This window comes from Adlercreutzia sp. CNCM I-6215 (assembly GCF_977072315.1).
Window position 1 is genome coordinate 1 of record NZ_CDRVMA010000006.1, and the last position, 57,671, is coordinate 57,671.

The 57,671-nt window shown below is 66.2% G+C and carries 49 protein-coding genes and 3 tRNA genes (1 of these 52 running past the window's edge); 7 read left to right on the forward strand and 45 right to left on the reverse strand.

The genetic code is table 11. The features are described 5' to 3' along the window. Positions 1 to 167 precede the first annotated feature (167 nt). Entirely contained in the window at positions 168 to 422 is a 255-nt protein-coding gene (locus ACW4LP_RS05810) for a glutaredoxin family protein (protein ID WP_455803560.1), read from the forward strand. Positions 423 to 576: 154 nt separating this feature from the next. Then, positions 577 to 1,353 carry a dimethylarginine dimethylaminohydrolase family protein gene (locus ACW4LP_RS05815; RefSeq protein WP_161127181.1) on the forward strand — a complete coding sequence of 259 codons (777 nt, stop codon included), beginning with the start codon at positions 577 to 579 and terminating at the stop codon, positions 1,351 to 1,353. Between the two features lie 78 nt (positions 1,354 to 1,431). Here ACW4LP_RS05815 and ACW4LP_RS05820 read toward each other — a convergent pair whose 3' ends face one another. The 3 genes from ACW4LP_RS05820 to ACW4LP_RS05830 form a co-directional block, all read right to left on the reverse strand. Then, positions 1,432 to 1,737 (reverse strand): hypothetical protein, encoded by a 306-nt coding sequence (locus tag ACW4LP_RS05820; protein WP_114539776.1) that lies wholly within the window; start codon positions 1,735 to 1,737, stop codon positions 1,432 to 1,434. 86 nt (positions 1,738 to 1,823) lie between these two features. Next, a complete protein-coding gene (locus tag ACW4LP_RS05825; RefSeq protein ID WP_455803561.1) occupies positions 1,824 to 5,597 on the reverse strand; it encodes a UvrD-helicase domain-containing protein in 3,774 nt (1,257 codons plus the stop codon). Continuing rightward, positions 5,594 to 8,296: a PD-(D/E)XK nuclease family protein gene (locus tag ACW4LP_RS05830; RefSeq protein WP_455803562.1), complete on the reverse strand. Its 2,703-nt coding sequence runs from the start codon at positions 8,294 to 8,296 to the stop codon at positions 5,594 to 5,596. Before ACW4LP_RS05830 ends, ACW4LP_RS05825 begins: the two co-directional genes overlap by 4 nt. 270 nt (positions 8,297 to 8,566) lie before the next feature. Here ACW4LP_RS05830 and ACW4LP_RS05835 point away from each other — a divergent pair, with 270 nt between their 5' ends. Further along, positions 8,567 to 8,887 (forward strand): hypothetical protein, encoded by a 321-nt coding sequence (locus ACW4LP_RS05835; RefSeq protein ID WP_022739773.1) that lies wholly within the window; start codon positions 8,567 to 8,569, stop codon positions 8,885 to 8,887. 139 nt (positions 8,888 to 9,026) lie between these two features. Here the strand turns inward: ACW4LP_RS05835 and ACW4LP_RS05840 are convergent, their stop codons facing one another. After that, positions 9,027 to 10,043, reverse strand: coding sequence for a tetratricopeptide repeat protein (locus tag ACW4LP_RS05840; RefSeq protein WP_117284798.1), 1,017 nt, complete (start codon positions 10,041 to 10,043; stop codon positions 9,027 to 9,029). Further along, positions 10,036 to 10,362, reverse strand: a complete 327-nt coding sequence (locus tag ACW4LP_RS05845; RefSeq protein WP_022739771.1) for an HIRAN domain-containing protein — start codon at positions 10,360 to 10,362, stop codon at positions 10,036 to 10,038. Before ACW4LP_RS05845 ends, ACW4LP_RS05840 begins: the two co-directional genes overlap by 8 nt. 191 nt (positions 10,363 to 10,553) lie before the next feature. Between ACW4LP_RS05845 and ACW4LP_RS05850 the strand changes: the two genes are divergently transcribed. Further along, complete coding sequence (locus ACW4LP_RS05850; protein WP_455803563.1) at positions 10,554 to 10,802, forward strand: hypothetical protein; 249 nt, start codon at positions 10,554 to 10,556, stop codon at positions 10,800 to 10,802. Between the two features lie 9 nt (positions 10,803 to 10,811). On the opposite strand, the gene ACW4LP_RS05855 is transcribed toward ACW4LP_RS05850, so the two are convergent. The 18 genes from ACW4LP_RS05855 to ACW4LP_RS05940 form a co-directional block, all read right to left on the reverse strand. Next, positions 10,812 to 11,696, reverse strand: a complete 885-nt coding sequence (locus ACW4LP_RS05855; RefSeq protein WP_270357615.1) for a nucleotidyl transferase AbiEii/AbiGii toxin family protein — start codon at positions 11,694 to 11,696, stop codon at positions 10,812 to 10,814. Beyond that, complete coding sequence (abiEi, locus tag ACW4LP_RS05860) at positions 11,686 to 12,222, reverse strand: type IV toxin-antitoxin system AbiEi family antitoxin (RefSeq protein WP_117284799.1); 537 nt, start codon at positions 12,220 to 12,222, stop codon at positions 11,686 to 11,688. Before abiEi ends, ACW4LP_RS05855 begins: the two co-directional genes overlap by 11 nt. Before the next feature lie 72 nt (positions 12,223 to 12,294). Then, the gene (locus ACW4LP_RS05865) at positions 12,295 to 13,818 is read right to left on the reverse strand and encodes a DUF2130 domain-containing protein (protein WP_455803564.1); all 1,524 of its coding nucleotides are present in this window, start codon (positions 13,816 to 13,818) and stop codon (positions 12,295 to 12,297) included. 63 nt (positions 13,819 to 13,881) lie between these two features. Further along, entirely contained in the window at positions 13,882 to 14,331 is a 450-nt protein-coding gene (locus ACW4LP_RS05870) for a hypothetical protein (protein ID WP_455803565.1), read from the reverse strand. After that, positions 14,324 to 15,691, reverse strand: a complete 1,368-nt coding sequence (locus tag ACW4LP_RS05875) for a Y-family DNA polymerase (RefSeq protein WP_455803566.1) — start codon at positions 15,689 to 15,691, stop codon at positions 14,324 to 14,326. Before ACW4LP_RS05875 ends, ACW4LP_RS05870 begins: the two co-directional genes overlap by 8 nt. 93 nt (positions 15,692 to 15,784) lie before the next feature. Next, a complete protein-coding gene (locus ACW4LP_RS05880; protein ID WP_455803567.1) occupies positions 15,785 to 16,477 on the reverse strand; it encodes a DNA alkylation repair protein in 693 nt (230 codons plus the stop codon). Between the two features lie 145 nt (positions 16,478 to 16,622). Further along, a complete protein-coding gene (gene gdhA, locus ACW4LP_RS05885) occupies positions 16,623 to 17,954 on the reverse strand; it encodes an NADP-specific glutamate dehydrogenase (RefSeq protein ID WP_022739763.1) in 1,332 nt (443 codons plus the stop codon). 154 nt (positions 17,955 to 18,108) lie between these two features. Further along, complete coding sequence (locus tag ACW4LP_RS05890) at positions 18,109 to 18,840, reverse strand: hypothetical protein (protein ID WP_022739762.1); 732 nt, start codon at positions 18,838 to 18,840, stop codon at positions 18,109 to 18,111. A gap of 223 nt (positions 18,841 to 19,063) precedes the next feature. Then, positions 19,064 to 21,979: an excinuclease ABC subunit UvrA gene (gene uvrA, locus ACW4LP_RS05895; protein WP_114539765.1), complete on the reverse strand. Its 2,916-nt coding sequence runs from the start codon at positions 21,977 to 21,979 to the stop codon at positions 19,064 to 19,066. Positions 21,980 to 22,145: 166 nt separating this feature from the next. Beyond that, entirely contained in the window at positions 22,146 to 23,465 is a 1,320-nt protein-coding gene (locus tag ACW4LP_RS05900) for an MFS transporter (protein ID WP_455803568.1), read from the reverse strand. 620 nt (positions 23,466 to 24,085) lie between these two features. Next, on the reverse strand, positions 24,086 to 25,054 hold the full coding sequence (locus ACW4LP_RS05905; RefSeq protein ID WP_455803569.1) for a tyrosine recombinase: 969 nt from the start codon (positions 25,052 to 25,054) through the stop codon (positions 24,086 to 24,088). Next, positions 25,051 to 26,415, reverse strand: coding sequence for a methylenetetrahydrofolate--tRNA-(uracil(54)-C(5))-methyltransferase (FADH(2)-oxidizing) TrmFO (trmFO, locus tag ACW4LP_RS05910; RefSeq protein ID WP_455803570.1), 1,365 nt, complete (start codon positions 26,413 to 26,415; stop codon positions 25,051 to 25,053). The genes ACW4LP_RS05905 and trmFO overlap by 4 nt, the downstream gene beginning before the upstream one ends. Before the next feature lie 88 nt (positions 26,416 to 26,503). Further along, positions 26,504 to 27,451 (reverse strand): DNA-processing protein DprA, encoded by a 948-nt coding sequence (gene dprA / locus ACW4LP_RS05915; RefSeq protein WP_302683511.1) that lies wholly within the window; start codon positions 27,449 to 27,451, stop codon positions 26,504 to 26,506. A 3-nt stretch (positions 27,452 to 27,454) separates the two neighbouring features. Then, positions 27,455 to 28,927, reverse strand: a complete 1,473-nt coding sequence (locus ACW4LP_RS05920) for a YifB family Mg chelatase-like AAA ATPase (RefSeq protein WP_455803571.1) — start codon at positions 28,925 to 28,927, stop codon at positions 27,455 to 27,457. Positions 28,928 to 28,954: 27 nt separating this feature from the next. Then, a complete protein-coding gene (locus ACW4LP_RS05925) occupies positions 28,955 to 29,455 on the reverse strand; it encodes a YraN family protein (protein WP_022739754.1) in 501 nt (166 codons plus the stop codon). 159 nt (positions 29,456 to 29,614) lie between these two features. Beyond that, a complete protein-coding gene (locus ACW4LP_RS05930; RefSeq protein WP_455803614.1) occupies positions 29,615 to 30,403 on the reverse strand; it encodes a ribonuclease HII in 789 nt (262 codons plus the stop codon). Between the two features lie 79 nt (positions 30,404 to 30,482). Beyond that, the gene (rplS, locus tag ACW4LP_RS05935) at positions 30,483 to 30,830 is read right to left on the reverse strand and encodes a 50S ribosomal protein L19 (protein ID WP_022739752.1); all 348 of its coding nucleotides are present in this window, start codon (positions 30,828 to 30,830) and stop codon (positions 30,483 to 30,485) included. A gap of 165 nt (positions 30,831 to 30,995) precedes the next feature. Beyond that, positions 30,996 to 31,931: an SPFH domain-containing protein gene (locus ACW4LP_RS05940; RefSeq protein WP_223900724.1), complete on the reverse strand. Its 936-nt coding sequence runs from the start codon at positions 31,929 to 31,931 to the stop codon at positions 30,996 to 30,998. 110 nt (positions 31,932 to 32,041) lie between these two features. Between ACW4LP_RS05940 and ACW4LP_RS05945 the strand changes: the two genes are divergently transcribed. Beyond that, positions 32,042 to 33,349 (forward strand): isochorismatase family protein, encoded by a 1,308-nt coding sequence (locus tag ACW4LP_RS05945; RefSeq protein WP_455803572.1) that lies wholly within the window; start codon positions 32,042 to 32,044, stop codon positions 33,347 to 33,349. Between the two features lie 190 nt (positions 33,350 to 33,539). On the opposite strand, the gene hcp is transcribed toward ACW4LP_RS05945, so the two are convergent. Further along, on the reverse strand, positions 33,540 to 35,126 hold the full coding sequence (hcp, locus tag ACW4LP_RS05950) for a hydroxylamine reductase (protein ID WP_455803573.1): 1,587 nt from the start codon (positions 35,124 to 35,126) through the stop codon (positions 33,540 to 33,542). Positions 35,127 to 35,276: 150 nt separating this feature from the next. On the opposite strand from hcp, the gene ACW4LP_RS05955 reads away from it, so the two are divergent. Continuing rightward, the gene (locus tag ACW4LP_RS05955) at positions 35,277 to 35,960 is read left to right on the forward strand and encodes a Crp/Fnr family transcriptional regulator (protein ID WP_022739748.1); all 684 of its coding nucleotides are present in this window, start codon (positions 35,277 to 35,279) and stop codon (positions 35,958 to 35,960) included. Here ACW4LP_RS05955 and ACW4LP_RS05960 read toward each other — a convergent pair. The 21 genes from ACW4LP_RS05960 to rlmD form a co-directional block, all read right to left on the reverse strand. Next, complete coding sequence (locus ACW4LP_RS05960; protein WP_417177291.1) at positions 35,927 to 36,868, reverse strand: PLP-dependent cysteine synthase family protein; 942 nt, start codon at positions 36,866 to 36,868, stop codon at positions 35,927 to 35,929. The two genes, ACW4LP_RS05955 and ACW4LP_RS05960, sit on opposite strands and share 34 nt — an antisense overlap. A 165-nt stretch (positions 36,869 to 37,033) precedes the next feature. Further along, a tRNA-Asp gene (locus ACW4LP_RS05965) sits at positions 37,034 to 37,110 on the reverse strand. Between the two features lie 20 nt (positions 37,111 to 37,130). After that, positions 37,131 to 37,207: transfer RNA gene (locus ACW4LP_RS05970), tRNA-Asp, on the reverse strand. A 69-nt stretch (positions 37,208 to 37,276) separates the two neighbouring features. Continuing rightward, entirely contained in the window at positions 37,277 to 37,639 is a 363-nt protein-coding gene (locus ACW4LP_RS05975) for a histidine triad nucleotide-binding protein (RefSeq protein WP_114539757.1), read from the reverse strand. Between the two features lie 266 nt (positions 37,640 to 37,905). Then, positions 37,906 to 38,556 carry a TIGR03936 family radical SAM-associated protein gene (locus ACW4LP_RS05980; RefSeq protein ID WP_417177292.1) on the reverse strand — a complete coding sequence of 217 codons (651 nt, stop codon included), beginning with the start codon at positions 38,554 to 38,556 and terminating at the stop codon, positions 37,906 to 37,908. Continuing rightward, positions 38,556 to 40,490: a TIGR03960 family B12-binding radical SAM protein gene (locus tag ACW4LP_RS05985; RefSeq protein WP_455803574.1), complete on the reverse strand. Its 1,935-nt coding sequence runs from the start codon at positions 40,488 to 40,490 to the stop codon at positions 38,556 to 38,558. Before ACW4LP_RS05985 ends, ACW4LP_RS05980 begins: the two co-directional genes overlap by 1 nt. After that, the gene (locus ACW4LP_RS05990) at positions 40,483 to 41,688 is read right to left on the reverse strand and encodes a YcjF family protein (RefSeq protein WP_417177294.1); all 1,206 of its coding nucleotides are present in this window, start codon (positions 41,686 to 41,688) and stop codon (positions 40,483 to 40,485) included. Before ACW4LP_RS05990 ends, ACW4LP_RS05985 begins: the two co-directional genes overlap by 8 nt. Beyond that, positions 41,685 to 42,941, reverse strand: a complete 1,257-nt coding sequence (rodA, locus tag ACW4LP_RS05995) for a rod shape-determining protein RodA (protein WP_417177295.1) — start codon at positions 42,939 to 42,941, stop codon at positions 41,685 to 41,687. The genes ACW4LP_RS05990 and rodA overlap by 4 nt, the downstream gene beginning before the upstream one ends. A gap of 1 nt (position 42,942) precedes the next feature. After that, a complete protein-coding gene (gene mrdA, locus ACW4LP_RS06000) occupies positions 42,943 to 45,117 on the reverse strand; it encodes a penicillin-binding protein 2 (RefSeq protein ID WP_417177296.1) in 2,175 nt (724 codons plus the stop codon). Between the two features lie 12 nt (positions 45,118 to 45,129). After that, complete coding sequence (gene mreD, locus ACW4LP_RS06005) at positions 45,130 to 45,657, reverse strand: rod shape-determining protein MreD (protein ID WP_227070208.1); 528 nt, start codon at positions 45,655 to 45,657, stop codon at positions 45,130 to 45,132. Further along, positions 45,654 to 46,676 (reverse strand): rod shape-determining protein MreC, encoded by a 1,023-nt coding sequence (gene mreC, locus ACW4LP_RS06010; RefSeq protein WP_417177297.1) that lies wholly within the window; start codon positions 46,674 to 46,676, stop codon positions 45,654 to 45,656. The genes mreD and mreC overlap by 4 nt, the downstream gene beginning before the upstream one ends. Before the next feature lie 14 nt (positions 46,677 to 46,690). Then, on the reverse strand, positions 46,691 to 47,746 hold the full coding sequence (gene mreB, locus ACW4LP_RS06015) for a rod shape-determining protein (protein ID WP_022739738.1): 1,056 nt from the start codon (positions 47,744 to 47,746) through the stop codon (positions 46,691 to 46,693). A gap of 234 nt (positions 47,747 to 47,980) precedes the next feature. Beyond that, complete coding sequence (locus ACW4LP_RS06020; RefSeq protein ID WP_455803575.1) at positions 47,981 to 49,270, reverse strand: Ni/Fe hydrogenase subunit alpha; 1,290 nt, start codon at positions 49,268 to 49,270, stop codon at positions 47,981 to 47,983. A 4-nt stretch (positions 49,271 to 49,274) separates the two neighbouring features. Then, on the reverse strand, positions 49,275 to 50,063 hold the full coding sequence (locus tag ACW4LP_RS06025) for an NADH-quinone oxidoreductase subunit B family protein (RefSeq protein WP_417338861.1): 789 nt from the start codon (positions 50,061 to 50,063) through the stop codon (positions 49,275 to 49,277). Then, a complete protein-coding gene (locus tag ACW4LP_RS06030) occupies positions 50,064 to 50,966 on the reverse strand; it encodes an FAD/NAD(P)-binding protein (RefSeq protein WP_455803576.1) in 903 nt (300 codons plus the stop codon). A gap of 6 nt (positions 50,967 to 50,972) precedes the next feature. Further along, positions 50,973 to 51,998, reverse strand: coding sequence for a 4Fe-4S dicluster domain-containing protein (locus tag ACW4LP_RS06035; RefSeq protein ID WP_417338859.1), 1,026 nt, complete (start codon positions 51,996 to 51,998; stop codon positions 50,973 to 50,975). Between the two features lie 419 nt (positions 51,999 to 52,417). Next, positions 52,418 to 53,326, reverse strand: coding sequence for a 23S rRNA (adenine(2503)-C(2))-methyltransferase RlmN (rlmN, locus tag ACW4LP_RS06040; RefSeq protein WP_455803577.1), 909 nt, complete (start codon positions 53,324 to 53,326; stop codon positions 52,418 to 52,420). 134 nt (positions 53,327 to 53,460) lie between these two features. Further along, a complete protein-coding gene (gene ndk / locus ACW4LP_RS06045) occupies positions 53,461 to 53,865 on the reverse strand; it encodes a nucleoside-diphosphate kinase (protein ID WP_114539746.1) in 405 nt (134 codons plus the stop codon). 89 nt (positions 53,866 to 53,954) lie between these two features. Continuing rightward, complete coding sequence (locus ACW4LP_RS06050; protein ID WP_302403548.1) at positions 53,955 to 55,340, reverse strand: tetratricopeptide repeat protein; 1,386 nt, start codon at positions 55,338 to 55,340, stop codon at positions 53,955 to 53,957. A gap of 101 nt (positions 55,341 to 55,441) precedes the next feature. Beyond that, entirely contained in the window at positions 55,442 to 55,975 is a 534-nt protein-coding gene (locus tag ACW4LP_RS06055; protein ID WP_114539744.1) for a peptidylprolyl isomerase, read from the reverse strand. Positions 55,976 to 56,074: 99 nt separating this feature from the next. Beyond that, positions 56,075 to 57,520: a 23S rRNA (uracil(1939)-C(5))-methyltransferase RlmD gene (gene rlmD / locus ACW4LP_RS06060; protein ID WP_367619562.1), complete on the reverse strand. Its 1,446-nt coding sequence runs from the start codon at positions 57,518 to 57,520 to the stop codon at positions 56,075 to 56,077. A 117-nt stretch (positions 57,521 to 57,637) separates the two neighbouring features. Between rlmD and ACW4LP_RS06065 the strand changes: the two genes are divergently transcribed. Beyond that, a tRNA-Arg gene (locus ACW4LP_RS06065) sits at positions 57,638 to 57,671 on the forward strand; it runs 42 nt beyond the window's last position.

Genomic DNA, 57,671 nt, shown 5'->3' on the forward strand with positions numbered 1-57,671 from the left:
TCGAGAACCACAGATCCAGCGCATCCTGCTTGGCCCTCTTGTCGTACATTCGAACTCCCTTCCGGACACCTGGGTGTCCAACTTGGAGTCCGCACCCCCTCTGGAACCCAAAACTCGATTTTGTGACCAAAAAACGAAAAGTTTTTGTCCTGAGGAAAGGAAGCCTCATGTACTTCGACAACATGGTTCTCTATTACAAGCCCACCTGCCCCTTCTGCCACAAGGTACTCGCCTTCATGGAGCAGGAGGATATCGCCATGCCCATGCGCGACACCCTGGAGCCGGGCGTGAAAGACGACCTCATCCGCATCGCTGGCAAGGGCCAGGTGCCATGCCTTATCGTGGACGGCGTGCCGATGTTCGAGTCCGACGACATCGTTCGCTTCCTCGGCGACCTCATCCTGGAGCGCGAAGAGGGCTAGGCGGCTGCAACAGACGAAGCACAGGACGCGCCAGGGCCCGACCCGGCGCGTCCTGTTTTATGGAAGACTTCCTCAAAGATAGTGCGCCATTGACGCCTCGTCAGCGCTACACTGTTCTCACGCGAAAACGCGCAAGCGAGGACAAGGAGTCTCTATGACCAAGTTCACCAACGTCATCGTCCGCAAGCCGGGCAAGTCTCTGTGCAACGGCATCACGAGCGCCCCGGAGCTGGGCCAGCCCATCTACGAGCGCGCCGTCGAGGAGCACGACGACTACATCGCCGCCCTGAAGCAATGCGGCGTGGAAGTGACCGAGCTGCCGGCGCTGGAGGAGTACCCCGACTCCTGCTTCGTGGAGGATCCCGCGGTCATCACGCGCTGCGGCGCCATCATCACCAACCCCGGCGCCGACTCCCGCAACGGCGAGAAGAACGAGATCGAGCCGACCATCCGCCAGTTCTTCGACGACGAGCACGTCAAGCACATCGTCGCGCCGGGCACGCTGGACGGCGGCGACGTCATGATGGTGGGCGACCACTTCTACGTAGGCCGCTCAGCTCGCACCAACGAGGAGGGCATCCGCCAGTTCATCGAAATCCTCGAGGGCTGGGGACTCGAGGGCTCCGAGGTGCCGCTGGAGGAAGTGCTGCACCTGAAGACCGGCGTGAACTACCTGGAGGACGGCAACATGCTCGTTTCCGGCGAGTTCATCGAGAAGCCGGATTTCGCCCAGTACAACAAGGTAATCGTGCCCGAGGACGAGGCCTACGGGGCCAACTGCATCTGGGTCAACGGCACGGTCATCGTGCCCGAGGGCTACCCCACCGTGCTGAAAGCGGTGCAGGATCTCGGCTACAAGACGCTTGTGGTGGACACTTCCGAATACCGCAAGGTGGACGGCGGCCTGTCCTGCCTGTCCCTGCGCTTCTAAGCCGGAAGACCGCCAACTCAACCCGAGGCCCCTACAATGTAGGGGCCTCGCTTATTTAAAGGACAGATGCGAAATTGCTCATTCCACCGTGCCGTAGACCTGGCCCCAGGCATGACCGGCGATGGCGCTGTTCAGCTGGGTGCACAGGCGCTGGCGCGTGTAGTCGCCGGGCGGGAGCAGCGTGACGATGCGCAGAAGCTCGTCAGGCAAGTCGGCCGCCTCGGCCGCCACCACCACGTCCAGCCGGCGCACTTTGGCACCGATGGCCTCGGCGACGGTAGGGTCCAGGTCGCCGTACGGCGCGAACAGGGCATTCACGATATCCTGCAGCGCCCCGTAGTACTCGCTGCGCTCTCGGTTGGTTCCGGTATGCTCACGGGCCATGGCGGCTCTCCTAACTTCTATCCTCTATCGCAGGAGTCGACGACTCCACTCGTTCCCATGCAGCCGCCCAGGACGAACGCCCCGTCTCAGACAACTGCTTCATGTTGCTTGGCGATTATAAGCGCTTCCAGGGCAGGCAGGTCGGTTTTCTCGAAATGGTACGGAACGATTTGCGGATCGCGCAAGTTGTCGGCGGCCGCGTGCTCGATGCGCAGGAAGTGGGCGTCCACTGACTCGTAGCCCGCGCGCATGAGCGCATAGGCGTAGCAGCTCGCCTGGAGACGGTGCTTTCCGTCGAGCTGCTCGGGCGTCTCGTCGGCGCGGCCGCCGGTCTTGTAGTCGATGAGGAAGGCGGCTCCGTCCCCGTTGTCGGCGAGGCCGTCGATCTCGCCTTCAAGGAAGAAGTCCCCTATCGCCACAGTGAAGGGCACTTCGGCGCGACGATTCTCGAAAGCGGCAAAACGGGCGGCCTCGTCGCTGCCGAGCCAGCGAACGAGCGCCGCGCGCAAGCGTGCCTGCTGCTCCTCCGACAGGCCCTCCTTCTGAATCTGCGCCCGGATGGCTGTCTCGCTGGGAGCGAAGAGCGATCCCCGCTCGCTCCGCTCGATGGCCTGCTGCGCCAAACGATGAAACGCCGTGCCCAGGGCCGTGGCGGATTCCTGCGCCCCAAGGACGCATGCAGGGGCACCGTCAGATTCACGCGACCCTGAAGCATCGTCAGCGAACGAAGATTCGCTCTCATTACTCTCATTCGAAGTCTCCGAACCGAGTGCGCTGCGGCCCTCATGCAACAGAACGACGCCCTCGTCAGCCTCAACGGCCGGCTCGTCGCTATGGGGATGCGCGCCCGAAAGCGACGTGTAGGAGTACAGCCCCTCCCGCGCGAAATTGCGCGGCGCGAGCGCCGGGTCTTCGCCATGCGCTCGCCGGACAACCGCGAAGACGGCAGGGGCATCCTCGCTAAGGGGCGCCGCCGCGCCAAGCTCCTCGTCGAGCCGCCCCTCCCCTGTGGGCGCCGAGGCCGCAAGAGGCTCCTCGCCCGTCTCTTCCCCGACCTCGGCGAGAACCCGCTCGCTCGCCACCCGGGCAGGCGCGCGGCCGCCGAAATCCATCATTGCGACGCTCGCGCCGTCGTCCATGGCCCAGCCAAGGGCGTTAAAGACGTCGCCGGTCACCCAGGTGCTCTCGTAACCGTCCTCTATCTTCGCGCTCACCCTCATAGCCAGAAGAAGAGATCGGCTCGCGCGCGTGAGGGCCACGTACATGAGGCGCCGTGCCTCCTCGCGCTCCTGGGCGGCGGAATACGCGGCCAGCGCCGCGCCGAATTGAGCTGCGGAAAGAGCTCCGAAGGCGCGCTCGGCCTCGGCGGGGCCGTCCAGGGAAACGCCAAGATCCTCTGCCTCCTGAGCCCGCGCCCATCCTTTCAATTTGGAGGCGGTCTTGTCCCAGGGGCCATGGGGCATCCACGTTGCAGCCACGTAGGTCCCCTCGCCGATGTTCTCGACAAAGAAAGAGGGTGCGCGTCCCCCGGGATAGCCGTCCTTCAGTTCGGCCACGGCCACATGGGGAAACTCCAGCCCCTTGGAGGTATGAACCGTCATGATGCGCACGAAATCGGCATCGAGGCACGCCAGCGCACCCGGCGCCTCCTTAGCCAGGGAAAGGTAGTCGGCGAATTGGCGGGCCACATCGGCGATACCGCAGCTCTCCCGCGCGAGCTCCCCAACGACCACGCACGCTTTGTTGAAGTTGCCCGCGCGCGCCATGCCGTCGGCCCCCTCAAGCTGAAGCCGATCCGCCAGTCCGCTGTCCACGAAAAGGCGCCGCAGCGCCAACGCCGGCTCTTCGCGAACCGCGCGGCGCACGAAATCGCGCAGGCAGCGGCGCGCCAGCGCCAAAGCGGCGCGATCGTTCTCCCCGAGGGGAAACCCATCATCTTCCTCTCGTCCGAAGAAGCCGCGAGAGATAGGCTGACGGGGGCGAGCACGGCCATCATCACCTTCGCCTTCGCCGTCGCTTTCCGACGCCCAGGCGTCCGTTGTGGCGAGCGCGAGAAGAGCATCGTCGGAAAGCGCGAACAGATCGGAGGCGAGCGCCTGGTAAAGTGCCTCGGAGTCGTCGCGGTTCACTGCCACGCGCAGCAGCGTAGCCACAAGTTGGGCCTCTGCGCTCTGGCCGAACCCCGATCCGCCCGTCACGATGCTCTCGAAGCCCGCATCGCGCAGCGCCTCCTGGTAGACGGAGGCGCGGGTCATCGTTCCCAGCAGCAGGGCCATCTCCCCGGGACGCGCGCCGGCCTCCCTCAGCTGCGCGAAGCGCTCGGCCACCTCGCGGGCGCACCGGGCCGACAGCTCCTCGGAAGACACGGTGGCGCGACTGCCGTCGTTCTGGAAGACGCTCACGGCGATACGTGCCGGGCCGTCCCCCTCGAACACCGGATCGGCGGCCGTGTTCACCGCGCCGGCGGCCTCCAGATGCAAGAACTCGTCGCCGAAGACCTGGGGCTGGCCGAAGACGGCATCCACCAACGACAAGACGTCGCCGTGGCTGCGGAAGTTGTGGGGCAGCTGGGGGAACTCCGCCTCGGGCGAGAGGGATCGCAGCCGGTCGCGGTACTCGAAGAACACGTTCACATCGGCGCCGCGGAACCGGTAGATGCTCTGCTGCGCGTCGCCCACCGTGCACACGTTGGCGAAGCCCGGCTGCGCCAGGGCGGCGATAACGGCGACCTGCAGCTTGTCGGTATCCTGAAACTCGTCGACCATGATGACCTTGAACCGCTCGCGGTAGCGCTCGGACAGCTCCGGGTGGGTGGAAAACGCGTCCAAGCACCGGCGCAGCAAATCGCCCTGATCGAGTCGGTCGTTCCCCTTCGCTCGGGCGTAGGCGTCCTCCAGAAGACGCGCGAGCGATACGGCGGCAACGCTCACCCGCGCCCCCAAGGCCGCTTGCGCCTCGGAGAACACGCTCGCGTAGGCACCTCGCCAGGCAGCGAAAGCATCGGCGTCCGGCTTTTTGGCGCGGTACTTGTCCGAAGAAGGGGGAAACGCCAGAAGCGCCTCGAGAAAAGGCCCCGCCTCGAACCGCGCATCCAAGAATCCTTCGCCCGTATCGGCAGCGAGCCACTGCTCGGCCCGGTCGATGCCGGTCTCTAGATCGGAGGCGAACGTCTCGTCGGTGGCATTCGTCTTTCCCCAGACCTTCACCGCCTCCTGAATCTCCATGGCAGCCTCCAGAGTCTGTCGCACAAGGCGCGCAGGCGTGGCGGTCGGCACGGACAGGCGCAGGCCCTCGAACCCCTCGGGCATCGCCCGCACCCGGGCCACCACCTCCTGGGAATACTCCAAGAGCCTCTTGTCGAAGGGCCCCTGCCCCCTCAGCCCGAACTCGTCGATAACCGCGCGAAGAAGCGGATCGGCCCCCGTTTCGAGATGGGCGAGCACCTGCTCGGTGGCTTCGGCCCGAAGGTAGCTCGCCTCCGCCTCGTCGATCACCTCGAACTTCGGATCGATGCCTACCTCGAAGGCGTTCTCGCGCAGGATGCGCGCGGCCATAGAGCCGATGGTGCACACCCAGGCATCATCCACCTTCAGCGATTCCTCCGCAAGCCCCTCCTCGCGCAGAAGAGCGCGGATGCGGTCGCGCAGCTCCGCGGCGGCCTTCACGGTGAAGGTAATGGCGAGCACCTCGTCGATGGATTGCAGACCGCCGGGCGCCTCCTCGCCGGCGAGCAGCCCGTAGGCGATGCGCCTCGTCAGGGTGAAGGTCTTTCCCGAGCCGGCGCCGGCGGCGACCATGAGGGGGCGGTCGAAGGTGGTGATGGTAAGGCGCTGGCCCTCTTTACAGGTATCGAGATTCACGCGAGCCTCCCGGGGCAATCGTAGGCGGGACAGAATTCACAAGCTTTCGGTGCGGACGGGCTCACGGGGATGGCCCCCTCGGAAAGCGCCGCCAACCGATCGGCCACCAAGGCCTCGATGGCATCCAGATAGGCGGAGAAGTTCATGGCCACCGCCGAGCTTCTGGAAGACAGGCCCGCAGGGTCGAAGGCCGCACCGTCGTAGGCCCCCGCCAACAGTTCCTTGGGACTCTGCGCCCGGTAGCCCAAGTACAGCGCCCCGGCGCAGGCGAGGCCGAGGTCGGTACGCAAAAGCGCCTGGGCGTAGATGAGCCCCTGCACGTGATGCGGCACGGACGGCTCGTCGCCCTCCTTCAGGCCGGATGCGTAGTCCTTGGACGATCCCTTGTAGTCGATCACCACGAAACGTCCCCGCTCTGCGTCGGCATCGACGCGGTCGACGCGCCCCCGCAGCCGGACGCCGGCAAAGTCCACGCCGTCGGCGACCTCGATGGGATGCTCGCAGAAGACCACTTCGTAGCCCGGGGGCATCTGGGCCTGCAGGCGCAGGCTGTGAACCAGTTGGCGCTTGAGCTGCGCCACCCGCTGCCGCTCCTCGCGCGTCGTCGCCGCAAGGCGAGAGCCCCCTCGGCGCTCGGGCTGCTCGCGGACAAGCTCGTCCACGAGCGCCTCGAACCGGGGCACCATGGCCTCGATGTTCTCCGCGTCCACGCGTCGCACGCCCTCCTCGGCGAGCCTGTCGTAGAAGCGGGCAAAGGCTTCATGGGCGAAATTGCCCAGCTCCCGCGGCCCGAACCTCTCGTCGGGAGCCTCGGGTCGAATGCACGACTGCACGAACCACCGATAGGGGCAGTGGAGGTACTGCTCGATCGCCGAGGGAGAGAGCACGGGCAGACCCTCGGGCGTGCGCTGAAGGTAGCGAAGAAGCGGAAGCGACCGCAGACTGCCCCGCGACGGGCGGAGAAGCTCCTCGCATCCCGTCACCGGGGCGAAGGCGGCGCCAAGCGCTTGCGGCAAGTCGCCTTCGCCGGCGCATCGGGCGCTGGCGGCCAAGGGCTCGGGGAGTCCGAAGCGCGCAGGGTCAGGGCGGCCCCAACGCAAGGCCAGCTCCTCATCGCCGGCCGCCAAGGCCCGGTCGGCGCCGGCCCGGGCCTGGGCGCTCGCGAACTCTTCCAGCAGAAAGGAGGGGAACAGCTCGTTTTCCCGCTCGTCGCGCCGGCTCACGCCCAGGACAAATCGCCGACGGGCGGCGCGCTGTGCCGCCGCGAACCGGGAGCGCTGGCGCCAGAGCGCCGAAGGCTCTCGGGGAAGTCCGAGCGTCTCGGCGAGGCCGTCCAAAGCCGATAGGCTCTCGGAGATGCCGAAGGTGCGCGCGCTGACGTCCGCCAGGATCACCACATCCCAGCTTTTCGGCACGAGCGAGTCCAGTACGGCCGCACCGGCGATTTCGCAGAGGGGGCCGTCCGTCCCGGAGGAGCCCTCGACGCTCAGCGTGGCATCGGCAAGCAGCGGCGTCAGCGCGCAGGTCGACACGCCCAGCCCCTCCGCCAGGGCAAGCAGACCGCAGAGCTTGTCGAAGGCGGCGCGCTCGACGGCACGCTCCAGCGCGTCCGACGAGGCGGCACCGACGGCGCTGGAAAGGGCGTCGAGAATACGAGGAGGAACGCTTTCGCCGCAAGCCACGGCGCGCACGGCGAGGGCCAGAGCGGAAAACGAGTCGCTCTCCCCCGCGAGGATCTCGGCGGCATCGGTGGCAGTCAGTAAGCGGTCTTTGCGCAGACGCCCGTTGAGATCCCGCGCCTTTCGCTCGGCGATGCCCGAAAAGGGGTTGTAGGCGAAATCAGTGGCCGCCTCGAGCCAGTGGGGGCTCCCCTCCTCCAGCCGCCGCGCGCATTCCCAAGCGCGCCCGAAGGCGGTGGCCCTCCAGGGCGCGGTGCCCCGAAGCGCCACCGCCCAACCGCTGGTGCACAAAGGCGCTCCCAACACGCCGAACAGCTCTGCAGGGTCGGCGGCCACCACCAGAACGCTTCTTGCGCCCGCACGACCGGCGCGCCCTATCTCGTCGAGCAGAAGCCCGGGCATCGCCGCCGCTCCTGCGGCGATCAGCACGCCCGGCTCCACGTCTTCCGGAAGACAGGAAACCGCGGCAAGAGCCTCATCGCCTTCCGCGGAAGCGCCCAAAGCCGTCAGAAGGTGCCGAAGCCCTCCCGAGACGTCCAGGCAATCGCAAACAGTCACACCCATGGCGGGAAGCCGCCCATCCTCGACCATCGAGGCAAGGAGATCGGCCGCCTCGTCCGCCTCGATCAGATTCCGCGCGGCCAGCTCATCGTAGTAGGAGCGCAAACACGCGACAAGCCCGCGCTGCAGAGAGGTCAACTCCGCAACGGGAACGGCTCCCTCGTCGGCGAGAGCGGCCGCGTGCTCGGCGGCAAAAGCCGCCAGCACCGATGGCGCCCCGGAGGCAGCGGCGGCATCGCAAGTCGAAGCCGCCCGGGCCGCGAGAAGGGAGCGCTCCTCAGCAGAAACGAGAACGCGCCCGTCGCCCCACAGTTCCCACAGCTCCTCCACCAATCCCGCGGCCGTAAGGCGACGCACGCCGAAAGCGGCACCGGGAGCCGTCGCGGTTGCGGCGGCCTTGGCGGCAGCATTGGCGCGCTCGATGGTGCGGTAGAGCTCTACGGGAACGGTTGTCGGCACGGCGGTCCTCCTCAAAAATCAGTTCCGACCATTCTAGCGCGACCGGGGCGCTTCGGTGTCCTCTTTATGTCCCTCCACAGCCAGAACGCCTCTTCCGTCGGCAGCTCCCGTGAGCATTTGGCAACGGATTGCCGCCCGTGCGGTGACCCGTCGCCGACCTGGTCTTGCATCGGCGCGGCCAGGCCTACCATAGCGAAAGAACGAGTCGGCACCGGGCGCTCCCCCGCCCAGGCCGGCCCGCTTTCCCGAACCGCAGATTACAGGAGGCGCATGATGACCTATCAGGAACTGGTTACCAAGCTCATCGAGATTCAGAAGCACATGATGCCCGACTTGGAGAAGTTCGAGCGCGAGGATCGGCTGCCCCACGACCTCAAGGTCGCCAAGGCCGAGATCATCGAGTGGGAGCACACCGTGGACGGCGACGGCGGCCTGGAAGACGCCCCGGAGATCTGGCCCGTGGAGAAGTTCGCCCGGGCCCTGCGCGATCACTACGACGACTTCAACGACTTCATGCGACGCAACATCGCCGAGTACGAGGTGCTCGCCGGCCAGCTGCCCGAGGCCTTCGCCCACCCGCTCGGCCAGTAGGCTCCGCAGCACCTCCGGCCACGCGCCCCGCTTCGCCCTCGCCCAGAAGACGAGCGTCGAATGCCAGCCGGTCAATCTAGCCGCCATCTTCGAGAGCCGCCTTAACGGGCGGCTCTCGCCGTCTGCGGCCGCGTTGCCCTTAGTAAGTGCCCGCGATCTCCTGGGCCATGCGGGCCACCCCGCGACGAGCCTCGATGCGCTCGCGCTTGAAGTGCCACTGACCGGCGTCGAAGGCGGCGCCGAGGCCAATGGCGGCCAGCCGGTACCAGGTGCGCGCCCGGCGGAAGTCCTGCTCGCAGCCGCGTCCCAGCTCGAAGGCGCGGGCGAGGCGCAGCGCGGCGTTGCCCGTGCTCGCACGATCCTCGTCAATGCGCCCGCTCTCCAAATCGAAGGCTCGCCGGTACAGCGAGAAAGCCCGAGCCGCCGAGGAAGCGCATCCCCGACCCGCGGCCACCAGATCGCCCAAACGCCAGCAGCACTCGCCGTGACCATGATAGGCGCCGAAGGAGAAGTGCAGGTAGGCGCGCTCGTCGCAGGGGGTGTCCGCCTTGTGGAGCGCCTGGCGATCGGCCAGACCGTCCCAGTACGCCCCCTCGCACAGATCGCCCTCGTAGATGACGCCGAGACGGCAGTGGGCGCCGATATTGCCCCGGGCCGCCGCATGCAGAAGGAGCATCTCGGCCGCGCGGTAGCAGTCGACGCGGCGGCGCCGATGCTCCTCGCCCGGCAGGCCCAGAGCCTCGCTGAAATAGACCTCCGCCAGCTCCAGGGCGCGCCAGCCGCCACGGTCGGCGCCGCAGGGATAGGAGGCGACGAACGTGCGCCCTCTCCCGTCGGGCGCCGGCTCGCTCACCCAGATGCGAGGCAGACCGCCCTCGCCGGCGCCTCCCTTGCGATCCACGGCGAACACCGAGCCCGTCTCACGCCGACGCCGCCACTTCTCGTTGCGCAGCACTTTCGGCGTGAAGCTCGTCTCCGCGCCGCCGCAGGCCCGCCGCGCACTGGGCGCGCCAAAGAGCACGTTGGCGGCCCGCTGGGCCCAGCCCACTTCCCGCGCACGGGCTGGAGCGGCAACCGAGGAGGCGACATCCTCAGCGGGAAGGGCCAAGGCGCAGGCGACGGAAGGGTCGGCCACGGCCGCAACGGCGCTAGTCATTGAGCACCACCTCCATCACGAGCCGCGTCCACGAGCCGATCTGCTCCTTGTCCGTGAGCCGCCCCTCCACGGACTTGCCGCCGTCGATGAGCCGGGCGACGAACTCGTTGCACTCGCAGGAGACGTACCCGATTCGCCGGTCGGCGCCGTCGCGCACCTCCACGGCCCAGCCGTCGTGGGGGTTGGCCGCGTCCCGCACGAGGGAGAACCGATCCCCCTTTCCGTAGCCTTCCGCAATGGCCGCCATCGCGGGCACGTGGCGCGTTCCCGCCACAGTAGTGTTTTCCACGACGCGAATCGATTTTGGTGCATTTGCCATGGTTCCTCCTGACCGATAACCTTATGATCGATCATGATAAAGAACCGCTTGCGATCAAGTGTCCCTTATTCGGTACAGCGAACCACCGAAGATCGCCCTTGCTGAGCAGATCGATCATGGTTGTCGCAGCCGCACGATTATGTTAGAGTCCGCTAACACGAAATCCGCTTCCCCGAAAGACGAGGAATGACATGAAAGACAAGAAATCGAAGAAGGCCGCCGGCGACAAGAAGGCCGACAAGCTCGCCCGCAAGAAGAAGCACACCGGTTGCAAAGGCGAGAAGGGCGCCGCAGGCTGCAAGGGCTGCGCCAAGGCGAAGGCGTCGCTTGCGCTCTCCCACTGCACCTGCTGCAAGAAGCGCTGCCCGCTCTCCAAACCGAAGTGCGGCAAGGGCCGCCGCCTCGCCGCCGCCCTCAAGCTGCGCGAGAAAAAGGCCTAGGGATATTCGCTATAGACGCTCTGCAACAAAGCGATAAACATCTTCCACTTTGTGGGTCATGGCTTCGCGGTACTCCGGTCGTGCCGCTGTTCTTTCCAAAAGCTTTGGTGGAAGGAATCGACGCATTTCCTCAGCGAAAGCGGCACTCCCAAGCGCCTCCCGCGCACGGGAAAGCCCACTGCGCAGAAGCTCTTGAGCGTTCTCGCCCACATGGTAATCGTTCAGTTTCCGGCCAACCATGACCGCAACCTCGTCCATATTCCTCCCCGGTCGCAAAGCGATCCAGGGAATGTCCCATAAATCGCGATAGCGCGGGGCAAGCACTTGCTGCGAGAACGACACGATTTTGTCCGCCAGAATCTCATCCAAAGATTGGCAACCGATAATAGCTCGGCTGCACATCCCTTCCACTTCCGGATAGTTTTCCTCAAGAACGCGAAGATCGCGAGTATATGAGGGTATTTGCGCGATCTCAATCTTGATTTTCTGGGAAGGAAGATCGGGTCGCGCCGGCGCCGTGTCGACGACCACCTGCCACCTCTTCATCGACCCACCGCCTTCGAAGTGCTTGATCTTTTTCGGGTCCTTGACCCGAACGCCCACATCGTATTTGCTCCGCAAGCTATCGCTCAGCAGTTCCCGAAAACCGGCGAGATCCGATTCCTCCAAGTCCAAGGCCGTGGTGAAATCAAGATCCTCGCTATAGCGGACAGCGCCATAACACAGACGCAGGCATGTTCCTCCTTGGAACGTGAGGCCGTCGAGCCATCGCGATTCATCGAGCGCACGGATGATGTCGTAATGAATGAGCTCTTTCTCTACAATCGGGAGCAACGCCTCCACTTCGCCTCGACGGGCAACGTTTTCAGCGAACTTCTTGAAATCAATCGCCATCTTCCACTTCCTCCCAATCGATGAGGTAGGTTGATCTCCGCGCTCGCATGAGCCCTTGGACAGCATATCTCTTAGTTGCGAGCCGCAGGGCGTGGCCAGGATAATCGACCGTATTCGAAATGATCTCGTTGGCATCGGCGGCAGTGTGAATAAACTCAATTGTGCCGAAGGGAGTGCTGAACTCTCCTTCCCTACCCGTCGTGACAACCGTTAAACGCCCTACGGGAATCTGGGAAATCACGCTCCACAGAGACGCCGCGCTCTCCATGCCGATGTAGTTGAACTCACCGGATCTCAAGGCGACGGCGACTTCCTCAATGGCCGGCACGTCTCTTCCTTTGAAGTCGCCGAACCAGTAGACATCTCGCGCCAGCCGCGTGATGATCCCCGAATCAAGCAGACGCTTGATAGAGCTTCGCAAAGTATTGCCACTCTCTCCAAGGACGCGGCCAAGCTCGCGCGAGCGGAACACGCGCTTTTGCTCGCTGAAGGCTCTGAGTTTTCTTTCCGCTTCTATAAGTTTCATTGTCCCACTCTACAGTAATAGCCTAAATTTGGGTCATTACTGTAGAGTTAATACACGCTCCTGTCAATGATCTCAATCGATCTCACCTTCAGACACGCCCTCCGATTGCTCCTCCTTGGCGGCGCGGGCCTCGTCGAGCAGGGCCTTCATGGTGGGGTTCTTGCGGGTAAGTTTCTTTACGGTGAGATCCTCGGCCTTGTCGTTAGCCAAACGCAGGTTACGTTCGCTTCCCAGCAGGTGCTCCTTGATCTTCTGCAAATGGTCGATGGACTTGTCTATCTCGTCGATGGCCTTCGCGAAGCGCTCGCTGGCGAGCCGGTAGTTGCGGCCGAACTTGTCCTTGAAGTCGGCCAGCTGGTCCTCGAAGTTCGTCACGTCGATGTTCTGCTGGCGCACGAGCGCCAGCTCGCGGCGGGCCTCCATGGAGGAGAGCGCCGCGTTGCGCAGAAGCGTGATGAGGGGGATGAAGAACTGCGGCCGGATGACGTACATCTTCTCGAAGCGATAGGACACGTCGGTGATGCCGGCGGCGTACAGCTCGTTGTCCGGCTCGAGCAGCGACACGAGCACGGCGTACTCGCAGCCCTTCTTGCGGCGATCGGCGTCCAGCTTCTTGAAGTGCGACTCGTTGGTCTTTCGATGGGTGGAGTCGTCGGCCTCGTTCTTCATCTCAAACATGATGGAGACGATCTCGCTGCCCTCCTCGTCGAAGTCGCGGAAGACGAAGTCGCCCTTGGTGCCCTCCACCACCTCGTTGTCCTTCTCGAAGTAGGCGCGCGGGAAGGCCGTAGGGCGCAGGCGGTTGAACTCGATCTCGCAGTGCTGTTCCAGCGACTCGCCGAGCATCTTCGTGGAAAGGCGCGCCCTCATGTCCTGGATGCGCTCGATCTCCCGCTCGCGGTCGGCGATGAGCTCGTCCTTCGCCCGAAGCTTCTCGGCCAGCTGGGCCTGGGCTTCGGCCCGAGCCCGGGCCAGCTCGGCCTCGGCGCGGGTCTTCTGCGCCTCCAGCTCGTCGCGCGCCCGCTCCACTTTGCCGCGCAAATCGTCCCGCTCGCGCTCGACGGCCACCTGGGCGTCCTTGGCTGCGGCCTCGGCCCTCTGCACCGCGATCTGCGTGCTCATGGAAGCCTGCGCGCGCTCACTCTCCAGCTTCTGGGCCAGCTCGTCCCGCTCGCGCTCCACCGCGCGCAGCCGTTCGGTCTCGGCGGCCACCGCATCGCTCACGGCCAGCTTGCGCGCAACCTCAGCCTCTCCGTCCTTGGAGGACAGCTGCGCTCGCAAGCTCTCCACCTGCTTCTCCAGTTCCGATTTCTCGTTCTGGGCAGCCAGTTGAAAATCCTTGGCCTGGGCCTTGAAGCGCTCGGCCTGCGCGGCAATCTGGCCGTCGCGCTCGGCGATCTGGGCGCGCAGAGCCTCCTCGGCCTTGGTGACCGCCAGCGCCACCTCCTGCTCGCGGCTTTTCTCGGCCAGAGACACGCGGGCATCCACCTCGCGCTGGAACTCCTGGTCGCGCACTTGGTTCAAAATGGCGGCGTACCCGCTCTCGTCCACGGTGAACGCCTCGCCGCAATGGGGGCACTTGATCTCGTTGCTCATGAAACGGTTCCTTCCTGTTGCTCGAGGAAATCATACACCGTCGCCGACGCGGCGGCTCGAGGCTCAGCTGGCCGGGTACAGCAATTCCAGAGACTGGATGGCCGAAAAGGGGATGCGCCGACGCACGATCCACAGATCGCGGAAGGTGACATCGATCTGGCTCACGACCCCTTCGGCCTCGCGGTAGCCGCCGCCCTCGTAGTAGCGGCAGCGCACCACGTCCCCGCGGTCGAGGTTCGCGATGAGATCATCCAGTGCCCGGGCCTCGTCGTCGGAAAGCGGCCGGCGCGATTCGGGAACCGCCTCCTTTGCGTGGACGAGATCGTAGTAGCCGCGCAGCGCCGCGAAGGGCATGAACTGGCGGGCGCGATCGGGATGCGGCCGTCCGATGCCCGGAGGCACCGGCGGATCCAAGGGCGCCTCGGCCCCGGCAGCGGTCTGCGCACCGCACGGGCCCGCGTCGCCGACCTCCTCCCACCTAAGTCCCGCGAGCACATCCACTTCCCTAGCCATGGTGCCCTCCCACCATGGTGTTCCGCTCGCGACCAAGCGCGTGTTCCTTCAGGCTCGTGCCCTTGATGAGGGCGTTCTTCCCGAACTTCCCCTTCACGGCGAGCACGGCCTCGGCGCGACGCCGCTCGCGATCGGCGGCCGCAGCATCGGTGAACAGGTCCACCGTGGCCAGATCGGCGTCCACCAGGTTGCCAAAACCGATGCTGATCTTGCGCATGGTGCGGGCCGGATCCACCGTCTCCCGGAAGAGCGCCTCCAAGTATCCGTAGAGCTTCGCGAAGGAGTTCGTGCGCTCAGGAATCTTACGGGAGCCGCCCCCATGCGGACGCGTGCCGCCGACACGCCGGGTACCATGGCCGCCGTCGAAGAGCTCCCCCGCCTTCTCGGGGCCCTTTGCGGCGTCCCCCCCGGCACCTTCCGCCGCCTCGTCCCCATCCCCGCCCCTCCCGTAGCTCACGTGCAGCGAGATATGATCGGTCACCAGGTGCTTCTCTACCAGATCGAGCACAGAGTCGTCCACCATCTCGCGCAGCACCATGAGGGTGTCGTCGAAGTTGTAGCCGCAGGGCAGGATCTGCCCGTTCATCGTGGAGGAGCTCTCCGGCTCGTAGGCCTTGACCTCGGCGATGGTGCAGGGCTCCACGCCCCAGGCATGATCGATGAGATACTCGGCGTTCACCCCGAACTCGCCGTAGAGCACGTCCGGATCCATCTCGGTCACGCCCTTCAAATCGAACACCCGGTACTTCGCGAGCCGCCGAGCAATGCCCGGCCCGATGTTCCAAATGTCGGTGATGGGCCGATGCCGCCAGATGCTCTCGCGAAAGGAGCGCGCATCGAGCTCGCCCACCCCGTCCGGCGCGTGCTTGGCCGAGATGTCGAGCGCCACCTTCGCGAGGAACAAGTTGGGGCCGATGCCCACGGTGGCCGGGATGCCCGTCTCCGCGCGCACCGCCGAGCGCAGGGTGTCGGCGAACTCGCGGGCCGTCAGGTCGTACAGCTCCAGATAGGGCGTGGCGTCGATGAAGCACTCGTCGATGGAATAAGGATGGATGTCCTCCTGGGACACATAGCGCAGGTAGGTGCCGTAGATCTCCGCCGACACCTCCATGTAGCTCGTCATGCGCGGCTGGGCCGTGATGTAGTCGATCCCCTCGGGAATTTCGTAGAGCCGGCAGCGGTTTTTCACCCCCGCCGCCTTCATGGCCGGGCTCACCGCCAAGCAAATAGTCATCTCCGAGCGCGTCGGATCGGCCACCACCAGCCGCGTCGTCATGGGATCCAAGCCCCGGCGCACGCACTCCACCGAGGCGTAGAAGCTCTTCAGATCGATACAGACATATGTGCGCTCACGTTCCATGCCGCCCAGTATAACATGGAACGTTCGTTCGCGTCATACTGAATCGCAGTAATTGCCCAACCAGAACGAAGATGCTTCCGCCGCACGTCCCGCTCACGATCGTCGCTTCATGGCGCGCAGGCGGTCCTTCTGCTCGGGGGAGATGCGGCGGCTCTCAACGGCCTTCTGGATGGCCTTGTTGTGGGTCCACTCGTCGAGGGCGCCGGAGGCGATGACCGCCTCGGCAGCGGCCGGCTGCTTCGCCAGCGCCTCGGCGAAGTACCAGGCGCGCATCATGTTCACGTAGTACTCCGGGCGCGAGACGCCGATGACCCACGCGAAGAACTCCGGCCGGAACCGCTCGTCGAGGAACAGCTCCATGAGCACGCCGATGGCGAAGCGCACCGTGTACTCGTGGTCGCTTTCCAGCCACGCTCGCGCCTTCGCCAGCGCGGCATCCGGGTTCGCGGCGAGCCCGCGACAGGACAGCTGGTCGCAGGTGGCCCAGTTGTCGACGAAGGGGAGGAAGCGCTCGATCTCGCCGACGAGCTTATCGAAGTCGCGCTCCTGGGCGATGACGAACGAGTGCAGCTGATTCTCCTCGAAGATGCCGTGGGGCAGCGCCGCCAGAAACTCCCCCGCATCTTCCCGCCGCGCGAGCCCTTTCGCGAACTTCCGCAGCTCGGGCGTGCGCACGCCCACGATGGTGGCCGCGTCGATGTTCGGGATGAGCTTCGCCTGGAACGCCCGGTACCCCTCATCCGCATGGGAGGCAAGAAACGCCGCTATGTCTTCGTGAATCGCCACGGTCCCCTTCCCCATCGCATGAACACCGTCATTCTAGCACGTAAAAAGAACCCCCAGTTCATCACGGGGGGTTCTTTTCATGCGACTCACAGGCTGTTCGCAGCGTCGGCAGATCCGTTCGACCCGTCAGGGCGAACGGAATCGATTACACGATGCCCTGGGCCATCATGGCGTTGGCGACCTTCTCGAAGCCGGCGATGTTGGCGCCCATGACGTAGTTGCCCTCATGGCCGTAGCGCTTGGCGGCGTCGTCGATGGCGTGGAAGATGCTCACCATGATGCCCTTGAGCTTCGCGTCCACTTCCTCGAAGGTCCAGGAGAGGCGCTCGGAGTTCTGGGACATCTCCAAACCGGAGGTGGCCACGCCGCCGGCGTTGGCCGCCTTGCCCGGGAAGAACACGATGCCGTGCTCCTGCACGTACTCGGTGGCCTCGAGGGTGGTGGGCATGTTGGCGCCCTCGGCGAGGATCTTGCAGCCGTTCTTCACGAGGTTCTCGACGTCCTCCATGTGCACCTCGTTCTGGGTGGCGCAGGGCAGCGCAATGTCGCAGGGGGTAACCCACACGCCGCGGCCCTCGTGGTACTCGACGCCCTCGCGGCGGGCGGCGTACTCGGTGAGGCGGCCGCGCTCCACTTCCTTGACCTGCTTGAGCAGCGCGACATCGATGCCCGCCGGATCGTACACCCAACCGGTGGAGTCGGACACGGTGACCACCTTGGCGCCGAGCTGCTGGGCCTTCTGCGTGGCGTAGATGGCCACGTTGCCGGAGCCGGAGATGCAGACCGTCTTGCCGTCGAAGGAGTCGCCGTTGCACTTCAGGTACTCCTCCACGAGGTACACCAGGCCGTAGCCGGTGGCCTCGGTGCGGGCGAGCGAGCCGCCGAAGGAAAGGCCCTTGCCGGTGAGCACGCCCTCGAAGACGTTCTTGATCTTCTTGTACTGGCCGAACATGTAGCCGATCTCGCGGGCGCCCGTGCCGATGTCGCCGGCCGGCACGTCGGTATCGGCGCCGATGTGGCGGAACAGCTCGGTCATGAAGGCCTGGCAGAAGCGCATGACCTCCATGTCGGACTTGCCCTTCGGGTCGAAGTCGCAGCCGCCCTTGCCGCCGCCCATGGGCAGCGTGGTGAGGCTGTTCTTGAAGATCTGCTCGAAGCCGAGGAACTTGATGATGCCGAGGTTCACCGACGGGTGCAGGCGCAGGCCGCCCTTGTAGGGGCCGATGGCGCTGTTGAACTGCACGCGGAAACCGCGGTTCACCTGAACCTTGCCGTTATCGTCGACCCACGGCACGCGGAACATGATGACGCGCTCGGGCTCGACGATGCGCTCGAGCAGCGCGGCCTGCTCGTACTCGGGATGGGCCTCGATGACCGGCTCGAGGGACTGAAGCACCTCGGTGACGGCCTGGATGAACTCGGGTTGCTCGGCGTTCTTCGCCTTCACCTGCTCGATGACGTTGTCGACGTAGCTCAAAGGAACCTCCTTTATGCGGAAAGGGCTCGCGGCGGTGCCACGATGCACCTCCGCCTTCGCGCCGCATTATAGAACGGGGAATTTCCAAACGATGACTAATTAACTGAGCCGAAACAAAGCCCGCGAATTTGCGCGCACGGGAGCGGCGAACGGGCTAGAGCGAGGCGTACACCTTCGAGGAGGGGACGTTCAGGGACGTGAGCAGCACGACGCCCACCTGCCCGCGCTCCGGGGCGTAGACGATGTGCGCGTTTCCCTCGCCCTCGCCGCGGCCGGGCTCGGCCTGGTCGTCGTCGGTGACGATGACCACGTTGAAGTCGTCGGTGCTCGCAAGGCAGCTCAGACGCGGCACGAGGCAGACGAAGGACTCGGCGCCGGCGGACGCGAGCTCGTCGTGCAGCTTTTCCAGCTGACGAGCCGAGGCGTAGTAGTCCACAGCCACGACGCCGATCTTGCGGTCGCCGGCCATGAGGATGCGCGGCTTCTCGTAGCGGGCGAGATCGTCCAGGTTCAGCGTGAGAACGCCGGCACCCTTCTCCTCGTAGAACGAGCGCACATCCGAGGCGTAGACGGGCCGCTCGCGCATGGACAGCGGCAACCGCGCCAGCTCGGCGGCCACCATCTCGCCCAGCGTCTCGGGACGCTCGTCGGCGTCCCCGTCCACCGAGGGGAGCTTCGTGGGGCGCAGCGCATCCAGGACGTCATAGGTGCCGTCGAAGACGATGGCCGTATATCCGGACATCTGCCCGAAGGCGTCGTCCACGGCGGTGGCGGCCATGTTGAAGGAGCGGCCCGTCTCGAAGTAGCGCAGAAGCACGCTGCCGCCGAGCACGACGAGCAGCGCGAACACGAGCAGGGCGACTTTTTCGCGGGTACGCTTCTTCATGGGGAAAATTATACCGAAGCCCCGCCGCGAAGGCGCGACGGGGCACGAGGTTCCATATTCCCTCACCGGGGGGCGACCTTGGTCGCCGGTTGATCTCCGTAGGGGGCGACCCTAATCGCCGGAGGATTTCCGTAGGGGGCGACCTTGGTCGCCCCTCCCGAGCGAGGTTATTCCACTCGAAAGGGCAGACCAAGGTCTGCCCCTACGGGATAGGGCCGGACGCTTAACGGGAGGCCAGTTGGCGGTCGGCCTCCAGCATGCGCTTGACAAAGTGCCCGGTGTAGGAGCCCTCCACCTCGGCCACCTCCTCAGGCGTGCCCTGGGCGACGATGGTGCCGCCGCGGTCGCCGCCCTCGGGGCCCAAGTCCACGATATGGTCGGCGCATTTGATGACGTCGAGGTTGTGCTCGATGACGAGCACGGTGTTACCGGCGTCCACGAGGCGCTGCAGCACCTCCAGAAGCTGGCGCACGTCCTCGAAATGCAGGCCGGTGGTAGGCTCGTCCAAGATGTAGAAGGTCTTGCCGGACTGGCGCTTCTGCAGCTCGCTGGCGAGCTTCACGCGCTGGGCCTCGCCGCCGGAGAGCGTGGTCGCCGGCTGGCCCAGGCGGATGTAGCCGAGGCCCACGTCGAAGAGCGTCTGCAGCTTGCGCTTGATGCCCGGGATGTTCTCGAAGAAGTGCAGGGCGTCCTCGACGGTCATGTCGAGCACCTCGGAGATGTTCTTGCCGCGGTAGGTCACCTGCAGCGTCTCGCGGTTGTAGCGCTCGCCGTTGCAGACCTCGCAGGGCACGTAGACGTCGGGGAGGAAGTGCATCTCGATCTTGATCTGGCCGTCGCCCTTGCAGGCCTCGCAGCGGCCGCCGCTCACGTTGAAGGAGAAGCGCCCCGGCGCGTAGCCGCGGGCCTTGGCCTCGGCCGTGCTGGCGAACAGCGCGCGGATGTCGTCCCACAGTCCGATGTAGGTGGCCGGGTTCGAGCGCGGGGTGCGCCCGATGGGGCTCTGGTCGATGTTGATGACCTTGTCGAGCTTCTCCAGGCCCGTGATCTTGCGGTAGGGCCCGGTGCGACGGTGGGCATGGTTCAACCGATTGGCGAGCGCCGGCGCCAGCGTGTCGGTGATAAGGGAGCTTTTTCCCGACCCGGAGACGCCCGTGACCACGGTGAGCGTGCCGATGGGCACCTCCAACGTGACGTTTTGCAGGTTGTTCTCCTTGGCGCCAGTCATCTTCAGCGTGCCGCGGCCCGGCTTGCGGCGAGCCTCCGGCACCGCGATGCGGCGGCGCCCCGACAGATAGTCGGCCGTGACGGAGCCCTCCGTGGCCATGACCTCCGCCGGCGTCCCCGCCGCGATGACGTGGCCTCCGTGCTCGCCGGCGCCCGGGCCCATGTCCACCACGAAGTCGGCCGCCCGGATGGTGTCCTCGTCGTGCTCCACGACCACCACGGTGTTGCCCAAGTCTCGCAGGCGCTCCAACGTGGCGATGAGCCGCTCGTTGTCGCGCTGGTGAAGCCCGATGGAGGGCTCGTCCAGAATGTAGAGCACGCCCATGAGCCCGGCGCCGATCTGGGTGGCGAGCCGGATGCGCTGAGCCTCGCCGCCGGAGAGCGTGGCCGTGGCCCGCTCCAGCGTGAGGTAGTCCAGGCCCACGTCCACGAGGAAGCGCAGCCGCTCGCGGATCTCCTTCACGATGGGCAGGGCGATGACCGCCGCCTGGCCCGTGAAGTGCAGCCCCTCGAAGAACGCCAGCGACTCGGCCGCCGACATCTCCGTGACGTCGTGGATGGACTTGTCGTTCACCGTGACCGCGAGGACCTCCGGCTTCAGGCGCTTGCCGCCGCAGGTCTCGCAGGGCACCGTGGCGAAATAGGCCGACAGCTTCTCGCGCTGGGCGTCGGACTGGGCCTCGGTATAGCGGCGCTTCACCGCGGCGAGCACGCCCTCCCACTCGATGTACCAGTAGGTGTCGCGGCCGTCCACGGTGCGGTAGTCAACGCGCACCTTCTCGTTGCCGAGGCCATGCAAGAGCGCCTTCTGGGCCTTCTTCGGCATGTCCTCCCACGGTGTGTCGGCGTCGGTGCCTACATGCTGGGCCACGGCGCGCAGCACCTGGGGGTAGTAGTTGCCGCTCTTGAACGGCGCGATGACGCCCTCGTTCAGCGTGAGGGACGGGTCGGGTACTACGAGCGAGGGGTCCACCTCATCGCGGCTGCCGATGCCGAGGCAGTCGGGGCAGGCGCCGTAGGGGGCATTGAAGGAGAAGTCGCGGGGCTGCAGCTCGTCCATGGAGTGGCCGTGCTCGGGGCACGCGAGGGCCAGCGAGAACAAATGCTCTCCCTCCCCGAGGCCGCCCGTGGCGCCCGAGGAGGTGCCACCGGCCTCGCCGAGCGGTTTCCCGTCCGGCCCGAGCACCTGCACGAGCACGCGGCCCTGCGCCAGCTTGCAGGCCAGCTCCACGGCCTCGGCGATGCGGCTTTGGGCGGATTCCTTCAGCGTGACGCGGTCGACCACCACGTCGATGAAGTGCTTGATCTTCTTGTTCAGCGTGACGGGCTCACCGGAAAGCTTCACGATCTCGCCGTCGATGCGCACGCGGGAGAAGCCCTCCTTCTGCAGATCGGCGAAGAGCTTCGTGAACTCGCCCTTGCGGCCGGCCACCACCGGGGCCATGAGGATGGCCTTCGTCGACTCGCCCTGGGCGTCGTCGCCGAGGCGCAGGATATCGTCGGTCACCTGGTCGGTGGTCTGCTTCTTGATCTCGCGGCCGCACTCGGGGCAGTGGGGCACGCCCACCCGCGCGAACAGAAGGCGCAGGTAGTCGTAGATCTCGGTGGTGGTGCCCACGGTGGAGCGGGGGTTTTTCGACGTAGTCTTCTGATCAATGGACACCGCCGGCGACAGGCCGTCGATGGAGTCCACATCGGGCTTGGACATCTGGCCCAGGAACATGCGGGCATAGCTGGAGAGGCTCTCCACATAGCGGCGCTGCCCCTCGGCGTACATGGTGTCGAAGGCGAGGCTGGACTTGCCGGAGCCGGAAAGGCCCGTGATGACGACCAGCTCGTCGCGGGGAATAGTCAGGTCGACGTCCTTCAAGTTGTGCTCGCGGGCGCCTTTGATGACGATCTCGTTGGCCATTGGCTGGATTTCCTTCGCAGACGTGAAGCAACGGGCGCCGCGCGGGCCGCCCGTTGCCGAATTCTCTTGTTTCGCCTGCGTATTCTAGCGATTCGCGCGGCCGCTGGCTAGCAATTTAGGGAACTTTTGTTCGGGTTCACGGATTTTGCATAGATGAGCGCTCAGGTTATATGAGCGCGGGGGCAGCGACGGAGGCATCCTCGGGAGCGGCCTCCCCCGTCGCGGGCTCGGGCGCCGAGGACTCCCCCATGCCCTTCATCTTCCGGAAACGGGACAGCGTGAGGCGGCCGTCCTTCTTCTTCTCGCTGGGCGCCCGCAGGCAGACCGCCACGAACAGGCTGGCAGCGACGAGCACGGCGGCCATGGCGGCGAACACGAAGGCGAAGGAGGTCGCCTCCAGAAGGATGCCGCAGATCACGCCGGTGATCGCCGAGCCGGCGTAGGCCACGAGGTTCACCGAGGCGAGGATGGCCGAGACGCGCAGCACGCTCACGCGCAGAAGCAGAAGGCGCAGCGACACGGACACCGCCACGCCCATGGCGAAGCTGAACAGGGCGCAGTCGGCCATGAACAGAAGCTCGGCGCCCATGAGGACGAACAGCGCCATCAGCGCCGTGGTGGCCGTCACGGCCGCCATGGAGACGACGAGGGTGCGCTTGGGCTCGAAGCGCTGCACGAGGGGGCCGCCGAGAAGCGACGGCGCCATGATGAGGGCCAGAATGACCGACCCGGCCAGAGGCGAGGTCTCGCCGAAGCACTGCTGGGCGATGGGCGCCGAGAACGACTGGTAGAAGCAGGAGACGAGCCAGGTGGCCAGGTAGCACACGGCCACCACGGCGAACAGACGCCGGTTGTCGGTGGGGATGTAGACGCGCACCCTCAGCACGGCGCGCAGCGAGAGCGTCTGGTCGAGGGGCTCGTGCACCACGGGCATGAGGAACAGGCACACGGCCAGGATGACGATCATGATACCGTAGAGCACGGCGATGCTCGGCACGATGTCGTAGAGGACGCCCACGGCCACCGAGCCGATCATGATGCCGACCATGGCGCCGCAGCTGGCAACGGTGGATCCCCAGCCGAGGTGCTTCTCCCCCACGCAGTCGATGACGAGAGCGGACACGGCGCTCATGCCGAAGCCGGCCGAGAGGCCCTGGACGAAGCGGGCGGCGAGCACGGCCGCGCCGCTGTCGGCCATCATGAACATGATGCAGCCGACGATGGCGAGCATGAGGGTGAGGCTGGTCACGGGAGTACGCCCGAAGGCGTCGGAGATGCGTCCGGCGAGCAAGAGCGTCAAGGCCACGCCGGTGAGGTAGGTGAACATCGTATTGGAGATATCCGCCGTAGTGAGCCCGATGGTGGCCTGGTAGTCGGCATAGAGGGGAATCGGGATCGCCGTGGCGGCGAAAATGGCCAGAAACGCGATGGTGGCGAGCGCGAACCCGCGCAGGGACTGCCCGTCGGTGAGCTCCTCTTTGTGCATCCTTTCCTCCGTATGAACGAGATGTGCCAGCCTGCCTCTTGGGAACGGATATCCCGAAAGGGTGGGTGAAGTATGAACCTCGCTTCAGGGGAATTCAAGGGATTGCGCTGAGTTTTCCACTCAGCGATGAAACGGCCCCGCAAGCCGCGCGAGGGTTCGGAGTCCCGTGCCGCCCGCCGCCGCCTTAAAGCCGCCGACGGCGGCCGCCGCGAGCAGCTGGTCATGCCCCCCCCCCCCGCAACCGACAGCGAGCGCAAAAGGAGCCCTCTCCCCCGAGGGCTCCTGAGTGGGTTTCCGCTGTGGCGTATCCGGAACCTACATGACAGCGTGGCTGGCGGACTGCATGAGGTAGGGAATGTAGGCGAGCACGACGAGCGCCGCCCAAAACAGCATCTTCGCCTTCTTGCGACTCATGGCTCCTCCCTTCCGCGCAATCCGTCCGATCGACGGTCCATCTGGATCGTCACGGTGATTCTTGCACAAAATACAGGAGGGGAAGACCCGGAAAAGCCACTGGTCACGATGGCGCAACCGCCCCGATGACCCCGCGCAACGCCTCTGTTCGCCATTTGTAAATTACGCGCATATCGGCCGCAGTGCGCCCAACCGTAGGGGGCGACTTACGCGCGCGGATGGGCGAGGCCGTGGATCTCCTTCAGGCGCTCGGGGGTCACATGGGTGTAGATCTGCGTGGTGGTGAGGCTCGCGTGCCCCAGCATGTCCTGGACGCTGCGCAGATCGGCGCCGCCCTCCAGAAGGTCGGTGGCGAAGGAGTGGCGCAGGGCATGGGGCGAGAGCGACTCGTCCAACCCCACAGCGGCCAGAGCGCGCTTGAACATCTTGCGGATGCCGTCGGGCTTCATCTGGTTGCCCCGGTTGCTGACGAAGAAGTAGTCGCTCTGCCTGTCGCCGAGCAGCTCCGGCCGCGCCTTCTCGAGATAGCGGGTCATGGCCTCGGCGCCCCGGCGGCTCAGGGGCACGATACGCTCCTTGGCGCGCTTGCCGAACACCTTCACCTCGCGCTCGGGGAAGTTCACCCAGGAAAGGAGGAGCCCGGAGGCCTCGGAGACGCGGGCGCCGCAGGAGAACAGGAATTCCAGGAGCGCCGCGTCGCGCATCTGCGCCGCCGTCTGCTCGCGGGGCGCGCCGTCGGCGTCGGTCGGGCCGTAGACGGCCAGCAGGCGCTCCACGTCGCCGTCGGACACGACCTTCGGGAGCCGGCGGTCGACCTTGGGGGCCGACAGCACGCTGGCGGGATCGGCCGGGGCGAGACCGGTCACGCACGCCCAGCGGAAGAACGTGCGCAGAGACGACAGGTGCCGCTTGATGGTGGTGCGGGCGTAGCGCGCCTGGTCGAGCTCGGCGAGGTAGCGCCTCAGCTGGCGGTAGGTGGGAGCGAGCGGATCGACGCCCGCCCGCTGCGCCCAGCGCAGGTAGGCCTCCATGTCCTCGCGATAGGCGCGCACCGTATGGGCCGAGGCGCCCATCTCGGAGGCGAGGTGATCGCCGAACCGCGCCACCGCCTCTTCGCCGGGCAGCGGCGCCCCGTCGGCGGCGTTTCCGCCGCCAGCGCCTTTGCGCCCCGTCACGGCAGCAGCCCCGCCTCGGCCAGGGCCTCCTTGTAGCCCGCAAGCGCCTCATTGGCGCGGTCGGCGTAGGCCTGGTAGCGGGCGCGCTTGTTGCGCACCGGGGGCGAGAGCGGAGCCATGAGCCCGAAGTTCACGTGCATGGGCTGGTAGTCCTTCGTCGCCGGATCCGTGGCGTAGGCCAGAAGCGCCCCGAACACCGTCTCCGTCGGCAGCTCCGGCAGCGCGATCCCCGCAAGGTCGGCGGTCACGGCCAGCGCGACGTGCAGCCCGCTGCGGATGGCCTCGCAGTAGCCCTCGGTGCCGGCAAGCTGCCCCGCCACGTAGACGGGGACGCCGAGGACGTCCGCTTGCGGCGTGACGAGCCGGTTACGACGGTCGAGCAGCCGCGGCGCGTCGATGAAGGTGTTGCGGTGCATGACGCCGTAGCGCGCGAACTCCGCCTCTTCCAGGCCGGGGATCATGCGAAACACGCGGCGCTGCTCGGGGAAGGTGAGGTTGGTCTGGAACCCGACGAGGTTGTAGCTGGCGCCGTGGGCGTCCTCGGCGCGCAGCTGCAAAGCCGCCCAAGGGCGGCGCCCCGTGCGCGGATCGGTGAGCCCCACCGGCTTCAGGGTGCCGAAGCGCGGGGCGTCGCGGCCGGCCCGGGCTATCTCCTCGATGGGCTGGCAGGCCTGGAACAGCTCGCGGGTCTCGAAGTCCTTCGCGATGACGCGCTCGGCCGCGAGAAGCTGCTCGATGAAGGCGTCGTATTCTTCCCGGGTGAACGGGGCGTTCAGGTAGTCCCCGCCGGCACCGGCGTCCTCGTAGCGGCTTTGGCGGAACACCTTCCCGAAGTCGATGGAATCCGCCATCACCACCGGCGCCGCAGCGTCGTAGAAGGCCAGGGCGTCTCGCCCCGTCAGGGCCATAAGCGACGACGAGAGCGCATCGGAGGTGAGCGGGCCGCTCGCCAAGACGATCGCGTCCGAGCCGGCGGCAAGGGAGAGGATGTCCGTCGCCTCGCGGCGCTCCACCGCAATGAGAGGATGCTCCTCCACCTGGCGCGTCACGTCCCGGGAGAACAGCACCCGATCCACCGCCAACGCGCCGCCCGCGGCCACCGCATGGCGCCTCGCCGCCGCGATCAGCGGCGATCCCAGAGTCGCGAGCTCCGCCTTCAAGAGCCCCGCCGCGCTGTCGGGCTTGGTGCTCTTGAGCGAGTTGGAGCAGACGAGCTCGGCCGCGTCCCCCGTATGGTGCACGGCGGTCGGATGCGCGGGGCGCATCTCGACAAGGCGCACGGAGATTCCGCGCGAGGCGAGGCTCAGGGCCGCCTCGCTGCCCGCCAGTCCTGCGCCTACTATGGTTACCGTATTGCTCATGGGGCAAAAGGATACCAAACAACGGTGCCGCAAGGCCCGTCAATTCCGCTTGGGCGCCCCAGCTTCTCCCTATTGACACAGCCATGGCCTACACCGCCGTCCGCAGGGCCGGATGCGGGCCGTAGCGCCCGTCGGGGTACTGGGCGATGAGCCCGTCGCGCTGGGCCTCGGCGAGCCAAATCATGAGCCAGGTGAACGTGTCGCCAGCCGGAGCATGGTCCTCGGCCAGCTGGCGCAGGGCCTCCATGCCCAAGGGCTCGGCCTGGAGCGCCGAGAGCAGGGCTTCTTCCCCGCGATAGGGCTGGCTCGCCTTGCCGCGATCGTCCGCAGCCTCGGCCCGCTGCTCCTTCAGACAACCGAAGGTTGAGAAGAGCGCGTCGGCGAAGGCATCGTCGTCGACGATAGGAAGCGCCCCCTGGTACAGCAGGCGGTTCGCCCCCTTCGACGCCGCAGAGGTGATGGCCCCGGGCACCACCCATACCTCCCGGCCCGCGAGCAGCGCCTCGTCGGCCGTGGAGAACGTGCCCGAGGGCAGCCCCGCCTCCACGATGAGCGTGGCCCGGGAGAGCCCCGCAATGAGCCGGTTGCGGGCGCGGAAGGTGTGGGGCTGGGGCGGGAAATCCCACTCGTGCTCGGAGACCACCGCGCCGCCGGCCGCCACGATGCGCTGGAAGAGCCCCGCGTTCTCCGCCGGGTACAGCTGGTTGCAGCCGCCACCGAGGAAGGCCACCGTGGGCGCGCCCGCGGCCAGGGCCGCCTCGTGGGCCACGGCGTCGCAGCCCCGCGCGCCCCCGGAGATGATGACGATACCGCGCTCGGCGGCAGCCGCGGCAAAGCGCTTGGCGCAGCCGCGCCCGTAGGGCGTCGCGCGGCGCGCACCCACGACGGCCAGCCCCTCTCCCAACGCGCCGGGACAACCCACGCCGTACAGGCGCGCCGGCGGGTGGGGTATGCTCTTCAGCGCCTTCGGGAACAGCGGATCCTCCAAGGCAAGCTCGAAGCGCTCCCCTTCCAATCTCATTACCTTCACCGGCATCGATCACTTTCCTCCTATTCCATCGCGCACGCGGAAGTTCACGGCCTCCGCGATGTGCGCGCTCTCGATTTCCTGGGATTCCGCCAGGTCGGCGATGGTGCGGGCCACCGCGAGCGTGCGCGTGATGGCCCTGCCGCTCATGGCGCGCAGCTCCGCCTGGGCGATCATGAAGCGGCGCGGCCCGTCGGCCAAGGCCTCTATGGAGCCATCAGACCCCTTCTCGGCCATCTGCGATGCGCGCCACGAGGCGAAGTCCCGGGCCGCCATCACCCCCTCCCGCAGCTGCGCGGAGCTCGTCCCCCGCCTCCGCTCCAAAATCTCCGCCGGACGGATGCGGCGGACGTCCAGATGCAGGTCGATGCGGTCGATGAGCGGACCGCCGATGCGGTTCTGGTAGCCCCGGATCTGGGGCACCGTGCAGGTGCACTCCCGCTCCTCGTCGCCGAAGTACCCGCAGGGACACGGGTTGCTGGCCGCCACGAGCATGAACCGCGCCGGGAAGGTCACGTTGCCGTCGGCCCGGGTGAGCATCACCGATCCGCTCTCCATGGGCTGGCGTATACCCTGCAAAACCGAGCTTTTGAACTCCGCCAGCTCGTCCAAGAAGAGCACTCCGTGGTGGGCCAGGGACACCTCGCCCGGCCGCAGGGGGCTGCCGCCTCCCACGAGCCCGGCCAACGTGGCGCTGTGATGCGGATGGCGGAAGGGGCGCTGGCCCGCGATGATGGCATCGATGGGCTCGGCGGCCACGGAATGGACCACGGCCGCCTCCAGCATCTCGTCGGGACAGAGCGGCGGCATGATGGTGGGCACTCGGGAGGCGAGCATGGTCTTGCCCGACCCGGGCGGTCCCATCATGAGCAGCCCGTGACCGCCGGCCGCGGCGATCTGGAAGGCCCGCTTGGCCGTCTCGTGGCCTGCGACCTCCGCGAAGTCGAGCGCCTCGACGGCCGCCGGGGCCGCCCGCCCCCTGTGGGCCGGCAGCACCGCTGCCGCGCCTCCCTCACGGGCCGCCTGAACCAGCGACGTCATAGCGAGCAGCCGCACGTCGTCTAAGGGCACCGGATCGCTGTCGGCGGCGCAGACGAAGTCCAGCCCGAGGCGCCGGGCGCAGATGGCGCAGGCGAGCGTGCCCGCCACCGGCCGCACCCGCCCATCCAGCGAGAGCTCGCCCACGTAGAGCGCGTCCCGCGCCCAAGCCGGATCGATCTGCCCCGTGGCCGCCAGAATGCCCAAGGCTATGGGAAGGTCGAATCCCGAACCCGTCTTGCGCAGATGGCTCGGCGCCAGGTTCACGACGATCTTCTCCCCCGGCATGGAGAACCCCGCTGCCCGCAGCGCGGCGCGCACCCGCTCCCGCGCCTCCTGGATGGCCGCATCCGGCATGCCCACGATGGCCATGCCCGGCAGGCCGCCGGAAACGACCACCTCGACCCGCACCGGCACCACTTCCACGCCGCGAACCGTCGCCCCCATGACGGCGCATTGACCCCGCGCCACGGCTCAACCCACCGAATAGGCGCCCAGATGGTGCCGGATGAAGGCGCGGTCGTCGGAGAGCACGATAATGGCCACCACATCGAAGCGCACCACGGCCTCGCCGAAGAAATGGTCTTGGATGTAGGCGAGGGCGATGCGCTCGTACTTCTCGCGCTTGGCCCGGGTGACTGCCTCGCTGGGCAGCCCCTTGTCGGCGTTGCGGCGCGTCTTCACCTCGACGAACACGAGCGCTTCGTCGTTGACGGCGATGATATCGGCCTCCCCGGCGAAACAGGTCCAGTTGCGCTCGAGGATGGTGTAGCCGTTGCGCTGGAGGAACCGCGCGGCCGCCTCCTCGCCCCGCGCCCCCAGCGCCTGGTTGCGGCGTCCCTGGGCGTTCGGGTCGGCAGGCCGCCGCTTCCTCGATCCCTCTCTCGCCTTGCGTTTGGGTGCCGACGCGGACTTGGCCTTCTTCTCCTTAATTGCGGGACGCTCCAACACGCCCGCCTCACTGCTCGCAGCCATAAGGTGCGCTCCTTTCCTCTCGATGGAGCACACCTTAGTCGAGCACGACCGTAAAAATGACGCGGGAATGTCCCGTTTCGTTCCTCGCGCCGACCGCACTGGCGTCGCACTGGCGTCGCAACAGCGTCGCACTAGCGTCGCATCGACGTCGCAAAATCCCTAGAACAGGCTCTCCTGGGCGGCGAAGGAGCAGAAGCTGCGCCGGTGGATGGGGCAAAACCCCCGCTCACGGATGGCCGCCATATGGCCCTCGGAGCCGTATCCCTTGTTCGATTCGAAGCCGTAGCCGGGGTACTGCTCGGCATAGGCCTCCATCACATGATCGCGCGCCACCTTGGCCACGAGCGACGCGGCGGCGATGGAGGCGCACTTCCCGTCCCCCTTCACGACGTTCACCTCCCGCGGATCAAGATGCAGCGGGTTGCCGTCCAGAAGCACGACATCAACCGCGACGCCTTGGGCCTCCACCTCGGCGATGGCGGCGGCAAAGGCCCGGCGCAGGGCCGCCGTCATGCCCACCCGGTCGATGTCGGCCGGCTCCACGTACTGCACCGTCCACGCCCGGGCGCGCCGGCGCACTTCGCCTGCGATGGCCTCGCGGTCCTCCGGCCTCACCTGCTTGGAGTCGTTGAGCCCGGCGATGGGGTCGTCCGCATCCAGCACCACGCCCCCCACGGCCAAAGGCCCCGCCAAGGGCCCGCGTCCCACCTCATCGAGCCCGATGACCACCGACCCTCCCCGCTCGGCGGCGAGCTTTTGCTCGAAGGCGTACATCCCCGCGAGCCGCGCCTCCTCGGCGGCCTCGGCCTCAAGTCGGCGCCGCGCCACCTCCACGGCGGCCCGTACGCCCTTGCGCGTGTCGGCCACAAGCGACCGCTCCAGCACGGCGAAGGCGGCCGCATCGGCCTCCTGCAGCTTCCGTCGGATCTCGGGGACGGTCAGATCAATCACCTCGGGCTCCTTCCCACCGGCGAGGAATACGAAAAAGGGCCCCCGAAGGAGCCCTCGCAAACACAAAAGATAAGGCCTAGCGGAACGCCTTCTCCTTGATCTTGGCGGCCTTGCCCACCTTGTTGCGCAGGTAGTACAGCTTGGCACGGCGCACATCGCCCTTGCGGGTGACCTCGATCTTCTCGATCTTCGGGGAATGCACGGGGAAGGTGCGCTCCACGCCGATGGAGAAGCTGATCTTGCGCACGGTGAAGGTCTCGCGGACCGACTCGCCCTGACGGCGGATGACGTCGCCCTGGAACACCTGGATACGCTCGCGGTTGCCCTCGGTGATGCGATAGTGAACCTTCACGTTGTCGCCCACGTGGAACTCGGGGAGGTCCTGCTTGATCTGCTGCTGCTCAATAGCGCGAATGATATCCATTGCCTTTTCCTACTCTATACTTCTAAATGGTCTTGCATCATTTCTCGTTTGGACGCGATTTGACAGTATATCGCCCCTATACCCTCGGCGCAAGGGAAATTATCGCGCCTTTCTGGGAAAGTCCACGAACGGCACACGGAAGCTCGAAGCGGCGCGACAAAGGAGCTACTTCTCCTCTTCCTCCACGATGACGAACTCGTCGGCGCCTTCCGTCTCCTGGGCCACGAGCATCTGCTCGAACATGGAGGCCGTGGCCGAAAAATCGCTCGGCAGCACCACCGTGGACTGACGGCCGTTGCGGGCGAACTCGCTCATCATGTCGGTCCACTGGGTGAAGATGAACAGCTGGTTTGCCTCGGCCGCCGACACGCCGGAGCTCTTGATGACCGCGAGCGACTCCGAGATGCCGTCGGCGATGGCCTTGCGCTGGGCCGCGATGCCGCGACCGGCCTGCTCCATGGCCTCGGCACGGGCGCGGGCCTCGGTGACCACCTTGATGCGCTCGGCCTCGGCCAGCGACTGGGCGGCCTCCTTCTCGCGCTGGGCGGAGTTGATGCGGTTCATGGACTGCTCCACGTCGGCGGGCAAATCGATGGAGGTGATGAGCGTGCTCACCACGTCGTAGCCGTAGGCCACCATGAGGCCGGAAACGGTCTGGTTCACGTCCGACGCGATGGCGTCCTTTTTGTCGAAGACCTCGTCAAGCGTGTACTGCGGCACGCTGGAGCGCAGGGCGTCGATGAGGTAGGAGCGCATCTGAGCCGTGGGGTTGGCCAGCATGTAGTAGCTGCGCCACACGCCCGAGGGCTGCCCGTTGGCCGCCGGCTGGGCGCTCACGCGGTACTGGGCGGCGATGGCCATGGTCACCGTCACGTTGTCGCGGGTCTTCGCATCGATCCCGAACTGCTCCTGGCGCGTGCGCATGTCCACCTTGGCGGCAATGGTCTCGAAGAACGGGATCTTAATGTTCAGGCCCGCGCCCACGGTGCGGTTGAACTTGCCCAGCCGCTCGATGATGTAGACGTTCTGCTGCGGAACGATGAACAGCGCCTGGGGCAGAAGCAGCACCAAAAGAACGATGATGATAGCAAGTCCGATCATGGGATTCCTTTCGTCGAAGGGGCCAGGCGATGGATTGGCAACGCCTCGCCTGATTCGCCTCCCATAGTACTACAATGGAGCGAACCTACCGCGAAGTTTAAGGAGTTGCCGTGATAGAACCAGCCCGCGCCGCCTTCCTGCTCATCGATATGCAGAACGGATTCATCGACGGCGCCTCGCCCCTGTGCATCGCCGGTGCCGCCGCCACCGTTCCTGCCTGCGCCCATGCCCTGGCCGCCGCCCGCGAGCACGGCCTCGCCGTCTTCCACGTGCGCCGCGCCTACGCTGCCGACGGCAGCGATGTGGAGGCCGTCCGCTGGGAAGCGTGGGCAGAAGGGGGCCGGCCGCTTTCCAGCGCCGATCCGATGAGCCTTGCGTGCCCGTCTGAGCTGGCGCCGGCCCCTGGCGAGCCCGTCGTCGTGAAGCCGAGCTGGTCGGCCTTCTTCGGCACCGATCTGGACGCCCTGCTGCGCGCACGGGGCATCGGCACCCTCGTGCTCGCGGGCACCACCACCCCCAACTGCGTGCGCTCGACGGCCTACGACGGGCTGGCGCGCGGCTTCAACGTCGCCGTCCTGCGGGACGCCACCTCCTCGCGCAGCCCCGAAGCACAGGAGGCGAATCTGGCGGACATGGAGGCCGCGGGCATCCAGCTTATCCGCACCGGCGACTTCGCGGCCAACGGGCTTCTGCACGTCCGCGACACCGAGGCCGAGGTGGCCCGGGCCGTGGCCCTGGAGCTGGAGGCGAAGGCGCGGAACACGGAAACGGACGCGGCAGCGGATACGGCGGCCGCAAATGGCTCGGGGGCTCCCTTGCCCCCTACCCCGACGCTCGAGTCCATCGAGACCGTCTCTACCGGCTGGATCAACAAGTACCACCTGCACTACACGCTGCCCGACGGGCGCCCCTACACCTACGAGGGCGTCTCCCGCAAGGGGCCCGAGCGCTACGAGGCCGCTTTGGAGGCCTTAGGGAGCACCGGTGCGCCCGACCCCGACGCCGTGTGCATCGTGCCCCTTCTGCCCGATGGCTCGGTGCTGCTGGAGCGCGAGTTCCGCTACCCGCTGAACAGCTGGTGCGTATCGCTGCCCGCCGGTCTCATCGACGCCGGCGAGTCCCTGGAAGAGGCCGTGGCCCGCGAACTTTCCGAGGAGACCGGCTATCGGCTGCGCGACGACATCGCTCCGGCGGTGCGCCCGCTGCCCCAGCCCGGCTTCTCGTCCACAGGTCTTACCGAGGAGAACGTGCAGGTGGTCTTCGCCCAGGTGGAGCCCGCCGGCGAGGCGCGCCCCGACAGCGCCGAGCTCATCGAGCCCTTCACCGTGGCCCGCACCGACCTGCGCGCCTTCCTGGACGCCAACCAGCTCCCCATCGGCACCCGCTGCCAGCTCATCCTGGAGTTGCTGGCGCTCTAGCATAGCCGGAACCCCCACGTCCTCCTCTCTCGGTAAGTACCGAGTGGCGCCACAAAATGGCGGCCGACTCTTCGTGAACCATGGAAGGCAACGAAAAAGGCGACGACCTCCGTCGGTCGCCGCCTTCCGTTTGCCTCGCATCGCATCGCGCTCGCGCGATCTCTCGGGGCTCCTCGTTCTGTGCTCGGCGCTACTCGCCCAGAAGCTCCGCGAGGTCAGCCTCCGGGGTGGTGATGGGGGCGATGCCGTAGTTCTCGACGAGGACGTCGAGAACGCCCGGGCTCACGAAGGCCGGCAGCGTGGGGCCGAGCTTGATATTCCGAATGCCCAGGTACAGCAGCGTGAGCAGGATGCAGACGGCCTTCTGCTCGTACCAGGACAGCACCATGGACAGCGGCAGGTCGTTCACGCCGCAGTCGAAGGCCTCGGCCAGGGCTACGGCCACCTGGATGGCGCTGTAGGCATCGTTGCACTGGCCCATGTCCATGAGGCGCGGCAGGCCGCCGATCTCGCCCAGATCGAGGTCGTTGAAGCGGTACTTGCCGCAGGCCAGGGTGAGCACCACCGTGTCGTCGGGGGTGGCCTTCACGAAGTCGGTGTAATAGTTGCGCCCCGGACGCGCGCCGTCGCAGCCGGCGACGAGGAAGAAGTGCTTGATGGCGCCGCTCTTCACCGCGTCCACCACCGTGTCGGCCACGGAGAGCACCGTGCCCTGGGCGAAGCCCGTGGTCATCGCCGTGCCGCCGTTGATGCCGGGAATCGTGTGGGGCTCGTCGTAGCCACCCAGCTCCAGCGCCTTCTGGATAACCGGGCCGAAGTCCTTGTCGGGGCCGATATGCGTGCAGCCGGGGAAGGCGACGACTTCCGTGGTGAACACGTTGTCGGCGTAGCTCTCCTTGGGAGGCATGAGGCAGTTGGTAGTGAACAGGAAGGCCGCGGGCACGCCGTCGAACTCCTTCTTCTGGTTCTGCCATGCGGTGCCGAAGTTGCCCTTGAGCTGCGGGTACTTCTTCAGCTTCGGATAGGCGTGGGCCGGCAGCATCTCGCCGTGGGTGTAGACGCTCACGCCTGTGTTCTCGGTCTGCTCCAGCAGAAGCTTCAGGTCGTGCAGGTCGTGGCCGGAGATGACGATGAACGGGCCCGGCTCCACCTCCATGGCGACGGTGGTGGGCTCCGGCGTGCCGTAGGTGCCCGTGTTGGCCTCATCGAGCAGCTTCATGCAGCCGAGGTTCACCTCGCCCACCTTCAGCGCCAGGGGCAGAAGCGCGTCCACCGAGCCCGGCTCGGCCAGCTGCGCCAGGGCGTCGGCGAAGAACTCGTCGACAGTCGCGTCGCGGTAGCCCAGCACCCGGGCGTGGTAGGCGTAGGCCGCCGTACCGCGCAGGCCGAACAGCACGAGGGACTTGAGCGAACGGATGTCCTCGTCGTCGCCCCAGATCTGGTCGACGTCGTAGTCGGAGACCGGCTCGATGCCGGCCGCGGCGGCCACGGCGGCCGTCTCGACGCGCACTGCGCCCTTAAGCGCGGTCACGGCCTGCCCGTCGAAGTTCACGTTGGTCATGCAGGTGAACAGGCCGTCCACGATGAGATCGCAGATACGGTCGTTTTTGACGCCGGCCTCTCGGGCCGTGCGGGCCAGGGCGATCATCGCCCCGGTCAGCGCGTCCTGGGCATCGGCCACATCGGCCGGCTTGCCGCACACGCCGGCGCCGCCGGTGCAGGCCTCGCACTTCGCCACCTGCTCGCATTGGAAGCAAAACATTTGCTCTGTCGCCATAGACACTCCCTTTCGGGTCGCGGCCCTTGCGGCCGTGTTCCAGTAGATAGACGGCACCGTTGCGCCGCTGTTGTGAAGGTACTGGCACGGCAGGGCATTGTATGTTGTAATCACAACAAACGAAGCTTCCTTCAATGAAAAGGTTGACCCATGGAACGAAACGCCTTCCTGGCTGGAACGCCGCTGTTTTCGGGCGTGGCATCGCAGGAGGTCGGCGCGATGCTCGATTGCCTCGATGCCCATGAGCGCCGCTATGCCCAGGGCGAGCGCATCCATCATATGGGGGATTCGGTGTCCACTGCCGGCATCGTGCTCACGGGGCGCGTCCGCATCGAGCACGTCGACCCCTGGGGCAACGTGAGCGTCGTGGGCATGCGCGGGCCCGGTGCCATGTTCGGCGAGGCCTACGCCGCCGCCGGCGAGCCGCTGCTCGTGGACGTCGTCGCCGACCAGGACTGCACCGTCCTCTTCCTGAATCTCGCGAAGGTGGTCGGCCCCTGCTCGTGCCGCTGCGACCATCACGCCCTCGTGGCCCGCAACATGATCGCCGCCATCGCTCGGCAGAGCCTCGCCCTCTCGCGCCGCATCTTTCACGTAGCGCCCAAGTCCATCCGCGGCAAGGTGCTCGCCTACCTCTCCAATGAGGCAGAGCGCACCGGCACCCGCGAGTTCGACATCCCCTTCAACCGCCAGCAGCTCGCCGACTACCTGGGGGTGGATCGCAGCGCGCTATCGGCGGAGCTGTCCCGCATGCAGAAGGCGGGGCTCATCCGATGCCGCCGCAACCACTTCGCGCTGCCTCACTCCCCCTCGAACAGCACCGTGGAGAAGTAGCGCTCGCCGGTGTCGGGGGCCAGCGTTACCACGGTCTTGTCCGGGCCGAGCACCCGCGCCAACCGCAGAGCGGCCGCCACGTTGGTGCCCGAGGAGATGCCGGCAAACAGGCCCTCCTCTCGGGCGAGGCGCCGCGCGCATTCCAGAGCTTCCTCATCGGTCACCACGACGATCTCGTCGATGAGCGCGGTGTCCATGATGGCGGGCAGGATGCCATCGCCGATGCCCATCTGCACATGGGTGCCGATGGCGCCGCCCGAGAGCAGTGCGGCATGCTCGGGCTCGGCGGCCCAGATCTGCACCTTGGGGAAGGCCGTGCGCAGCTCGGAGCCTATGCCAGTGATGGTGCCACCAGTGCCGAAGCCGGAGCAGAAGCCATCGATGGCGATGCCGGCCGCGCGCACATCGGCAAGGATCTCCGCGGCCGTGCCATCGACATGGGCCGCCAGGTTGTCGCGGTTCACGAATTGCTGGGGCACGAACACGCGCGGATCCTCCGCGGCCATCTTCTGGGCAAGGGCGATGCACTCCTCGATGCAGGCGCCGATGTCGCCCTCGTCGTGGACGCAGATCACCTCGGCCCCGTAATGCTCCATGATGCGCCGGCGTTCTACCGAGCAGGAGTCCGGCATGATGATGCGGGCCGCGTAGCCCTTCACGGCCGCCACAAGGGCGAGCCCCACGCCCTGGTTGCCGCTCGTGGGCTCCACGATGATGGAATCGGGCGTCAGTTCCCCGCGTTCCTCGGCGCGCTCGATCATCTTCAGCGCCGTGCGCGTCTTCACCGATCCGCCCACGTTCACCGCCTCGAACTTCACGAGCACCTGGGCGTCGTCGGGGCCGGTCATGCGCCGCAGCCGCACGAGCGGCGTCGATCCCACGGCCTCCAGAACGTTATCGCAGATCATAGCTTCCCCTCACCTTCGGGGTCATCGTTTTCAACAACGGATTCTAGCATCGGGTCTCCCCCGTCCCCTGCTCCATCGCCTCGAAACGCCAAATCCCCGCCCCGAGGGGCAGGTACCCCGACATAGCAAAATCGCCGCCCCAAAGGACGGCGATTCAATTTCGAATGGCGGGATGTACGAGACTCGAACTCGCGACCTCCGACGTGACAGGCCGGCGCTCTAACCAACTGAGCTAACACCCCGAATGGTGTCGTGCTGAAAATGGCGGGATGTACGAGACTCGAACTCGCGACCTCCGACGTGACAGGCCGGCGCTCTAACCAACTGAGCTAACACCCCGTGTTTCAGCAGCCCGTATAGTTTAACAGAATCGCTCTTCCGCACAAGCCCCTTTTTCGAGAATTTTTCCTACTGTGCCTCGCGGTAGGAGCCCTCGAAGGTGAAGCGGCCCATCTTGGTGCCTCCGAGCACGTGAATGTGCAGGTGATTCACCGTGGCCGCCGAGTCGGGGCCCGTGTTCACCACGGTGCGGTAGCCGGACTCGCCGACGCCCTTCAAACGCGCCACCTCCGGCACGACGCTCATCATATGCCCGATGACCTCGGCCGGCACGCCGGCGGCCAAGTTGTCGTAGTGGGTCTTCGGCACGATGAGGGTGTGCACCGGCGCCTCGGGCTCGATGTCGTCGAAGGCGTAGCACACATCGTCCTCGTACACCTTGGCCGACGGGATCTCGCCGGACACGATCTTGCAGAACAGGCAATCGTCCATGGGTCTTCCTTTCAACTTCCAACCCTTAAATCATACCTTCATTTGCCCGCGTTGGCTTGAAAACAACGAAAGATCGGCAATCGCGCCGTTTTTCGCCCCTCCTTTGCCTGAAATGGCTTGGAAATGACGAAAGATCGGGCATGCCAAGCTCTTGAAAGCCCTTTTGTAATACACCAGCTGGGGAAACATCCGGTTCTGTATTACAACGAAGCCCGATTTTCGCTCTTTCGGCCGAACTTTCGTGATTTCCAAGCCATTTTGCGGGGCTAAATCCCCTCGGCGGCGCGCTGGTCGATGCGGAGGAAGGTGATCGGCCGCAGCATCTCGGTCGCGTGACCGGCGGCAACGGTCTCGCGAATAAGTTCGCGGGCGAAGGCGTCGGCGCGCAAGGATCCCGTGGGCTTGGCCTCCAGAGAAAAGCGCACCGTGGCGCCGTCCAGCGACACCGGGCCCACGAGGAAGTCGGCCGGCACGAGCGTCTTCTGCTTCTTCTTGCGCACAACGGTGATGGCCTCGGGAACCACGATGGCGCCCGGAGCCTCGGAGAGCACGACCTCGTAGGTGCTCACGGGCAAAGCCACGCTGGCGGCGGCATCGCGCGCCTCAATGTAGCGCGCCTCGGTGGGGTACAAGTCGGCGGGGCTCGCCTCCTGCAGCGCCGCGAGGGCCTTGCCTGCAGGCACGTAGTCCGTGAGGAACAGATCGAATATCTCGGCGGTGCCTCCCACCCCCACGGGCAGAGCCGCCCCGAAGGCGATGCGCATATGCGGCGAGAAGCCCTGGCTCACCGCGAAGGGCAGCTGCGCCCGGCGCACAGCACGCTCGAGGGCGCGGGCCAACTCCAGATGCGACAGCATGGACAGGCGCCCGGTCTCGCGGAAGGTGACGCGCAGGCGGAACAAACGGGGATCGGCCATTATCGGATCGCCTCCTTCACCGTGCGGTACGGGTTGCGCGCCGGGGCCACTTCCTTGCCCTCGCGCTCCTGCTGCAACTCGATGTCGACGCCCAACGTGGGGCAGGCGCCGCAGGCGGAGCAGTTCTCGAAGGTGCAGTCCGGCGTCGTGACGCCGGCAGCGGCGCGCTCCCGCTCCCGGGCGAGGAACTTCGGCGAGACCGCGGCGGTGATGTGCGCCCAGGGCAGCACGTAGCCGGTCGGGAACTCGGCCTGGGCGATCGCGGCGGGATCAAGCCCCAAATCCTCGGCGGCGCCGGTCCACGCCTCTTCATTGAAAAGCTCCGTCCAGGCGTCGAAGCGGGCGCCCCGGCGCCAGGCGGCCTCAACCCAGTCGGCCACCTCGCGGCCGCCGCGGCTCATGACCGCCTCGACGAACGACGTCGCGGGATCGTGGTAGTGCACGTCCACCGCCTTGTACTTCACCGACCGCTTGAGCAGCCCCACGCGGCGCAGCGTCTCCTCCGGGGAGATCTGCCCGTCCCACTGGAAGGGCGTCTGGGCCTTGGGCACGAACACCGCGCAGGACACGCTCATGCGCACGCTGCCGCGCTGCTCGGGCGGCACGGCGGCCTTCGCGCGGTCGTAGGCGCGCTGGGCCAGACTCGCGATGCCCTTGATGTCGTCGTCGGTCTCGGTGGGCAGCCCCACCATGAAGTACAGCTTGCAGCGGCGCCAGCCGGCGGCGAAGGCGGCATCGATGACGGCGAACAAGTCGTCCTCGGTGACGTTCTTGTTGATAACGTCGCGCAGCCGCTGGGTGCCGGCTTCCGGCGCGAAGGTGAGGCCGCCCTTTTTCTGACCGGCTACGAGCTCGGCCATTTCCACCCCGAAGGCGTCCAGACGCTGGGAGGGCACGCTCACGCGCACACCGGCCCCGGCGCAGTCGGCGTTCACCCGCGAGAGGATCTCGGCGATCTGGGAGTGATCCGTGGAGGAGAGCGATGTCAGGCTCACCTCGTCGTAGCCGGTCTCGGCGAGGCCCCGGGCCACGGCGTCCACGATGTTGTCGGCCGAGCGCTCCCGTACCGGGCGGTACATCATACCCGCCTGGCAGAAGCGGCAGCCCCGCGCGCAGCCGCGCAGGATCTCGACGTTCAGCCGGTCGTGCACTACTTCCGTGTAGGGCACGATCATGGGCTCGAGCGCCGGGCTGTCGGCGAAACCCTCGAAGACGCGCTTGTGCACCACGCATGGCACATCGTCGAACAGGGGCTCCGCCCAGCTGCCGGCCGCCTGGGCCTCCTCATCGCTGCGCCAGCGGTACAGACTCGACACGTAGGCGCCGCCCACGCGCCGCGCCACCTCGCGCAGGATCTCGGCCCGGGGCGCGCCGGATGCGCGCAGCTCGCGGATGAGCGCCAGCGTCTCGGGGAGCTGCTCTTCGCCCTCTCCCACCAAGATGACGTCGAAGAACGGCGCGTAGGGCTCCGGGTTGTAGGCGCACGGGCCGCCGGCGAGCACGATGGGGTCGCCCTCGGCGCGGTCGACGGTGCGCAGCGGGATGCCGGCGAGATCGAGCGTCTCCAGCACGTTGGTGGCGGCCAGCTCGTGGGGCAGCGTGATGCCCACCACGTCGAAGTCGGCCACGGGCCGGCAGCTCTCCAGGGAGAACAGCGGCACGCCCTCCTCGCGCATGAGGTCGGCCATGTCCACCGCCGGCAGAAAGGCCCGCTCGGCCCCCATGCCGTCGGCAGCATTCACGGCGTTCACGAGGATGCGCACGGCCTGGTTGGCCTGGCCCAACTCGTAGGTGTCCGGGTAGATCATGCAGAAGGCGAAGTCCCCCTCGGCCACCGGCGCGGCGCAGCCCCACTCGTGGTTCAGGTAGCGGGCCGGCCGTTCCACCCGGGAGAGCAAAGGCTCCACCCGAGGCCACAGATCGCGCCTAGCCACGGGCGCCTCCCTTGCCAGCGCCTTTCCCCTTGCCGCGCAGGGCGCGGAAGGCCGAGGCCCCGGCTCCGCGGGCCGCCTCGATCACCTTGCCGCCGGCGGGGGTTGCCGCCGCCTTCGACGCGGCCTCCACGGCCTCGTCACGGGCCTTCTGCACCACCGATGCCACGCCGACGATGTCGCCGCCGGCCTCGAAGTACTCGATGGCCGCGTGCCCCATGGCCTCGGTGCCCGCGAACCCGATGGCCCCCTTGATGGCCCAGCCGAGCACCGGCACCACGCCGACGGCCGTGCGGGCGATGTTGCGGAACAGAAACGCCCCGCCCACGACGGCCGCCAGCTCCTTGATGCGCTCGGCCGACAACGGCTGGCCGTAGGCAGCGGCGATCTGCAGCAGCATCTTCGCCTGGTTGAGCGTCATGATGGGCATGTCGGCCCCGGGGATGAACACCACCACGCCCACGCCGGCGTTCTGCACCGAGGTGGCCCGCACCGCGTCCAGGGACAGCGGGCGCCGCACGAAGGGAAACGCCAGCGCGAAGGCGAGGCGCTTGTCCTTGCAGGCGGCGATGATCCACTCCCCCATGCGACGGTCCAGCGTGGCCGCGCCCTCGGCGTCCAGCGGGATGGGCTCGGCGTCGGCGGGCTCGGTCTCCACGGGCAGCGCGTGCTCGATGTCCTCGATGGCCGCCTCGGCCGCGTTCGCCGCCTCGGCCGCCGCGGCGTTCGGCGCCTCGTTGGCGGTGCTGCCGGCCGTGATGCGGCGCGCCAGAGCCCGGGCGGCGTCCCCGAAAGGCGTGGGGTTGGTCATGCTCGGCGCGACGATGTCCCCCTCGGGAACGGGCCAGCCGGCCGCCTCGGCCGCTGCGGCCACGGCGTGAGGGGCCGTGGTGGCCACCATGACCGGGATGCCGGCGCCGCGGATGTGGGCCGCCTGCTCGCCGATGCGGGGCGAATCCCCGGCGACGATGACCGCCATGTCGTCGGCCCCGTAGGGCTCGGCGAGCAGGTTGTCGTCCAGATACCCGATGGTCACCCGGGTCTTGGCCCCCGCGCTCGCAAAGGCGCTGCGCACGTGGCCCACCACATCGCCCGGGGCCGTCTCGTCGATGTAGACCGACACCGCCAGAGGCGTGTTGCGCGCCTCGTCGATATCGGTGGCCGCCTTCAGGAGGGCGGGGATATCGAGGGGAAGATTCATGAGGCTTTCCTTCCGTGAGAGGGAGTCCGGGCAAAGCCGGACTGCGTGGACGTATGGGAGTACACCGAGCCGATGAGCCCGATGAGCGCGAAGTTCACGACCATGAACGAGGAGCCGTAGCTGACGAAGGGCAGCGGGATGCCCGTGATGGGCATAAGGCCGCAGTCCATGCCGATGTTCTCCAAAATCTGGAAGAGCCACATGCCGATGACGCCCATGACGATGAGCATGCCGAAGAGGTTGTCGGCGCGCCGGGCGATGGAGAGGCACGCCACGATGAGCAGGGCGTACAGGCCGAGAAGCGCCATGACGCCCACGAACCCGAACTCCTCGGCCAGAACGCAGAAGATGAAGTCCGTGGGGGCCTCGGGCAGAAAACCGTGGGTCGACTGTGTGGCGTTCCCGATGCCTTTGCCGAACAGGCCGCCGCTGCCGATGGCGATCTTGGCCTGGGCGAGGTTGTAGCCGTCGCCGGAAAGGTCCCCCTCGGGGTTCAGGAACACGAGCAGGCGGCTGCGCTGGTAGTTCTTCAGGAGGCGGTACTCCCACGTGCCGTCGGACTGCTGGTACTTCAGCAGCTCGTCGACGGCGAACACCGCCGCGATGGCCGCGATGCCGGCGATGAGCGTGATGAGCAGGTAGCGCCCCTTGGCGCCTCCCATGACGAGCACCACCGCGGAGATGGCCATATACACCAGCCCCGTGCCCAAGTCCGGCTGGGTCATGATGGCCGCGAACGGAACGAGCAGCATCCCGAGCACCTTGCAGTACTCTCGCCAATCGTCCAGCGTGCCCTGGTAGCGGGCCAGAAGACTCGCGGCGAAGAGCACCACCGTGACCTTCGCGAACTCGCCGGGCTGCACCTGCATGCCGATCTTGATCCAGGATTTGGCCCCCATGCCCGCGTCGGTGCCGAGGCCCGGGATGTGGGGCAGAAGGATGAGCACCACGTTGATGACGAGCAGCGCCGTGGTGAGGTTCGCCAGGCGCCGGTAGTCGAAGGCCCACAGGGCCACCATGGCGACCAGGCCCACGGCCACGCCCTGCAGCTGGCGGCTGAAGTTGTAGTCGGCGTCCCCCTGCACCGCCGACCAGCAGACCACGAGACCGTAGGCGACGAGCACCGCGATGACGGCGAGGAAGCCCCAGGGCACGCGCGCAAGCAGCGAGGGCGCAGCCGGGCGCGCCGAGCCGTGGGCCGGTCGGCGCTGGCTGGAGTGAACCGAGTGGATTTGGGGAAGCTGCTGGGCCATGCTAGTCCTCACGGCCGCCGGAGTCGTTGGCGATGGCGACGGACTCGCCGGGCGAGCCGGAGATGCGCTCCGGCTTCACCGAGGACGTGCCGGCGGCGCAGTCCATGAGCGCGCCCATGACCTCGGCCACCACCGGCGCCGCGGTGTCCGATCCGCCGCCGCCCTGCTCCACCACGCAGGCCACGACGTACTTCGGGTCGTTGTAGGGGGCATAGGCCACGAACCAGGCCGTATCGTTCTGGTCCTGCTTCTCGCCGGTCCCGGACTTGCCGGCCGCGTCGATCCCCAGCTCCTCGAACAGCGGCGCCACGGAATGGGACTCCTGCACCATGCCGCGCAGCGCGTCGCGCACGTAGGCCAGATGGGCCTCGCTCACCTCGGGGGTGCGCTCGACGACCGGCTCGTAGGTGACCACCGTCTCGCCCTCGCTGTTGCGCACCTCCTTCAGAAGGTGCGGCCGCATGATGCGGCCCGTGGCCACGCCGGCGTAGGCGCAGGCCACCTGCAAGGGCGTCACGAGCACATCGCCCTGGCCGATGATCATGTTGGTGTAGTCGCCACCGCGGAAGGTGGCTTCGGAGGGCACGTTCTGCCAGCGCTCGGCCTTCCAGGCCGGGGTGGGGATGACGCCCACGGCCTCGCCGCCCAAATCGATGTCAGTCTTCTCGCCGAAGCCGAACTGCCCCAGGTAGTCCTGGAGCGCCGTCTCCGATATCTCGCCGGTGCCGGCGGGCCCATGGTCGTAGAAAGCCTTGCCGATCTCGTAGAAGACCGTGTCGCAGGAGTTCACGATGCCCCCGTGCAGATCGAGCGTCCCATGGCCGTCGTGCTTCCAGCAGCGCTGCACGTCCCCAGTGCCGAAGCCGTCCCACTTGCCCGTGCAGTTCCACGAGCTGCTCTCCGTGGCGAAGCCGTACTCCAGGCCAGCTAAGGAGGTGAAGGCCTTGAAGGTGGAGGCGGCCATGAACTGGCCGGACACCACGTTGTTGTTCAGCGGCGCGTAGGCCTCCTCGGAGTTGTACCTATCCATGAGTTCCTGGGAGAAGGCACCGGTGAAATTCGTCGGGTCGAAGGTGGGGAAGCTTGACATAACGAGCACCGACCCGTCGGTCACGTCAAGTGCCACAACGGCGCCCTTGGAGCCCTTGCCCGTGCCGATGACGCCGCCCGATGGCGCGATGAGCTTGGCCAGGGCCGCGTCGGCCACGTACTGAGCCCTGGCGTCGATGGTGAGGTAGAGGTCGTTGCCCTTGGTGTCCTTGATGTCGCTCATGACCGAGATGCGCCGGCCGTTGGCGTCCACCATGACCTGGCTCTCGCCGTGCTCGCCGGACAAGTACGCGTCGTAGGTGGCCTCCACCCCAGCGTTGCCCACCACGTCGATGGCGAGGATGTCGCGGCCCTCGATCTTCTCCTCGAGCCGGGCAGCCGAGGGCGAGCCGGTGTAGCCGAGCACATGGGCCGCCAGCGCCCCGTAGGGATACTCGCGCTGGGAGCGCTCCTCCACGGTGATGCCGGGGAAGGCGTCGGCATGCTCGGCGATGAAGGCCACGTCGCGCAGGCGCACGTCCTCCCCCACCACGCGCAGGCTCTGAGCGCCGGCGGCGGCATCGTTGATGCGCTGGAGCACCACGTTGGCGGGAAGCCCCAGCACCGTGGAGAGCCGGCGCACGACATCGCGGTTGTCGGCCACCTCAGGGTCGGCCACGACGGTCTGGCTCGGGCGGTTCACCACCAAAGCCTCGCCGTTGGTGTCGTAGATGCAGCCGCGGGGGGCGGGCGTCTTCACCGTGGTGTACAGGTTCTCCTCCGCCGCCTGGGCGTAGGCCTCAGATCCCGCGATCTGCATGGACCACAGCTTCGCCGACAGGGCGCCAAAGATGGCCACGGCCGCCGCCGCCAGACCCGCAAAGCGGCGTCCCAGCTCGTCAGAGGGCTTCTTCGACGCGGCCCCGGGCTCGGAGCTGGACACGGTCACATCGCCCTCGCGAGCGGCCTGGGCCTTGGAGCGGCGCTCGAAGGGCGAGCTTCCCACGCCCACGGTGGAAAGCTCCGAGACTCCCTTGGCGCGGCCGACCGAGGGCGTCTCCCTGCGGGCGCGCAGCGCGAGCGCCGCTGCCACAACCACAATGACGATGACCGCCGCCAGGACGGCGACGATGATAGCTACGAGCACGGCTCCCCCTTCCTAACGAAGGACCGGCGTCCCGGGTTGGACGCGCGGGCGATCGACCATCAACCGCGCGGCGATCGGATACAGCAAAAGGCCGATGACGCAGTCGTAGAGCATGCAGGGCAGCGTGCGGTAGAGGAAGGCCTCCCCCAAGGGCACGTCGGCGCCGCAGACCACGACGATGAGCCCGTACATCACCTCGACGAGCATGATGCACGCCAGCATGATGGCCACCGGCATGAACAGGGTATCGTTGTTCAGCGCCATAAACAGTCGCGAGGCAAGAAACGTTACCAGCACGAGCACAAAGGCCATCCCTCCCACGGGCCCTCCCCCCATGAGGTCGAAGAGAAGCCCCAAAACCAGCGGCATGACCGACCCGGACGCGGCCGGCGTGGCCACGGCGCGCACGATGCAAAAGGCCACGATGAAGTTGGGCACGGCCTCGAACAGCGTGATGGCCGGCGCCACGGTTATCTGCAGAAGCACGGCGATGACGGCGCCGATGACGCCCGCCACCGTCTCGCGGGAAAGTTCCATCATGCGGCCTCGCCTCCTTCGGTGCCGTCAGAGCGGCCCGCATCGTCGCCGGAGCCGTCGCCGCTGGCACTGTCGTCACCGCTGCCGGTATCGTTGCCGTCGCCGGAATCGCCCGAGCCGGAACCGGACGCCCCCTCGCCGCCGTCGGCGCTCGTGGGCGCCGTCACGGTGCGGTCGGCGGCGTCGTCGGCCGCGGAGAACACCACGAGCGCCTCCTCCATGAGGCTCACGGTGTCGTTGGGGGCCACGACGATCTTGCGGGTGTCGCTGCCGGCGCTGCCCTCGACGCGCACCACCGTGCCGATGATGAGGCCCCGGGTGTAGCTGCCGCCCAGGCCGCTCGTGAGAACCACGTCACCCACCTGCACGTTCACATCCGCGCCGATGTTCTCCAGATAGAGCAGGCCGTCCATGGAGCCGCGCACGATGCCCTCGGCCCGGCTCGACTGCACCATGGCGGCCGCCCCGGACTGCGGATCGGTGAGCAGGCGCACCCGGCACGAGCCGCCGTCCACGGAGATGACCTGGCCCACGACGCCCGTGGGGCCGAGCACGGTGAGCCCCGTTTCCACGCCGGAGCTCGATCCGACGTCCAGGGTCACCGTCTGGTTCCACGCGTCGGTGGTCCGCCCGATGACGCGGCCGGACACGCCGGTGATCTCGTAGGTGTCGCGCAGGTTCAGAAGGCCGCGCAGCCGCTCGTTCTCGAGACGCTGCTCCTCGGCGGCGGCCAGCTGCTGCACGAGCTGCTCGTTCTGCTGGCGCAACGTCGCATAGGTCTCCTCGGTAACGCCGCCCTCGGCCGCCGCGGCCCCGGCGTCGTCCACCGCCTCGGTGAGAGGCGCGCTCGCCCGCTGCAGGGGCACCATGGCGCCCTCCACGGCGGACTGCAGGGAATGCAGGGGGCCTGTAGCGCCCTCGGCCTGGTACAGGCCGACGCACACCAGCGAGACCGCCAGCGCGATAATGAGCGAGAGCCGGCCCGCGGAGGCCGGTTCGTGTTGCTGAAAGTTGAGAGCCATAGGAAGCGAAAGACCTACTTCGAGCGCATGAGCGTCTGCTTGAGGGCCGTCGGCGTCTCGAGCACCTTCAGGCAGCCCGACACCACGTTGGTCAGCGCCGTCTCGGACACCCACACGGGAATCTCAAGCTTGTCGGTGAGGTAGCGGTCGAGGCCCGACAGCAGGCCGCCCCCACCCGTGAGCAGGATGCCGTTCTGGATGATGTCGCTGGCCAGGTCGGGGTTGGTCTTCTTGAAGGTGTCCTTGATGTGCAGCACCATCTCCTCGATGGGGGCCTGAAGCGCCGCGCGCACGTCCTCGGACTGGATGGTGACCTCCTTGGGCTGCTCGGTGTAGACGTCCTGGCCGGAGATGATCATGTCGCGCTCGCGGCCGTCCTCGAAGGGCAGGATGGAGCCGATCTTGATCTTGATGACCTCGGCCGTGCGCTCGCCGATCTTGATGCCGAGCAAATCGCGCAGGTGCATGGCGATGGCCTCGTCGAGCCGGTTGCCGGCCAAACGAAGCGAGCTGGACGTCACGATGCCGCCGAGCGAGATGACGGCCACCTCCGTGGTGCCGCCGCCGATATCGACCACCATGGAACCGGTCGGCTCAGTCACGGGCAGATCGGCGCCCATGGCGGCGGCCATGGGCTCCTCGATGAGGTAGGCCTGGCGGGCGCCCGCCTGGATGGTGGCCTCGAACACGGCGCGCTTCTCAACGGAGGTGGCGCCGCAGGGGATGCACACGACGATGCGGGGCTTGGGCTGCCAAGGGTACTTGCGCTCGGCCGCCTTGTTGATGAAGGCCGAGATCATGGCCTCGGTCACATCGTAGTCGGCGATGACGCCGTCTTTGAGCGGGTGCTCGGCGGAGAACGCGTCCGGCGTGTGGTTGATCATGTTCTTGGCTTCATGGCCGACGGCCAGCACGCGCTGAGTGGACTTTTCTATGGCGACAACGGAGGGCTCGTTGATGACGATGCCCTCCCCCGTAATAGCAACAAGGGTATTGGCAGTGCCCAGATCGATGGCCATGTCCGCGGACATCTGGCCGGTCAGGCCCGAAAACCAATCAAGGAATGACATACAGGCAAACCCTTCGGATACGTATAGGTTACAGTCAGCCTTAGATTTTATCACACGAGGCCTAGGGGCTTAGAAACTCCATAGGTGTAAGAGATTGTCCGGGCTCGGAGCCGCCGGGGTGGCCCGTGCTCAAGCAATGGCTCGCTCGGCGGAACAGTCCACTGGACTGTTCCGTTCGCTGCGCAACCTGCGCGCGGGTCACCCCGGCGGCTCCGAGCCCTACATTGCCAAAACTTAATGCACGCTGCAGGAGAGGCAGGGGTCGTAGGCGCGGACGAGCTTCTCCACTTCCAGGGTGATGAGGTCGGCGTCGTAGCCGCCGGCGACCATCTTGCCGGCGAGCTGGCGCATGTCCGCTTCCAGGTTCGCGATGTTCTGGGCCGTGGGCGTCATGATGGAGGCGCGCTCGACGCGGCCGTCGCCGTCGATGTCCAGGATATGGAACAGCGCCCCGCGCGGGGCCTCGGTGAAGCCCACGCCGCGACCGGCGCGCACCTCGAAGGGAACCGGCGCGCTTGAGCCCTCGAACTCGTCGGCGGCCAAACGACGGCAGAGCGCGGCGCAGCGGTCGAGCACGTCCACCAGTTCCACCGCCTGGGCGATGTTGTTGGCGAAGGGGTTGTACTCCGGAGGGCGCAGCCCCGCCTTGGCGGCGGCGTAGCGCGCGTCCTTGGAAAGCGCGTCCCAGCTGGCGTTCACGCGGGCCAGGGCCGCCGTCATGTAAGGCTGCCCGGTGCGTCGCGCCCGGGCGAGGAAGGCGGCGGAATGCCCCACCGGGTACTCCTCGATCTCCTCTTCCACGTCCTGGGCGCTGAAGTCGTAGCCAGCGCGAACAAAGCGCAAGGTGTCGGAGGTGCACACCGGGTAGGCGCCGGGCGCCACCATGGCGAGCAGGTCGCCTTCCGTCTGCACGTCCACCGTGTCGAAGTCGCGGAACAAGTCCACGCTGGCCAGGGCGAATTCTCTCGTGGCATCCATGGCCTCGGCCAGACGGAGGTACTCGTCGGCGGAGATCTCGTGGGTGAAGCCGCCCACGACCGCCGTGATGGGATGAATGGACCGGCCGCCCACCAGGGTGCACAGCTCGTTGCCCAGCGCCTTCAGTCCCAGTGCCTTCTCGAACAGCTCCGGGTTACCCTCGGCCAGCGGGAACACCGACTTGTGATCCAAGAAGTCCGGGGCGGCGAACACGAACAGGTGCGTGCCGTGGTTCTGCAGGTAGGAGCCGTAGAGCAGAAGCTCGCGCAAAGCCTCGGTGCGGTCGGTCACTTCCACACCGAAGACCTGTTCGATGGCGCGCAGGTCGGTGACGACGTGGCTCGACGAGCAGATGCCGCAGACGCGGGAGGCGATGTAGGGCACTTCCTCGAAGGAGCGCCCCCGCACCATGGACTCGAACAGGCGCGCCGGCTCCACCACGGCCATCTCGCAGGTGACGACCCGGCCGTCCTCGATGGTGAGACGGATGTCGCCGTGGCCCTCGACGCGGGCGATGTGGTCGACGGAAATCTCGGTGGCGGCCATGAGGCTACTCCTCCCCTTGCGCGGCGCTTATCGCCACGGCGTTGAACATCTCCAGGGCGTCGTCGAAGCGCGCGACCTCAAGGCCGCGCTTTCCCACGACGTAGCGGGCCGCCTCCACGTTGGAATCGGGAGAGAGCCCCGCGCAGCCGTTGCAGGGACGGCCCAGCGCCGGGCACTTCGCCCCGCAGCCAGAGCGCGTCACGAGCCCCAGGCACATGACGCCCTGCTTGTAGAAGCACCCCTTCTCGTTGCGGGAGCACTCGCCGCACAGAGCCGAGGTGGCCGGCAGCCGGTTGCTCCCGTAGAGGGCGGCGTCCAGCACCCGCACGAACTCCATAGGGTCGATGGGGCAGCAGCGCACCTCGAAATCGACGTCGATCACATCCGACACGGGCCGGGGCGCCACCAAATCCCCGCAGGCGTCCGGGGCAGCGTCGCCGTAGACGGCCTCCACATGACCCGCCAGATCGTCCGAGGCCATGCCGGGGATGCCGCCGGTCACGGCGCACGAGCCGATGGCGATCACGCTCCCTGCGCGCTCGCGGGCGCGGCGCACCGTCTCGGCCGCCTCCTCGGTGGTGACAGCGCCCTCAATGACGGCAACGTCGAACTCATCGGGCATCGGCACCGAGCTTGTCAGCTGCCAGTACCCCAGATCGATCTGGCCGAGCACGTCCATGAGGTGGCGCTCGATGTTGGTGATGTTGATCTGGCAGCCGAAGCAGCTGGCCAAACCGATAACGACCACGCGGGGAGCACGGCGCTCGGCGGTCGGTGACAGGTTCTCGCTCATTTACATCGACCCCTGAATGTTCTTGGCTTCCCAATAGTTGAAGACGGGCCCGTCGATACAGCAGTACTGATGGCCCACCTGGCAGTGCCCGCACTTGCCCACGCCGCACTTCATGTGGCGCTCGAAGCTCATGTAGATGCGATCGTAGGGAATGTCCTTCTTGCGCATCTCCTGCACGACGAACCGATACATCACCGGCGGCCCGCAGAGCGCCCCGAAAGTGTTGGCCGGGTCGATCTCCAAGTGCTCGAAGGGCTTGGTGACCAGTCCCACTTCCCCGTCCCACCCCTCATCGGCGTTGTCCACGGTGAGGTGCAGCTCGAAATCCTTACGGTGCTTCCACATCTCGAACTGGTTGCGGAACATGACCTCGGAGGGATTCTTCGAGCCGTAGATGATGGCGACCTTCCCGAACTCGCTGCGCTCGTCGTGGATGTTGTTGATGAGCGAGCGCAGAGGCGCGATGCCCAGGCCGCCGGCCACCAAGAGCACGTCGTGGCCGCGCATCTTATCGATGGGGAAGCCGCGGCCGAAGGGCCCGCGGATGCCGACGATCTCGCCGCACTGCATCTGGTGCAGCCGCTCGGTGAAGCGCCCCGTGCGACGAACGCACAGCTCGATGAAGCCGCTTTTCGTGGGCGACGAGGAGATGGAGATGGGCGCCTCCCCCACCCCGAAGATGGACAGCTCCACGAACTGTCCCGGCTCCTGGCGGAAAGCTTCGCGGATGCGCTCATCCACGAAGCGGAACTCGAAGAGCTTCTCGGTGGGCGTGAGCTCGGTGATGGAGGTGATGCGCGCCGGCCACGGGCGGTAGGGGTTCGCGTGCATGAGCTCGGCGCCGGTGGCCTCGCGCCCGGCGTCGTGGAAGGGATGCACGGCCACGATGTTGTCGTTCGCCATGGCGCCTTACGCCCCCTTTCGGTCGAAGAACCTCAGCACCTCGATGGGGCTGATGTCCACTTTGCAGGCGGAAACGCAGCGGCCGCAGCCCACGCAGAGGTTGCGGTCGTGCTTGGCCAGAAAGCCGTTGAGCTTGTGGTACATGCGGTGCCGCACGCGGGATGCCGGCGTGGGCCTGAAGTTGTGGCCGCCGGCCACCATGGCGAACTGCGGCGAGGTGCAGGCGTCCCACACCCGCTCGCGGCGCCCCGTGGCCGCGCCCGGATCCAGCGTGTCGCGGATATCGAAGCAGTAGCAGGTGGGGCAGACATTCGCGCAGGCGTTGCAGGAAAGACAGCGGCCGCCCAGCTCCTCCCAGAACTCGTCCTCGTGGAAGGCGTCCATGAGCATGGGGATTTCCTGGATGTCGGGGATGTCCCGGTTGAAGGCCTCCTGGCGCGCGCGGGTGGCGGCGCGAAACGCGATGCGATCCTCGTCGGTGGCCTCGCGGACATCGCAGGCCGCCTCCAAGATGTTCGCCGCCACGACGCTGCCGATGGAGACGAGGTAGCGGCCGCCGATGTTCGTCAGGAACAGATCGTAGGCGGCCCGCGCCTCCTCGGCGTCCATGTGGTTGCAGAAGCAGTTCGCCGACGGCATGCAGGCGACGCCGACAATGAGCGTGGCGGCGGCATGGGCCGCGTAGTAGGGATCCGGATAGCGCGGGTCGTTGAAGACGCTGCTCAAGTTCGCGAGGCCGTTGATGTCGCAGGCGTGCACGCCGAAGAGCACCCGGGGGCGCACCTCATCGGCGTAGTCGGTCACCTCGTTTCGCTCGGCATCGAACTCGAAGAGGGTCTCTTTGGCCGGCAGGAGGTACTTCTTGGGAGAGGCGATGGTCGTGGGATAGTCCAGCGCGATGTCGTCGAAGGAATCAACGGCCGAGAACACGTACTTGTTCCCCCGCTTGACCGGCGCCACCACCTCGTAGCGCTCCATGAAGGCGGCGACGAGCGCCGGCATCTCCGTCTCGTCAATGACGCGATACAGCATAGGCGATTTTGTTCCTTACGTCCTGCGCGCAACGGTTCGCGCAACGGTTCCGTCTCCCCTCCATAGTAACGGCTCTTCCGCCGCCCCGCTCCCTCGCTCAGGCCGATGGCCCAGAAAAACCAGACAGAGACGCAAAAAGCCCCTCTCGGGGCTTTCCGATAGAGCCATTGCCAACTCACATTGTTGGCAAGGTCAGCGAGAAGCCCCAAGGTGCCGATAGTTGGCGCGTCTCGCGGCCGAGCGTACTTGAGGTACGTGAGGGCAAGCGAGAAAGCGCCAAATATCGGTGCATTGGGGCTTCGCAGTGTCGACTTAATCTTTTGGGGGCACAAATTAAATCAAAAAAGAGCCGATAACAGCAGTATTTCAAACTGCATATTATCGGCTCTGCGTCTGTGCGTCTGGCTCTTTTAATTAAATTATTTTTGTTGTTTTTTGGCTTTATTATATGTATTAGCTAACTGTCCACAAGCTGCTTTAATCTCTCTACCATGAGAAACTCTCATGGTAACTTCAAGTCCTGTTTGCTCTAATTGATGTTTGAACGCAACCATTTCTTGTTTTTGTGGTGCTCTAATTTTTGAATTACTCGTCGGGTTGTATTGCAGCACGTTAATCATAACATTTTTGCCCTTAAACCATTTTGCAAGTTGCTTTATATCTGAGGAACGGTCATTTATACCTGGTAAAAGCAAATACGCAAATACCACTTTTCGATTATGCCTTTGTGAATAGGACAATGCTTGCTTAACAACATCTTCAATAGCGTACATGTGCATATGAGGAATGATGCAGTTTCTCGCAGCCTGTGTTGCTGCATGTAAAGATATTGTCAACTGAATTTTTAGATGTTCTTCGCGCAATTTTTTTAATTGATTAACTGGACCAACTGTTGATACGGTAATGCCGTCGGTTGGAAAGTTAAGTCCATTTCTATCTCGAAGAATATGGATTGCTGCAATCAAGTTGTCGTAATTGAATAAAGGTTCTCCCATTCCCATAAAAACGATACGATTTACTTTTTGACGTATCAATATGACCTGCTGCACAATTTCAGATGGTGTTAGATTACGAACGAAACCATTGCGTCCGGACTCACAAAAAATACAGCCAACAGAACAACCAACTTGCGTACTTACGCAAACAGTCCCACCATCTCGCCGTTTAATAAAAACCGTTTCGATATACCTGTTGTCTTTCAATTCATAAACATACTTTTCAGTATCGCTACTTTTATAGACTTTTTTTTGTTGATATTGATAGATTTTTTTTGTGAAATGGCTGTTTATACAATTCCGCATATAAGGCTCTTGCTTTATCCTCTCCAATTACTTCCGACATTTCTTTGTAAGTAAATCCGTATGGGTCATTCAATATTTCCGTAAGTGTACTTTTAGGTAAGTGTTTCATTTAATATCCTTCCTTTTGTTTTTCAGAGTTTTTGATTATGATTTCTAATTTTTTAGTTAAAAAAGATTTTGATCTCGCGCTCGGCGGACTCCGGGCTGTCGGAGCCGTGGATCACGTTCTCGTCCATGATGAGGCCGAAATCGCCGCGGATGGTGCCCGGGGCCGCCTCGGCCGGGTTGGTGGCGCCCATGAGCGAGCGGCACTTGGCCACGGCGCCCTCGCCGGAGACGACCATCTTCACCACGGGGCCGGAGGTGATGTACGCGATCAGGCCGTCGTAGAAGGGCTTGCCCTCGTGCTCGGCGTAGTTGGCCTTCGCCTGCTCGGGGGTGACCATGCCCAGCTCCATGCGCTCGATGGTGAGGCCGGCGCGCTCGAAGCGGTTGATGATCTCGCCGATGTGCCCGTTGCGCACGCCGTCGGGCTTGATCATGGAGTAGGTCTGCTGGATAGCCATGGAAATCCTTTCGTTTGAGGGTCTTGCTTGCAGACGGCCCGCAAGGCGCGGGCCGGGATTGCTGAAATCGGAAAACGGCCCGATGCGCTTTAGGCCTGGCTCGGGAAGTACAGCTCCACGTTGCTGACCTTCCACGTGATGCCGTCGCGCACCATGGAGATGCGGTACTGCACCTCGCCGCCCTCCTCGGTTGTGGCCGTGGCGTACACCGTGGACTCGGTCATGGAGCGGCTCACGCCGTCGATAGTCACGTTGGAATCGGACACCACCGGATCGAGCATGGCCGGGATGGCGTCTTTGTCCACATCGGCGGAGAACACCTTGTCAGCGGCACCGGACGGGTCGCTGAACAGCTCCTGGGTCACGGTCTGCACCGTGGGGTAGCCGTAGCCCTGAGTATAGGCGAACACGCCGGCCGCAGCGGCCAGCACGATGACGATGACGAAGAACAGCAGGATCTTCAAGCCGACGTTGCGGCGCTTGCGATCCTGCTTGGCCAGACCGCGCGACCACTGCTCGAGCTCGGCGTCGGTGGCCGTGAAGAACCGGTCGTTGTCGACGTTCTCGTAGGCGCCCACATAGCCGGGGAAGCTCGCCGGGTCGGCCTCGTAGGTGCCCTCGTCGTAGTAGAAGGCCTCGGAGACGTCGCCGCCCTCGTAGGCGCCCTCGTCGTAGACGCTCGTGCCGTCGGCGGCCACGTCGAGCCCCGACATATCGGCCAGCTGCAGCACCTGGGTGGCCTGGTTCTGCTCGGACGTTCCCTGGGCCACGGCACCCACGGCGCGCTGGTAGTCGACGCTGGCCGAATCGGACAGGTAGTACGTCTTGTCGGCGATGGCCTCCTCGAAGGCATGCACCGCCTTCTCCATCTGGCCGCAGGCCACGTAGGCCTGCCCCAGGCTCGCCTGCAGCTTGTTGCGCGTGGCCGGCTGCATGTCGAACTGCAGGGCGCTCTCGTAGGAGGCCACGGCGTCGGCCGGGCGGTTCAGAGCCATGAAGCAGACGCCCAGGTTCAAAAGCGCCTTGGTGGGGTCGGGGTTCGACTCGTCCAGAGCGGCCTCGCGGAAGGCCACGCCGGCCTCGGCGGACTTTCCGAGCTTCATGAGCGCGTTGCCCATGCCCATGTAGGACTTGTAGGGAGTGGGGTTGGTCGTGTCGGCCACCGACTTCTCGAAGCAGTTGATGGCGTTCGTGTAGTCGCGCAGCGACGCGTAGGCCATGCCGAGGTTGCACTCCACCGTCGCCAGCGCCCGATAGGCCGTATCGGCCGTGGCCTGGCTGTAGGCCTGAATGGCCTCGCGCGGGTTCTTCAGCTTCACCAGACAGTTGCCGATCTGGTGGTAGAGAAGGCCCATTTCCCCGGGAGTGAGCGGGAAGTTCGTGTCCTGCAAGCATTCCGTGAAAGCCATCAGCGCGCCGCGGTAGTCGCGCAGGCGGTAGCGCTCATTTGCTCGATCGAATAACTCGTTGTTCATAGACTTCCTTCACTCGACATTCGGGGCGGCCGCTTAGGCGGCGCGGCAGTGGGGCGAGACGGCTCGGACGGCGGGCGCCGACCCCTCTCGCGGGGCGGTGCTTACTCGGCGGCGTTCTCGATGACGACGGACTCGATGACATCGCCGGCGCGCAGCTGGCCGATGACGTCCTTACCCTCGATGGTCTGGCCGAACACGGTATAGCCGGAGTCCAGGTTGTGCTGGGGGCCCAGGCACAGGTAGAACTGCGAGCCGGCGGAGTTGGGATCCATGGAGCGGGCCATGGCGAGCGCGCCGTCCTCATGGGAGTTGTTCGGGTTGGTGGTGAACTCCTCCTTGATGGAGTAGCCCGGGTTGCCGGTGCCGAAGGGGGCCATGCCCGGAGCGCGGCCGGCGGCCACCTGCTCGGGGGTCGCCTCGCGGGTGTTGGGACAGCCGCCCTGGATGACGAAGCCGGGCACGTAGCGGTGGAACTTCAGGCCGTCGTAGAAGCCCTTCTGGGCCAGCTCCACGAAGTTGCCGACGTGGATGGGGGCGTCGTTGCCCGCCAGCTGCACGCGGATGGGGCCCTTGGAGGTGTTGATGACGGCGATCTCCTCGCCGGTGGGCTGATATTCCGGGGTGTAGAGAGCCATGGGGCTCCTCCTTTGTTCTCGGCGACGCGGACGGCCGGCGCTTGGGGGCGCTGCGGGCGCGAATGCGTCTCATTGCATACGGGGAATGATTCTAGCAGGTTAGGAGCCGGACCGCTCGAAAATGCTAACCACTTCCACATGGTAGGTCTGCGGAAAGAGGTCGACGGGGGTGACGCGGATAAGACGGTAGCCCTCCTGCTCGAAACGGGCCGCGTCGCGGGCCCAGGTGGACGCGTCGCAGCTGACGTAGGCCACGCGCCGCGGCGAGGCGGCGGCGATGGAGGCCACGACCCCCTCGGCGAGCCCCGCGCGCGGCGGATCCACCACGAGCGCGTCCAACTCCCCCAGCTCGGGAAGCTCCCGGGCGGCATCCCCGCCGATAATGTCGATGTCGGCGCCGGCGCGCTCGGCGTTGCGGCGCAGATCGCGCACGGAGCTGCCCGCCGACTCCACGGCCACCACCTCGGCCCCGGCCCGGGCGAGCGGCAGCGTGAAGGTGCCGGCGCCGGCGTAGAGGTCGGCCACGTAGTCGCCGGCCTCCACTTCCAAACCCGCGAGCACCAGCTCGACGAGCTTCTCGGCCTGAGCCGTGTTCACCTGGGCGAAGGAGGGCGCGCTCAGAAGGAGGCGACTTTCCGCCACTTCCTCCTCCCAGCAGCCCTTGCCGGAGATGGCCTCCACCTTCTTCACCTTGCGGGCGCGCCCGGGGTCGGCCACGACGCGGACGACGGAGGTGTTCTTCAGCGCGCTGGCGAGGGTTTTGGCCGCCGCGGCCCGCGGGAAGGGGCCCGGGGTCGTCCACAGGGCGATCTCCACATCACGGGTGCGCAGGCTGCCGCGCACCCCCACGCGGAACAGGCCCAAGTCGCTGCCACCGGAGAGGTAGCGCAGCGCGCCCCTAAGCGCCTTGGGGGCACCTTCGATGTTCCGGTGGGCCAAGGGGCACGCGTCCAGCGAGACGACATCGGCGCCCCCTTCGGGACGCATGCCCAAGATGAGGCGACCGGCACCGTCGGCGCCGCAGGACAGCTCCAGCTTGTTGCGGTAGCCCCACTGGCGCTTCGAGGGCACGCAGGAACCGACGAGGGCCTCGGCGCGGGCCGCGTCCATATGGGCCGTGCGCACCAGAGCGTCCACCACGTTCGCCCGCTTGGCGATAAGCTGGGCCTCGTAGGCGAGAGGCGCCCAAGGACATCCCCCGCACCCCGCCGCGCACGGGGGCGCCACTCGGTCGGGAGAGGCCTCAAGGATCTCGGACACCCGTCCGCGGGCGAAGCGGGGCTTCTCCTCGGTCAGCTCCACGCGGACGACATCGCCCGGCACGGCCCCTTCCACGAACACGGTCTTGCCGTCCGGCAAATGCCCCACGGCCGCCGACCCGAAGCTCATGCGCTCGATGGGCACCACCTCGCCGGGCGCGCCCGAGGCGCACGGGGCCGAAGCGGGAGCCGTCGCGACCTCAGGGGCCGCCGCGTCCTGAGCCTTCGCCGTGTCGACGGAGCGGTCGGACGCGGCGTTATCGTTCCTGGTGGACGTATCGATCACTGGGGGCTCCTGTTCCGTTCTCGTTCCATCTGAGGGGTATTTTACGGATTTGCCGTCCGCGGCGGCGCAATTGCCCTATAATAGCGCAGCACCCGCCTGTCGGGACCCTGAATTCGTGCCCTCGTAGCTCAGGGGATAGAGCACTTGCCTC

Coding starts and splice junctions, on each gene's coding strand:
- ACW4LP_RS05810 (WP_455803560.1), top strand. CDS start 168: ATGTACTTCGACAACATGGTTCTCTATTACAAGCCCACCTGCCCCTTC.
- ACW4LP_RS05815 (WP_161127181.1), top strand. CDS start 577: ATGACCAAGTTCACCAACGTCATCGTCCGCAAGCCGGGCAAGTCTCTG.
- ACW4LP_RS05820 (WP_114539776.1), bottom strand. CDS start 1,737: ATGGCCCGTGAGCATACCGGAACCAACCGAGAGCGCAGCGAGTACTAC.
- ACW4LP_RS05835 (WP_022739773.1), top strand. CDS start 8,567: ATGATGACCTATCAGGAACTGGTTACCAAGCTCATCGAGATTCAGAAG.
- ACW4LP_RS05840 (WP_117284798.1), bottom strand. CDS start 10,043: ATGACTAGCGCCGTTGCGGCCGTGGCCGACCCTTCCGTCGCCTGCGCC.
- ACW4LP_RS05845 (WP_022739771.1), bottom strand. CDS start 10,362: ATGGCAAATGCACCAAAATCGATTCGCGTCGTGGAAAACACTACTGTG.
- ACW4LP_RS05850 (WP_455803563.1), top strand. CDS start 10,554: ATGAAAGACAAGAAATCGAAGAAGGCCGCCGGCGACAAGAAGGCCGAC.
- ACW4LP_RS05855 (WP_270357615.1), bottom strand. CDS start 11,696: ATGGCGATTGATTTCAAGAAGTTCGCTGAAAACGTTGCCCGTCGAGGC.
- abiEi (WP_117284799.1), bottom strand. CDS start 12,222: ATGAAACTTATAGAAGCGGAAAGAAAACTCAGAGCCTTCAGCGAGCAA.
- ACW4LP_RS05865 (WP_455803564.1), bottom strand. CDS start 13,818: ATGAGCAACGAGATCAAGTGCCCCCATTGCGGCGAGGCGTTCACCGTG.
- ACW4LP_RS05870 (WP_455803565.1), bottom strand. CDS start 14,331: ATGGCTAGGGAAGTGGATGTGCTCGCGGGACTTAGGTGGGAGGAGGTC.
- ACW4LP_RS05875 (WP_455803566.1), bottom strand. CDS start 15,691: ATGGAACGTGAGCGCACATATGTCTGTATCGATCTGAAGAGCTTCTAC.
- ACW4LP_RS05890 (WP_022739762.1), bottom strand. CDS start 18,840: ATGAAGAAGCGTACCCGCGAAAAAGTCGCCCTGCTCGTGTTCGCGCTG.
- uvrA (WP_114539765.1), bottom strand. CDS start 21,979: ATGGCCAACGAGATCGTCATCAAAGGCGCCCGCGAGCACAACTTGAAG.
- ACW4LP_RS05900 (WP_455803568.1), bottom strand. CDS start 23,465: ATGCACAAAGAGGAGCTCACCGACGGGCAGTCCCTGCGCGGGTTCGCG.
- trmFO (WP_455803570.1), bottom strand. CDS start 26,415: ATGAGCAATACGGTAACCATAGTAGGCGCAGGACTGGCGGGCAGCGAG.
- dprA (WP_302683511.1), bottom strand. CDS start 27,451: ATGCCGGTGAAGGTAATGAGATTGGAAGGGGAGCGCTTCGAGCTTGCC.
- ACW4LP_RS05920 (WP_455803571.1), bottom strand. CDS start 28,927: ATGGGGGCGACGGTTCGCGGCGTGGAAGTGGTGCCGGTGCGGGTCGAG.
- ACW4LP_RS05925 (WP_022739754.1), bottom strand. CDS start 29,455: ATGGCTGCGAGCAGTGAGGCGGGCGTGTTGGAGCGTCCCGCAATTAAG.
- rplS (WP_022739752.1), bottom strand. CDS start 30,830: ATGGATATCATTCGCGCTATTGAGCAGCAGCAGATCAAGCAGGACCTC.
- ACW4LP_RS05940 (WP_223900724.1), bottom strand. CDS start 31,931: ATGATCGGACTTGCTATCATCATCGTTCTTTTGGTGCTGCTTCTGCCC.
- hcp (WP_455803573.1), bottom strand. CDS start 35,126: ATGGCGACAGAGCAAATGTTTTGCTTCCAATGCGAGCAGGTGGCGAAG.
- ACW4LP_RS05955 (WP_022739748.1), top strand. CDS start 35,277: ATGGAACGAAACGCCTTCCTGGCTGGAACGCCGCTGTTTTCGGGCGTG.
- ACW4LP_RS05960 (WP_417177291.1), bottom strand. CDS start 36,868: ATGATCTGCGATAACGTTCTGGAGGCCGTGGGATCGACGCCGCTCGTG.
- ACW4LP_RS05975 (WP_114539757.1), bottom strand. CDS start 37,639: ATGGACGATTGCCTGTTCTGCAAGATCGTGTCCGGCGAGATCCCGTCG.
- ACW4LP_RS05980 (WP_417177292.1), bottom strand. CDS start 38,556: ATGGCCGATCCCCGTTTGTTCCGCCTGCGCGTCACCTTCCGCGAGACC.
- ACW4LP_RS05990 (WP_417177294.1), bottom strand. CDS start 41,688: ATGAATCTTCCCCTCGATATCCCCGCCCTCCTGAAGGCGGCCACCGAT.
- rodA (WP_417177295.1), bottom strand. CDS start 42,941: ATGGCCCAGCAGCTTCCCCAAATCCACTCGGTTCACTCCAGCCAGCGC.
- mreD (WP_227070208.1), bottom strand. CDS start 45,657: ATGATGGAACTTTCCCGCGAGACGGTGGCGGGCGTCATCGGCGCCGTC.
- mreC (WP_417177297.1), bottom strand. CDS start 46,676: ATGGCTCTCAACTTTCAGCAACACGAACCGGCCTCCGCGGGCCGGCTC.
- mreB (WP_022739738.1), bottom strand. CDS start 47,746: ATGTCATTCCTTGATTGGTTTTCGGGCCTGACCGGCCAGATGTCCGCG.
- ACW4LP_RS06020 (WP_455803575.1), bottom strand. CDS start 49,270: ATGGCCGCCACCGAGATTTCCGTCGACCACATCGCCCGCGTCGAGGGC.
- ACW4LP_RS06025 (WP_417338861.1), bottom strand. CDS start 50,063: ATGAGCGAGAACCTGTCACCGACCGCCGAGCGCCGTGCTCCCCGCGTG.
- ACW4LP_RS06030 (WP_455803576.1), bottom strand. CDS start 50,966: ATGGCGAACGACAACATCGTGGCCGTGCATCCCTTCCACGACGCCGGG.
- ACW4LP_RS06035 (WP_417338859.1), bottom strand. CDS start 51,998: ATGCTGTATCGCGTCATTGACGAGACGGAGATGCCGGCGCTCGTCGCC.
- ndk (WP_114539746.1), bottom strand. CDS start 53,865: ATGGCTATCCAGCAGACCTACTCCATGATCAAGCCCGACGGCGTGCGC.
- ACW4LP_RS06050 (WP_302403548.1), bottom strand. CDS start 55,340: ATGAACAACGAGTTATTCGATCGAGCAAATGAGCGCTACCGCCTGCGC.
- ACW4LP_RS06055 (WP_114539744.1), bottom strand. CDS start 55,975: ATGGCTCTCTACACCCCGGAATATCAGCCCACCGGCGAGGAGATCGCC.